This window comes from Thermoleptolyngbya sp. C42_A2020_037 (genome assembly GCF_015272455.1).
Classification (GTDB): domain Bacteria; phylum Cyanobacteriota; class Cyanobacteriia; order Elainellales; family Elainellaceae; genus Thermoleptolyngbya.
Map to the genome: position 1 here is coordinate 57,354 of NZ_JACYLP010000018.1, position 57,671 is coordinate 115,024.

Consider the following 57,671-nt stretch of genomic DNA (forward strand, 5'->3'; position numbering starts at 1 on the left):
TCTTTTCGCGGGGCGAGGAATATCACCAGTTGGATTACATCCTGCTGTCGCGATCGCTCGCCGAAGCCAATCCCCAGGCGCTTCCCTACATCGAGCGGCGCGGTCTGCCCAAACGAGCCGAACGCACCGCAGTCCAGCGCTTCAACGGCGTGGGCAGCAGCTACCCCAAAGCGTCTGACCATTGTCCGGTAGTGATTGAGCTGGAAATTTAGAGATTTTAGATTTGGGATTTTAGATTTGGGGTCGGAAGTCTATACAATCCAAAATCGCCAATCCAAAATCCAAAATCACCCCGGTCTCCCAATACCTAGCTCCTGACTCAACAGACAGGCAGCAATGCGATCGCTCGCACCAGGCGCTCCCATGCGGCGGCGGCCGTTTTCGGCGATTAGTTGCAGGCGATCGGGGTCTTGCAGGAGCGATCGCACGACTTTGGCCGATTGCTCTGGCTGTTCCACCAAAATCACGGACGGCCCCAGCAGGCGGGTTTGGGCTTCGGCAAAGGCGGCGGTGAACTGTGGTCCTTCGCCGGGAAAAATCAGCGCGGGTTTGCCTAGACCCACAACTTGCTCGGTGGCGGTGCCCGCCATCGCCATCGCCACGTCGCCCCGGTTGACGCAGCCGTTAAAGGCCGTCGTCAGCAGCAATGTCGCTTTTTCCTGGCAATAGGCCAGCGGCGGTACGGGGGCAGGGTTCGTCAACTGCCAGCCGCGAGCCTGCAACGCTTTGTGCAAGATTGCCAGATCAAGATAAGGGGCGATCGCCGCCAACAAGGTCACGGGGCGATCGAGTCCCGTCACCAGCGATTGCGCCGCATCCAGCAGCGTTTCCCAGTTGCGATAGGCTTCGGGCACCCGCGACCCTGGCAGCAGCGTCACCACCAGCGCCTCATCAGCAATCGCAAAGTCAATCCCCATTGGCTCCAGGTCATCCATCATCGGGTTGCCCAGGTCATACACAGGCAGCTTCCATCGGCTCAGCACTTCGCTCGTCAGGCTATCGCGAGGAAACACCGCCCGACAGCGCGATCGCCCCATCAGCCAGCGCTCCCAGGGCAAATAGACCGATCCTGACCAGCTTTCTAGCTGCTCAAACCAGGAGGCGCGGGGCAAGAGTCCGGCTTCATCTCGCAAGTAATATTCTGATTTTGCCGTGCCCACAAAGGCATAAGGCGCACCGCTCCACCAGGCAAACAGCAGCGGCACCAGGTCGCCCACCGCCAAAATCAGATCACCTTGCTTGGCCCACTCGCGCACCACGCGGAGCTGGCTGAGGGTGAGCTGCACCAGCCCGCCGCGCAGGTCTTTGGCAAACTGCCGACCGTCCATATAGACAAAGCCGCCGGAGGGAAGCTGTTTGACTGGGCCAATCACGGGAATGCCGCTCTGGGAATAGGCATGACCTTCGCCCACCAGCGGCAGCGCCACGATATCTGCCACACGGCCCTCTAGGTCTGCCCGATGCCGCAGGGCCCGGAGAATGCGGAGGGCGATCGCATCTTCTCCATGACCATTGCTCAGACACAGTAGCTTCATGCCGAACCATCACTACGCGGTTGAACCTCAAGGATAAGGGATCGCTGCGAAATTTGGTAAGCCAGGCCAGCGCCCGCATTATCGGGATTCCGAGAGGTTAATGCGAGAATTTATAGCGTCGTGCCGCTGAAGACCTTTTGCGCCGGACCCGTCATATAAAGGTGCTGATCCGTCTCCGACCACTCAATCAGTAGCGGCCCACCAGGAAGCTCCACTGTCGCACGGCGATCGCTCTTGCCATTCAGCACGGCCGCCACCAGCGACGCACAAGCGCCCGTCCCACAGGCCAGCGTAATGCCCGCACCCCGCTCCCACACCCGCATCTTCAGATAGTCGGGGCGCACCACCTGGATGAATTCGGTGTTGATCCGCTTGGGAAAAGCCGGATGATGCTCGAACTGGGGCCCGATCGCCTCCAGCGGAATTGCTGCTACATCGTCTACAAACGTGATGCAGTGGGGATTGCCCATGCTGACGCAGGTCACAGCCCAGGACTGTCCGGCGACTTCCAGCGGCAGGTTAATCACCTTTTCCTCCGGCGTGGCCAGCGTCGTGGGAATTTCGCCCGCCAGCAGCCGGGGCAGCCCCATATCCACCGTGATCTGCCCATCGGCTTCCAGGCGCGGCGTGATCAGTCCCGCTAGCGTGTGAATTTTGTAGACTGGGCGCGGCGATCCGGTTTCGGCGGCTTCCAGGTCGGCAATAAAGCGGGCCAGACAGCGGATGCCATTGCCACACATCTCCGGCTCCGATCCATCGGAGTTGAAAATTCGCATGGTGTAGTCGGTGCCGTTTTGCCCCGGCAGCGCGAAGATTACGCCGTCTGCGCCGATGCCAAAGTGGCGATCGCACCAGTCCACTGCTTGCTCTGGGGTGATGCACGGCTCTGCCTGCTGCCGATTGTCTACCAGAATAAAGTCGTTACCCAGTCCGTGATATTTCGTAAATGCGATCGCCATAGCGGTGTGTCAAAGGGGTCTAACCAAAACTCAATGCTGCGGGAAGATGTTTCGAGTATCTTGCTTGAATCATCATAGGGTCGCAGTGGGCATTCTGAATATCGCAGCGGGCGATCGCAGCGGGCGATCGCGCAGCATCCAGCCGGACTCCCCACCATCGATGCGGGGCATCTCTTAAACTAAAGGGAACCTACCATCACCTCTGAATCGCCCAAAATCCAGAATCCAAAATCCAAAATCCAAAACCCCAAGATCCCCAAATCCTATGAGTATTGAACTAGAAACTGGTCTGCCCAGCGTCCGTCAGATCCAAACCCTAATCCGCGAAGAGCGCGAAGTAGAACTCAAACTCATTACCAACGACCTGATCACGGGCAAAATGCGGTGGCAAGACCCGCACTGTGTCTGCGTAGTCGATCACTACGATCAGCAAACGGTGATCTGGCGCAGCGCAATCGTCTACATGAAGCCCAAGCTGTAGTTAGGGATTAGACTCCAAGGGGGCAGGGGTCAGGTGCCAGAGTTCCTGAATCCGCCCTGCGAAGAGTCTTTGAACTATTCGGGTGGCATTCCGTGCCAGGGGCTTACCTGCACCACGCCCCCCGGCGTAAACACCACGCGAAAGAGGGCGTTGGGTTCTGCGGAGCGATCGGTCTGCTGATATTGCAGGTCAGGCAGCGGCGTTTGGTTGGCGTTTTGCACGGCGGCATTGTTCATATAGCGGAAACCCAAGATGTCGCCGTTCTCTGCCACCGAGACTTGATAGACCAAATCTTCGGTAAAGGTAGGTCGCTGTGACCAGGCATCATCGAGGCGATCGCGCAGTTGGGTCTTGAGTCGATCCAGTTGCTCTGGCTCGGTAATCTCATTCGCATTGACCAGAGCTTCGCCTACTGAGCCAACCGTCTCCGGAGAAGCATTTTCAGGGCTAGCAGCGGGGCTAGGACTTGCAGCACTGGCGCTGTCCGAAATGGTAGTATCTGGACTCTGAACTGGGCTAGGGCTTTCGACCGGGACGGGCGAAGCCAGCGGCGTGGGCGAATCCGTCGGCGGGCTGGCTGCGGGAGACGCAGGGCTAACCAAGGGTGCGGGCGTGGCTGCATCCTCAGCAGCTTCGGGGCGACGCTCTGGGATAGGCAAGAAGAACAGTGCCGCTGCCGCCGCCGCCAAGCCCGCCAGCCCAATCGCAGCGGGCACGACCTGCTTGGTCATGGGTTCATGGGTCACCGCATAGCGACGCGACACAGGCGCAAGCTGGAGGGCAAACTCTGGCAAGGTCTGACTATCGGCCAAAAACTGGTCAATCGCTTCCACTAGGTCAAAAAGCTGCACCGTCCGCAAATCAATCTGCACCGGAGCCGACGACCCACCGCCATTTGCCTCACCCACAAACGAATCCGGCTTAACCGTCAGCCGATGCAAATCCGGCTCGACTCGCTCCAGCGACACCAATTCCCCTTGTCCTGGTTGGGTGTGGGGATGGGGCACGCCGCTGAGAATGCCCTGGGCATAGTTGCTGGCTGTGATCGCCAGATCTTCCAAAAACGCCCGGCCGCCGCTAATTGGTTTTGGCTGTCCGGCAAAGTGGCACTCGGCATTGGTCACCATCGAGACGACGGGACGCGGCGCTGTTGCAGTCGCTCCGTCGCTTAGCCCTTCAATCACCAGCTTGCAGTTGGGCAGGGTATATTGCCGCTGAATCGTCATGCCACTTCTCCATCAAACAAGCTCGTCCAAAGTCGCTGGGGGCCGGCTGTGCCCGTGCAGAAGAGAAGCTGACGCAGCAGCCCCAGCGCCAGGTCATTCAGCTTTTCGTCGGTGTCGTAGAGCAGCACAGCGGCGCGGCGCGGGTTCATGCGAGCGCGAAAGTGCGCCCGAAAGCGCTCCAGGTATTCTGATAAGCGGAAGTGATGCTCTACCGAAAGGTTGCGATCGCTCAATTGCTGATGCGCCAACAGCAGCTGCCGAATCACGCCCGTCAGCCGCCGTGCTAGGTTGCAAATTACCAGAACCATCGCCTTGCCCTCGGCTTGCGTCATGGTTTTGCGCTGGCTGCCATAGCGTCGCAGCGGGTTGGCGCTGCGGAGTCGCCACAGCCCGACGCGATTTTTCACGATGCTTTGCAGATTTAGATCGCTAGCGGTAATCAGCAGCGCCTCCGAGCCACCCAGATCTAGCGCTTCGATCGCCAGCAGCAGTAAGTCAAGCTGCACCCGCGCCCGCCGGGGAACGGTTTCACCAGGAACCTCAATGTCGGGCAGGGTTCCCAAGATGGGAGGAATGGATTGATCGGGCGGGGTTTGTACTTGCATTACGGTACTTACATTCTTCTCATGCAGTGAATTCATCTGCGGCTGTCTCAAAAGTCAGTCTATCAGCGGTTTGATTCCCCGATTCTGACTACTAGGCTGGTCGAGACAAACCCATGCAATCAGAACTTTATGACTGGGATGTTCGACTTTAGGTTGCCCGCATTTTAAGCTTCGACTTAAACTTCGACCTTCACGCCGCGCCAAAAGGCGACATGTCCTGCAATTTCCTTAGCGGCATCCTTCGGCGCTGGATAATACCAGGCGGCATCTTTGTTGATCTGGCCATCGACCACGATGTTGTAGTAGCTGGCAACGCCTTTCCAAGGGCAGGTCGTGTGGGTGTCGCTGGGCTGAAAGTATTCAGACTGGATGGCATCGGGTGGGAAGTATTGGTTGCCTTCAACCACCACGCAGCGATCGCTCTCGGCTAGCACGGCTCCGTTCCAAGTTGCTTTGGGCATGGGTTTGTCCTGATTAATCCTTAATCTAAGAGTTGTACAGATCGCTTAAGAACGAGCAGCCAAGAATTGGGCAGTTACTCTAAACCGTGCGGGGCTTTGACGGAATTCGACTTTCGATGAAAACTTTGCAGTGTTGATGAAAATTAGGGCTAAGAACTGAGGAAAGCTAAAACCCCTAACCATAACTCTTGTAAAAGAGTCCCAACCGCCAATTCTAGCGCGTGAACTTACCAATCTTAAAGATCGGCACAAGATTCACCTGAAAGCAAGGCAGGGGTTGGGGAGCAGGCAGGCGGACAGTTGGCAATTTTGGCGCGAGTGGCCGGGGGGAGGGTGTCGCATGGCACGATGCTGCATACACTAGAGCCAGAAACAAAACGCCAGAAAGCACCCCACTGGGCGTTTTTAGAGCGTTTTTGTTGAGCCGTCTAGCGCTGAGAGAACTCCTATGACTGCTGCCGTGTCTACTGCTGCCCCACTGAGCAAATCGCCCTTTAGCCAGATGCAAGCGGTTCCCGAATTGTTTGCCCGCTGCGCCCAGCGACCGGAGATTGCCAATCTAACTGCTGTGCATGATCCTCACAGCACGCCGGAGATCAAGCTGACCTACGCCGAGCTATATCAGCAGATATTGCAATTTGCCGCAGGGTTGCAGGCGCTGGGCATTCAGGAGGGCGATCGCGTCGCCTTGTTTTCCGACAACCGTCCCCGCTGGCTGATTGCCGATCAGGGCATCATGACATCTGGGGCAATCGACGCGGTGCGCGGCTCCCAGGCAGACCCAGGCGAACTGCGGTTCATTCTTGAAAACAGCGAAGCCGTGGCGCTGATTACCGAAGATGCCGCCACGCTGAAGAAAGTCTCGCCCAGCCTGGACGACCTGCCGCTGCAAACGGTGATCCTGCTGACGGACGAAACGCTGGACGCGCCGGGGCTAAAGATTCTCAACTTTTTGCAGGTGCTAGAGATGGGCAAAGACCGTGCCGTGCAGCCGCCCACCCAGCGCACCCGTGACACACTAGCCACGCTGATGTATACCTCAGGAACTTCTGGCGTGCCCAAGGGCGTGATGCTGAGTCATGGCAACTTGCTGTCGCAGGTCGAAGGCGCGGCGACGGTGGTCGAACCGCAACCGGGCGATCGCGTCCTTAGCATTCTTCCGATCTGGCACTGCTACGAGCGCACGTTTGAGTACTTCATCTTTGCCCACGGCTGCACGCAGATCTACACCAACATTCGGTTTGTCAAAAAAGACCTGAAGGAGTTTCGTCCACAGTTTATGGTGGGCGTGCCGCGCCTGTGGGAGTCGATTTACGAAGGCATCCAGAAACAGTTCCGTGACCAGCCAGAGAAAAAGCAAAAGCTGGTGAATTTCTTGCTCAAACAGAGCGATCGCTACGTCAAGGCGAACCGCACCCTGCAAGGGCTAAACCTGGACAACCTCAACCCCTCGCCCCTAGATAAGCTAAAGGCCATGGGCGCAGTGGCAATCACCTCTCCGGTCTACCTGCTGGCGGATCGGCTGGTGTTCCAAAAGGTGCGCGACGGCATCGGCGGCCAGATCAAGTTCGTCGTCAGCGGCGGCGGCTCCATTGCCGAGCATCTGGAAGACTTTTTTGAAATGGCGGGTATTCAAATTTTGGGCGGCTATGGACTGACGGAAACCTCGCCCATTACCCATGTCCGCCGCGTCCGGCATAATCTGCGCGGAGCCGATGGACAGGCGCTACCCTACACCGAGACGCGCATCGTCAACCCGGAAACTCGCCAGGATTTGCCCCAGGGACAGCAGGGCTTGATCCTGATTCGCGGTCCCCAGGTGATGCAGGGCTATTACAAGAACCCCGAAGCTACCCGCAAGGCCATCGACCCAGATGGCTGGTTTGACACAGGCGACCTGGGCTGGATGACGCAGTGGGGCGACCTGATTATTACCGGCCGCGCCAAGGACACGATTGTTCTCACGAATGGCGAAAACATCGAGCCGCAGCCCATCGAAAACGCCATCATCCGCAGCGTGTATATTGACCAGGTGATGTTGGTGGGACAGGATCAGCGGATGATTGGGGCGCTGGTGGTGCCCAATCTGGAAACGCTGGAATCCTGGGCAGCGACTCAGGGTGAGGCGGTGCGAAATGCAGACGGCACAATCAACCTGGAGTCGAAACCCGTGCAGGACTTGATTCGTCAAGAATTGACCCAGGCAGTGCAAAATCGACCAGGCTTCCGCCCGGATGAGCGGATTGGGCCGTTCCGCATCCTCAGCGAGCCGTTTACGGTGGACAATGGGCTGCTGACCCAGACGCTAAAAGTGCGCCGCAACGTTGTGATGGAACGCTATAGCAGTATGATCGAATCGATGTTTGCCTGAGGCCGTTCCCGCATGTTGTATGGTTCGGGGGCGGCGTGAGGGCGATCGCCAGAGTGTTGCACCAGATCGTGGCACAAACACTTCAAACCTTTATTCAATGGACGATTTCAACTTCCTCATGGACCCCTCCCAATCCTACTTGCTCCTCAAACGCGCTGTGAACGTCAAGGCTGTGGTCACCCCCCGCTGGAAAGAAGAGAAACAGCAGCAGTTGCAACTCCAAATCGACCAGCTTGATGAGCAAAAGCAGCAGCTTGAAACCCAAGAGCAGCGCATGATGGCGGAAATGCGAAAGCAAATTATTCGCCCTGACGATCCGGCGATCGCCCAGCAAATGAACAACTTCCAACTCCAGGTCAACCAGCGCAAAAGCGAAATCCTGGAGCGTCGCAACCAGGTGTTGCTGCAACTTCAGCAGGTGCAGCTTTTGGACATGGATCAAGAAGTCAGCGAAGGGCTGGTGGAAGGCTTCTGTCGCGTCGAGATGGGCGATAACCTGATCCGCAAAATGCAGATCGAGGTGCTGCTGCGGGACGGCATTGTGGAGGAAATTCGGGGAGAACTTTAGGCAGGCGTGATAGGCGGTTAGAGCATGAGGGCAAGCTCCCCGATGCGCCCCAAAATCCAAAACCCAAAATCTCAAAATCGGTTCCTCCCTTCTCATCTCCAAACCCTAACCCCTCTCGCCAAAAATCTGCTTCGTATCGCGTTACAATTCAATCTGCTGAGTCTCCATTGTTTTGGAGTGGGACTTGGCTGCAAAGATTTCGGGGTCGATAGTTTCAGGCAGTCTGAGCTACAGTCAATTACGCTTGACTGGATGACCCAGCTTACATTTCACCATTACTCACGATTTGGGAAGCCGCTCCATGATCCACGAAGTTTTCATGCCTGCGCTCAGTTCTACGATGACCGAGGGAAAGATTGTTTCCTGGGTAAAAGCACCGGGCGACAAGATTGAAAAGGGCGAAACCGTGGTGGTGGTGGAGTCCGACAAGGCGGACATGGATGTGGAGTCGTTCTATGAGGGTTATCTAGCAACGATTATTGTGGACGCAGGCAGCACGGCTCCAGTGGGCGAGGCGATCGCCCTGATTGCCGAAACCGAGGCGGAGATTGAGGCCGCAAAGCAGAAGGCGGCCAGCGCCTCGGCTCCTGCTCCGGCTGCCCCGACTCCTGCGCCTGCCGCTGAACCGGAACCCGTCGCTGCGACCGTGGAAGAGGCGATCGCCAGCAGCAACGGCAGTTCTGGACGGCTCGTCGTGTCGCCCCGCGCCCGCAAGCTGGCCAAAGAACTCAAGGTTGACCTGGCCACGCTCAAAGGCAGTGGCCCCCACGGGCGCATCGTTGCCGAAGATGTAGAAGCCGCCGTTGGCAAAGTGTCTGAACCTGCAACTGCGGCAGTGACTCCGGCTGCGGCTGCGGTCGCTGCTCCGGTGACTGCGCCTGCTCCGGCTCCGGCAACTCCCAAACCCGCCCCCGCTCCGGCGGCCCCCGTCACGCCGGGCCAGGTCGTGCCCCTGACCACGCTGCAAAATGCCGTTGTGCGGAACATGGTCGCCAGCCTAGAGGTGCCCACCTTCCACGTCGGCTACACCATCACCACCGACAACCTGGACAAACTCTACAAGCAGATCAAGTCCAAGGGCGTAACGATGACGGCGCTGCTGGCCAAGGCAGTTGCCGTGACCCTAAAGAAGCATCCGCTACTCTACGCGGCCTACACCGACCAGGGCATTCAGTACAACAGTGGCATTAACGTGGCGGTGGCGGTGGCGATGGACGATGGCGGGCTGATCACGCCCGTTCTGCAAGCTGCTGACCAAATGGATATCTACACCCTGTCGCGCACCTGGAAGGACTTGGTCGATCGCGCCCGCTCCAAGCAGCTCCAGCCCGCAGAATACAGCACAGGCACGTTTACGCTCTCCAACCTGGGAATGTTTGGCGTTGATCGCTTTGATGCTATCCTGCCGCCGGGCCAGGGCGCGATTCTGGCGATTGGCGCATCCCGCCCGCAGGTAGTGGCGATCGCAGAAGGACTATTCGGCGTGCGGACGCAAATGCAGGTCAACCTGACTGCCGATCACCGGATTATCTACGGTGCCCACGCCGCAGCGTTCCTTCAAGACCTGGCCAAGCTGATTGAAACCGACGCGCAATCGCTGACGCTGTAACAGTTCGGTGTAAGGGTTCCACGGAACGGTTCAGTCATTCAGGAATACAAAAACCGACGCAAAAAAAGGGAGCATCTGCGCTCCCTTCTAACTTGCTTCTCAACCTCGGAGATCAAACCCGCAACCGAGCGCTCAAACTCAGCCGAGCTATTCCGCAGACGTTGCTGCCGCGAAGGCCTGGCGAACTTGAACGCTGTTAAATCCTGCTTCCGAAGATTCAAACGTCGCGTCTAGCTCGTCTTCAATCAGAAGGCGATCGCACGGGATCGTGTCTGACAGAATGGCACTGGCCATCATGCCGCAGTGGATTTCTAGCATTGCGTCGGGTACAGCCTCAAAAATGAGTCGCTGCCCCGGAAACACCACGCGCTCAAAATACCAGCCAGGAACGTTGGTGATGCGAGCGATCTGGATTTTGCTAGTCGCGTTCACGTAGCAGCAGAGAATGCGAGCTGACGTATCGGTGGGGACGGGATCGATAATTTGCGCCATAGCCGTGAGGAGCCTCGTGTAATTGCGTGGGTGTTTTAACCCTAACATCCCACGATCCCAAAGGCTGTAAACTCAACTACCAACAATCTGTACGCAAAAATTCACGGGAGTGTGATCCCCGCATGAAGTCAACGGCTGTCGACGGCTTTCAGCGCTACCTCTGGCTCTGTTTCGGCATTCTGGCAGGCTAGCGATCCACCATCAGATATTCGTCGAACATCCAGGTATAGAGCGAGGTCGCGTCAACCCACGCAAACCTTCGATAAAGTCGGGCCAACATAAACGCCCTTCAGGAAGGCTATCGTGTTTTTGGGGCTTTCAATCTCTCTGGATACGAAACTTCGATGCACGCCAAGAAAGTCGATGGTATCGTAAAGATATATAAACAAGCGTCTCAGATTCGATACCTGCCTTTTATCGATTTCTCCTCTTATCGGTTTCCATAGAGCGATCTCTACAGATAGACAGATAGACCTTTACGGCTTGACGCTTTCCGACCTCAGATTCACCGGATCAATCAGCATGACAGCGCAGTTGATGTCTCCACCGACACCGCTCACCCGCCGCGATCGCCTCTCGTCTGAGCGGGTGCTTTATGTGCGCCTTCCGTGCAATCCCATCTTCCCTATCGGTGTCGTCTACCTGTCTGACCACGTCCACAAAGTTTTTCCCGACGTGCAGCAGCGCATTTTTGACCTGGGAGCCGTGCCACCGCTGGATTTTGGCCTCGCGCTCGACCGCTGCATTGACGAGTTTCGCCCGACGCTGCTGGTGTTTTCCTGGCGCGACATTCAAATCTACGCCCCGGTTGGCGGCCGCGGCGGCAACCCGTTGCAAAATGCTTTCGAGTTCTACTATGCTCGCAACCCACTGGTCAAATTGCGGGGGGCGCTCGGTGGACTCCGCATGGCCACGTCCTATCTCACAGAACTCTGGCGCAACGAAGGTCTGATCAAGCGCGGGCTAAAGCGGGCACAGCGCTACTGCCAAGAAGTTCGACTGGTGGTGGGCGGCGGGGCCGTCAGCGTGTTTTATGAACAGTTGGGCAATATGCTTCCCAAAGGCAGCATTATCTCCGTGGGAGAGGGCGAGGCGCTGCTCGAAAAGCTGCTGCGGGGACAGGATTTTTCGGATGAGCGGTGCTACGTGGTGGGCGAAACGAAACCGCGCGATCGCCTGATTCACGAGCAGCCCGCCCCGCTGGAAAAAGGCGCGTGCAACTACGACTACATCGCCGAGATTTGGCCCGAATTTAGCTACTACCTGCAAGACCAGGATTTTTACGTCGGCGTGCAAACCAAGCGCGGCTGCCCCCACAACTGCTGCTATTGCATCTACACCGTCGTCGAAGGCAAGCAGGTGCGGATTAACCCGGCGGATGAAGTGGTGGCAGAAATGCAGCAGCTCTATCGGCGCGGCGTTCGCAACTTCTGGTTTACCGACGCGCAGTTTATTCCTGCCCGCAAATTCATCGACGACGCGGAGGAACTGCTGCAAAAAATCGTCGATGCGGGCATGACCGATATCCACTGGGCCGCCTACATTCGCGCCGACAACCTGACCCCCCGCCTCTGCGAGCTAATGGTGCAGACGGGCATGAACTACTTTGAAATCGGCATCACCAGCGGCTCTCAGGAACTCGTCCGCAAAATGCGGATGGGCTATAACCTGCGGACGGTGTTGCAAAACTGCCGTGACCTGAAGGCAGCCGGGTTCAATAGCCTGGTATCGGTCAACTATTCCTTTAACGTCATCGACGAAACCTTTGACACGATTCGCCAAACCATCGCCTACCATCGCGCTCTAGAAGACATCTTTGGCGCAGACAAGGTAGAACCCGCCATTTTCTTCATCGGCCTCCAGCCCCACACACACCTAGAGCAATACGCCTTTGACCACGGCATTTTGAAAAAGGGCTATGACCCGCTGGCAATTCACCTGCCCTGGGTGGCGAAAAAGCTGCTGTGGAACCCGGAACCGCTCGGCTCCTTCTTTGGTGAGGTGTGTCTGCAAGCGTGGCGGCAAAACCCCAACGACTTTGGGCGCGAGGTGATGCGGATTTTGGAACAGCGGCTTGGCCGCGCCGAGCTAGAAGAAGCCCTGACAGCGGCGATTCCCGTAGGAACCGCTTCGCGAATCGCCCCTGCGGTCAAGCGGTAAAGCCCCCACGCGGTCGGATCTACGGGTCTACAGCAAATGGTGGTACTGCGGATCGTCTTGCAGCGCCTTGAGGACTTGCTTGATTTCCTGGGTGCGGTCTTTTTTCACCACCAGCGTCACTTTGTGGTCGCGCACGATCACCGTATCTTCTAGCCCGATGGTGACGATCAGATCTTCGTCGTCGGTTGCATAAAACAGTGCGCCCTGGGTGTCCAGCCCGACGTGACGCGCCAGTTCTACGTTGGGATTGTCGCCCTTTAGCAGCCGTTCGATAGCATTCCAGTCGCCCAGATCGTCCCAGCTAAAGGCAACGGGCAGCACGTAGGCGCGGTCGGTTTTTTCCATCACAGCGTAGTCGATGCTCTGCTTGGGCAGCTTGGGATAGGCTGCTGGGCCGTCTTTCATGAGCGGCTGCATGACGTAGGGCGCGTGGGTTTCCAGTTCCGCCAGCATGACCCCCGCCTGAAAGATGAACATGCCGCTGTTCCAGCTAAAGCGGCCGCTGGCGAGAAACGCCTCCGCCGTGGCGCGATCGGGCTTTTCGGTGAAGCGGCTGACCCGGTAGGCGGCGCAGTCGAGATACATCCCTGCTGGGTCGCCTTGTTCGATGTAGCCATAGCCCGTCGAGGGGAAGCTCGGCGCAATGCCCAGCGTGGCGATCGCCCCCTGTTCTCGCGCCAGATCTGCCGCAGCCCGCAGCGTATTGTGAAAGGCCGGCAGGTCGCCAATCCAGTGATCTGCCGGGAAAAAGCCGACGATTGCTTCCTCTCCATAGCGGCGGGCAATTTCTAGCGTCGCCCAGGCCACCGCCGGAGCCGTATCTCGTCCCTCGCTTTCCACCAAGAGGTTCGCGTCTGGCAGGTCGGGCATCTGCTCTCGTACGCCATCGGCCAGGTGCGCCGCTGTGATCACCCACAGCCCGTCCCATCCACCCGCAAGGTCAAGAAGGCGATCGCCCGTCGCCTGGAGCAAGCTTCTGCCGCTACCGTCGAGGCTTAGAAACTGCTTGGGACGCGCCTTGCGGCTGAGGGGCCAAAACCGTTCGCCCTTGCCGCCTGCCAGAATCACTGGAATCATGCTGCTTGCTCCTCCACGTTTACGCCGCTGCGTTTACCTAATCCCGCCCTATCGTACAAAACTTTTCTCATGCCTAGGGTTCCCAAAACCGCCGACTTTACCGGATTTTTATCTACAGGACTTACGTAGTTGGACAATTTCTCGCGGGCTACGCCCGCGAGAAATTGTCCAAAATTCAAAGAAGAGCTGATCGCAAGTGCGGAAGTCCTGAATCTAGAAAGCCAGGAGACTACTGAGAGCAGCTTTAGGTTAAGGTTGAAGCAGCTTTAGGTTAAGGTCGCTTTGCAAAACCGTCACGCAGCTTACGATGCGATCGCTTGGGGTTTGATAAGGTTATGTCCAGCGGGAGAGTAGGTCATCTTGTCGAGTGACCCAAGGGGATCATATACAAAACGACACATTTGGATAAACTGGTGAAGGGCTAGAACTGCTGCTAAGAATTTCACAGGGGGCATTTCGGAAGCAGCGCAGAGTTTGGATACGAGTTGCAGCCAACGCAGTTACGAGGTGTGAGTCCGAGTGAGACAGTCCAATCCTGAGTCTGAAATTGAGCTTTCTGAACCCGAACAACCTGGTCAAGTCCCCGTAAACTCGCCTTCTCCGCGAGCCTCTGCGACTGGGGTTTCCCCTAGTTCCCCAAAGCGGGCGATCGCTCCAGCCGCCCCGCCAAAGGGACGCAGCGTTTTGAACAAGTTCCTGTGGGTTTTGGCCTTTGTCTCTACGGCGACGGTTTCCGCAACGCTGGGGGCAGCGCTGACGATTCTGATGCCAGAAAGGGGCGATCGCGACTCGCAGAGCGACCTGCGGCAGCGCGTAGGCACAGTATTGGCCAACAGTTTTGGCTATCGGGTGACGCGCCCCGTCAACATTCTGGTTATGGGGGTCGATCACTTTGTGGATGCTCCCGAAGATGCCGAAGACATCCTCCTGGGCGGGCGCAGCGATGTCATGCTGCTGGTGCGGGTCGATCCAATCGCCAATACGGCCAGCATCCTGTCCATCCCTCGCGATACACGGGTGGAAATTCCAGGCTATGGGGTTGCCAAAATTAATCACGCGAACCAGGAAGGGGGCGCAGCCCTGGCCGCCCAGACCGTCAGCCACAACCTAGACGGTGTGCCGATCGATCGCTACGTGCGCGTCAGCACGGATTCCTTTCGGGCACTGGTCGATCTGCTTGGCGGCATTGAGGTCTACGTTCCCTTCCGAATGGAATACGAGGACGTGACCCAGAAGTTAAAAATCGACCTGGAAGAAGGCCATCAATGGCTAAACGGCGACCAAGCAGAGCAATTTGCCCGCTACCGCAACGATGGTCAGGGCGATATTGGACGGGTGCAACGCCAGCAGCAGCTTTTGAGAGCGCTCAAGGATCGATTGGCCAGCCCAGCAACCGTAACCAAACTGCCGCAAATTATCGCGCTGATGCAGGAGTATGTCGATACCAACCTAACACTAGAGGAAATGCTGGCGCTGGGCAACTTTGCGCTGACGATGGAGCGCAGTGACCTGCGGATGGTGATGCTGCCCGGTCGATTTAGCCGGCCCGACGAGTCGATTGCCAGCTATTGGATCTTGAACCGTCGTGAGCGCGATCGCATCATGCGGGACTATTTCCAGGTGCCAGGGATTGATGTGCAGCTAGCCCGCAGCGCCGATCCTAGTTCCCTCCGCATTGCCGTGCAAAACGCTAGCGGCGACGGGCGAGCAACGCGCCGGTTGGTGCGCTATCTGCGCGAGCAGGGGTTCTACAACGTCTACGTCATTCCAGATTGGTCGGTCTGGGAAGGCGAAACCCAGGTGATTGCTCAGCGGGGCGACCTAGAGGGGGCAGCAATCGTGCAGCGATCGCTCGGCGTGGGCGAAGTGGTGTCGGCCTCGATTGGCGATTTGGAGTCGGATTTGACGATTCGGATTGGCACTGATTGGGTAGAGCGAGCAGCGAGCGGACAAGACCACGTTTTGAACTAAGCCCCGTCGCTTCTTCTCAGCGAACCAGCATCGGCCAGCCCTCCAGCGAGGCAGATGCAGTCTTTGTAGGAACCATGAGAAGATAGCATTGGCAGTTACATTGGCAAGCACGGCTGGCAAACACGGCTGGCTAGCCCCGTGAGTAACCCTCGCTGCGTGAGTAAAGCCGAGTGAGTCATCAATGCCTGCTACGATGCGTTTGGGTTCGGTGAGATGGTCGAGCGTCCTGTGAAATCGGTTGTGGCACGCGGGCTGGGGTTGCTCCTGGTTGTGGGGTTGGCCTGTCTGTGGGTGATGCTGAGCGCAGTTCCGGCGATCGCCGCTGTGGACACGGTGAACTACAATAACGCAGACCTCAAAGGGCAGGACTTTTCGCACACAGACCTGTCCGGCAAGGCATTTGTCTCCGCAGAGATGCGCGACATCAACCTGGAAGGCTCTGACCTGAGCAACGCTATTCTCACCAAAGCGGTGATGCTGCGGGCAAACCTGCGGGATGCCAACCTGACCGCCGCGCTGGTGGATCGGGTCTTTTTGGTGGGCGCAGACCTGACCAACGCCATTTTGGAAGATGCCACCATGACCCGCACCAGCTTTGAAGACGTGACTGTGACGGGGGCAGACTTTACCAACGCCATCCTCGACCGCTATGAAATCGCCAAATTGTGCGATCGCGCTGAGGGCGTAAACCCGGTGACGGGCGTGGCTACGCGAGACAGCCTTGGCTGTCGATAGGGCTTGCGACATCCCAGTTAGGGCGCTAGCATGGTTCAAATGAACTATTTTCCGCCATGCGTGCCCGACTAGAAAACGACCTCCTCTTCCTCCACTGCGACGATGTGCCGCCTTACAAGAAGACGGGGTCGCAGGTGCGAAATACCTACTTTTGGGCGCTAAAGGCGATCGCCGCCCATGCCCCCTACGCCCGTGATTGGGAATTTGATCCAGAGGTTTGGGTCGCGTTGCAACGGCTGTTGCTGTCTTTTGCCGAGTCAGGCTATCTGGGTCTGCGTGAAACCCTGCTGGAGTTTCCGCCCGACACCCCGATCCCCGACCCACTTCGCGCCGTGTCTACATGGGAGTAGACACTTCAGGAAGATTGCTCTACACAAGCCCAATTGGAGATTTTGGAGCGGGTTCTAATACCAAACTCCTACTTCTTCTTCAGGGTTTGTGACCCTACCAAATTCGGCATTTTGGGCGGCGGGATGGAGGGCAGCACGCCATCTTTCAGCAGCGATTGAGTAGGCGTGGGAATGCTGGAGAGCGTGTGATCAGGCAGCACCGAAACGCGGGGGGTTGCCACAGAGGAAATGACCTCATTGCCCAGGATTGAGGTATTGACCGGGGGCGGCGCGGGTGGAGTGCTGCCGGAATAGAGAGTGGTGTTGACGGGCGATCGCAGGCTTGGAAACAGGGTAGGATTCAAAACGGACGTGTCTACCTGAACGTCGGGGTGATCCGAGGGATGCTCCGGCAAACGGCCCAACGCTCCATTAATAGGGGGCGGGACTTGGGAAGGGTCAATGCTCATGGCTTTTTCCTTGTCCAGGATTGGCTGAAACCTAGCATATCGTCCACACGGCACCAGAATTGCACTGGAATTATGTCGATCTGTTGCGGTGCTGCCTTCCCTGACTGGAGCGGGCTTCGATTGCCCGCTCCATATTTATAGCGATATCAATAATCTTGATGTTAAGATATTCATTATATTCTTGATGTCAAGTATCTTAGCATCGAGATAAATTGCTAGAGAGCTTCAAATTATGAATGGACGCACCGTTTTTTTGCTGGCCGCCCTTGCGGGGGGCGCGATTTTGCCTGTTCAAGTCGCGATTAACACGCTACTGCGTCGATATGTCGGGGAGCCGATGCAGGTGACGTTCATTTCCTACCTGGCGGGGACGCTGGCTTCGCTGGCGATTTGTCTGGTGGCCCGCTACCCACTTCCGGCGGCGACCTCGCTGGCGCAAACGTCTTGGTGGATGTGGGTGGGCGGCTGCTTGGGCACGCTCTACGTCTGGTCTACGATTTTCACCACGCCGCGCATTGGGGCAGCGCTGGCGCTTTCGCTGACCATCGCGGGTCAACTGATCGCCGCGCTATTTTTGGATCATTACGGGGCACTTGGACTAACCCGCTACGCCGCCAGTCCGACTCGCATCGCAGGCGTGGTGCTGGTGATTTTGGGTGTGTCGCTGGTGTCCTACGTCAGACGTTGAGGGCGATCGCCCCACTCGCCTCAGCTTGCTAGAAAACGCCTAAAAATCTTCGTCCTCATCGTCGTTCAGCGTTTCGATCAGCAGCGTCATCTGCGCCTGCTGCTGCGCCAGAAACGCATCGCACTGGTTCAGTTGCTCAACGGCGATCGCAAACTGGCTAAACACGGCTGCTAGATCCAGATCGCCCGTCTCGATTTGCTCGATGATGTTTTCGACCTGGGCGATCGCCGTTTCATAGTGCCAATCGGGAGTTTTCTTAGGGGGCATGATTTTAATTAACTTTCTAGAAGATTGGGGTTAAGAGTCAGGAGTCAGGCAAACCGTTTTCGGCAACAGTTCCAGACATCAATCGTTTTTACGTCAGATCAGGGAACCTTGCCACCTCTCAACGACCTCTGGATCAGGATGAGCTCGCACCCCTCGCTCCTCCAGGCAATCCACAAAGCGATCAATGCTGATTGATGCTCCAAGCTCGCCTGCATCATATAACCCTTGAAGCCATTTCTCCAAAGAAGGAATCATATCTAAAGGGAAACCCGCGGCTCTGAGGGAACTCTCAAAATCCCAATCAGAAATTGTTGTTCTGGAAATCAAGTCATGGGCTTTGTAACGATAGATGCAAAGGGCGCGGGGTAGGGGAATGCAGGTTGGCATGAGGTCAAAAAGATAAACGAGATATCGGAAGCGTCGGCTTTGACGGAGCCAGTCATAAATCTCCCGCGACTCGGACTGGTCAAGGCAATGCTCCACCTGCATCAGACACCAGAGCCAAATACTTAGACCCCTAACCGCAAGCCAATGCAGAGGGCTTCCTGACCGCTTGCTTTTGAGCTTCGCAATTCTCAACCACTTTCTAGAGGCATTTTCAGCGTTCAGTAGCCAGTCCACACCGCTGCGCTGATTGCTGGGGTACTGCAACCCATATGCCTCAGTCCATAGCGAAGAGAGAATTTGACAGGCTTCCGCATCTAGTTGCTCTAGCTTTCTAAAGTCGCCGCAAGAGCGCTCTGACTGTTTTACCAAATCCTTAAAGGTGCGAATACCAGAAACAAACTGTTCTGATTTCTTCTTGGAAACCAAGCCCCAAAGCAAGGAAACGAGAAATGCTGCCGATGCAACAAAGAGGGCTGCTAAAGCAAGACCTAGTAGGTAGCCTATCACCGTCTGCAAATCTTGCACTTCGTGAAAAACCTGGCCAAATAAGGTTTGTGGAAGGCTCGTTGAATCGAGCTTTAGATCAATAAAATTGGGAAGTGCCAAAACAGGAGCCGCAAGTGCTGCAATAATGCCAAGGCGACGAGTCCATACCTCCAAGCTTTCCTGCGTCATCCGGTCGGCTTGTTGTAGCATCGAATTCACGGTTTCTACAGAGCGTCCAACACTCCCTAACAGTTGTTCGTCCCATTCCTTCAAAGATTGCAGGGGCTGTTTCCAGTAGTGATAAGGGTAAGCATCTAGCAGGGCTTCTCGCAAATCATTGAGATGAGTATCCTGACAAGGAGAATACGTCAGATTTCGATCCCAAAAGTCTTCTGTTCCATCTCGATAGCCGTCGAATTGCCGCTTCAATTGAGCAACATCGCTGCTTACTTTCTCTAGCGAAGATTGAACTTGTCGCAATGGAAGTGAGAGTTTTTCCATCTCCAGGTAAACTTTTTTCAGAAGCCCGCCGCTGATAGTTGGCAAGAAACTGACAGCATTCTTAATCAACTCACTCAGCCCGTCCAGAGTTCCGCCCCACCGAGCTTGTCGAGATCGCAAAGGCTCATATTCAGTAGAAATCAGGCGTAATTCATGCGCGATCGAAAACTCCAGGTAGCTGAGTTGATCAGCAATAAAATGTAAATCTCTTTCTAATTCTTGTTCAGTGAAAATTTTCCCTTTGCGAAGTGGAAAAGTCAAGTATCGGGGATGGTAGAAATCTCTGCTAATTTGGGCACGCCGCAGTGTCAAGAAGTCTCCTTCTAATACGCCCCCGCTTACTTCTTTTGCAAAGGGATCATCAGACCCAAGACAGGTTTTGACTAGGGGATACAAGCTATCCGATTTCTTAGCTGCTAACTCTTCTGGGCAGGAGGGCGAGTTAACATATTGAGCAAAGTAAAAAACGGGGGATATTGCTTCGCAGTCCTTTGCAAATTCTGGCTGTGCTATGCCAAAACCACAGAAGGATCTGATCTTTGCAAAGACTGTTTCCAACTTGCCCCACATCACGTCTTGCAGCAAGAAGCTTGCCTCATCCAAAGACAAATTGGGAACGGCATCGGGTTGAGATTGCAGATCATTAGACGGTGGCGGGGCCCAATAGCCGCCTATCGGGTAGCTGCTCCACAAAGCCAATATCGGGTTGTAGATTAAGCGATCTTGGCTGAGCTTGAATTGAACAAATGAAAGTGACCAGAAGATAGAGCAAGAAGACCAATCGATAGAACTTAGGATTTGCTCAATGTAGAGACAAAGTTGTTCCCCGCGAAGTGTTCCATTGAAGTGTTTTTTTAGGGCTGCCAAAAAGTTCTGGGGATAAAGCGGCGCAAAAAACATACACTGGCGCTTATTAAAAGCGTCTCGAAATTTAGCTTCAGACGACGCAGTTTGAAGCTGAACAGCGTAGGCCTCAAACTCTCTTTTCATTTCATCATTCCACTGCTGAGCCGCCTGAGGGTCTAGCCAATTCCAAGCTTTGCCCTGACTAGATACACCCAAGCTCGCCCCTGGTATGTCTAAGAACAATTGAATTAGTTTGTGGATTGCTCGTGCGTGGTCAGTTGCATCCCTGTCATTCGTGCGCCAGTAGAGCGGGTAGCTAGTCAAGAGCGCGACGCGAGTGAATCCATCTGATGAGGATAATGAGGATTCGTCTGCTCCCTGATTGTTCATTTTATTCATTTGTCGACCTCCCCTAGCCCTTGCCAGTTGAGTACTAATACTTATGTCACTATTGTCGCTCCAGATTTCGGGGCGAGAAGCAGACATTTATTATTCTTTGCACATGTACATATTGTGTCTTATGAGATGCTTTTCACTTCGGCAATCAGTTCACCCTGAGCCAGGGTAATCGTCAGCGTATCGCCGGGGTGGAAGGTTTCGGTGGAGCGGGCGATCGCCCCATTTTCTTGCCGCACCACCGCATAGCCCCGGCGCAGGACTACTGCCGGGTCGAGGGTTTGCAGGGTTTGGCGCAGGTAAAGCGTATGCTGCTGGGACTGCTGGAGCCGTTGCTGGGTGCTGCGGATGAGCCGCTGGCGCAGGGACGCAACGACCTGGATGCGCTGCTGCACCTGGCGATCGAGCCGTAGGCGGGAAAGGCGATCGCGCAGTCGTACAACATGCCGCTGCGCCTGCTCAATCCGCTCGGCGGCAACGCGGTAGAGCGCCAAACACCGCTGCTGATGCTCTTCCACCAGGTCATCTAGAATCGGAACTGCCGCCTCAGCCGCCGCTGTTGGCGTGTGGGCGCATAGGTCGGCCGCCAAGTCAGCCAGCGACTCATCCCGCTGGTGCCCGATGCCCGTGATCACTGGGATGGCACATTCCGCCACTGCCCGCACCACGCGCTCGTCATTAAAACAGTCCAGGTCTTCCGCTGCGCCGCCGCCCCGCGACAGGATTAGCACGTCTGCCCGCCCGTCCCGCTCAACCCGGCGAATCGCCTGGGCGATCGAGGGCGGAGCCAGTTCGCCCTGCACCATCGCAGGCGACAGCAGCACCCGCAACCCTGGATAGCGATGCGACAGCGTGCGCTGAATATCGCCCCAGGCGGCGGCTTGCGGCGACGTGACCACCGCCACCACGCGGGGATGGGGCGGAAGCGGGCGCTTGCGGTCTGGGTCAAACAGCCCCTCCGCCTCTAGCCGATTTCGCAGTTGCCGATGACGGAGCGATCGCAGCCCTTCGCCCGCGGGCAGCACCTGCCAGATTGTGAGCTGATAGCTGCCCCGCGCCGGATACGCCTTGATCTGTCCCAGCACGATCACCTGCTCACCCCGCACAGGCATCACCGCCAGCCGATCAAGCTGGCTGTTCCACACCACCGCGTTGATCGCCGCCTGCTCATCCGGGTCTTGCAGCGTCAAAAACAAGCCGCTGCGGTGAGGATTCACGCTTGATACTTCGCCCGTTACCCACACCTGCTGAAGCTGCTCATCGTCTTCCAGCAAGGACTGGATGTAGTGGGTCAGCCCCCCTACCGACAGGGCTGTATTGGGATAGCGCAGAGAAGAAGACACAGCGAGGCTTGGGGGCTAGGGTTCAAAACTGGGCACACTTGGAGTCTAAAGGCTGACTCGGCAATAAACTTCACAATCAGCGACCTGGCCGACTACCAGGAACAAGATTCTTGTACTAGAATAGTACAGACGTATCGAAATCTCCAGGATTAGCGTATCAAACTTCTAAAGCGTCCTCAGATAAAGCGTCCTCAGACGGCGATCGCAAATTGAATCACAATCAATCAAATCACAATCAATCAAGAGATCAAATTGAGACAGAATCAGATTTAGACTCAAAAGTGGCGTTTCCGAATCCAAGTGAGAGATTTAAACTAAAGATTCATTAGATTCATTGCTGAGATTTGTTAATTCATCTCTGGCTTTGGAACAAGGTGACCCTTTTACAGACTACTTGTCTTCTAGGCTGTTTGCTTTCATAAATAATTCACTCCTGCTCGCTCCTCCCGCATCTGTCCCCTCCTGCATCTAGAAGAGGCCCTAATGGCTAAGGCGACTGACAATAGCAAAGTATCGGAACCCAAAGAATCTAAAGAGAGCGCCGAAAAGCGGAAAGCGCTGGACATGGTAATGTCCCAAATCGACCGCAACTTTGGCAAAGGCACGATTATGCGTCTGGGGGATGCCAGCCGCATGAAGGTGGAAACCATTCCCACGGGTGCGTTGACGCTCGATCTGGCGCTGGGCGGTGGGTTGCCGAAGGGACGGGTAATTGAAATTTACGGGCCGGAGAGTTCTGGGAAAACCACGCTGGCACTCCATGCAATTGCCGAAGTGCAGAAATCTGGCGGTACGGCTGCTTTTGTAGATGCCGAACACGCGCTTGATCCGACCTATTCGGCAAACCTGGGTGTGGATATCGACAATCTGCTGGTGTCCCAGCCCGACACGGGTGAGGCGGCGCTCGAAATTGTAGATCAACTGGTGCGCTCTACCGCTATCGATCTGGTTGTGGTGGACTCGGTGGCAGCGCTGGTGCCCCGCGCCGAAATCGAGGGCGAAATGGGCGATACTCATGTCGGCTTGCAGGCGCGGCTGATGAGTCAGGCGCTTCGCAAAATTACGGGGAACATTGGCAAAACGGGCTGTAGCGTCATTTTCCTGAACCAGCTCCGGCAAAAAATCGGCATCTCCTACGGCAACCCCGAAACCACCACAGGCGGCAACGCGCTGAAGTTCTACGCCTCGGTGCGACTGGACATTCGCCGGATTCAAACGCTGAAGAAAGGAACCGAAGAATACGGCATCCGCGCCAAGGTCAAGGTCGCCAAAAACAAGGTCGCACCGCCGTTTCGCGTAGCGGAGTTTGATGTGATTTTTGGGCAGGGCATTTCCACCTACGGCTGCTTGATGGATTTGGCGGAAGAGACTGGCGTGGTGACTCGCAAAGGGGCGTGGTATAGCTACAACGGCGAAAACATTAGCCAAGGCCGCGACAACGCCATCAAATACATGGAGGAAAATCCCGACTTTGCCAAAGAGGTGGATCAACTGGTGCGGCAAAAGCTGGAGATGGGTGCGGTAGTGTCTGCAAACTCAGTTGCGCCGCCCGACGCGGACGATGAAGACTACGACGAGCTAGAAGACGAGGAATAGCAGTCTGGATAGTCTGACCACAGATGTTTTAGTCGTCGGCGGCGGCACAGGCGGCACAGCGGCAGCGATCCAGGCGGCACGGCGTGGTGCGTCAGTGGTGCTGGTGAGTGAGTTCTCTTGGCTGGGGGGAATGCTCACGAGTGCAGGCGTTAGCGCTCCCGATGGCAACGAACTGCGATCGCTCCAGACAGGACTCTGGGGGGCATTTTTGCGATCGCTCTCGGCACGTCAGCCCGGTGGACTGGATCACGCCTGGGTCAGTTTCTTTACCTATGATCCAGGCGTTGGGGCGGCCATTTTTGCCGATTGGGTGCAGGCGCTCCCCAATTTGCGCTGGATCACGGGGCAAACGCCGCTGGCGGTGCTGCGCGAGGGCGATCGCATTACGGGCGTGCGCTTTCAGGAGTTCACCATCCACGCGCAAATCACCCTCGACGGCACGGAACTCGGCGACCTGCTGGCGCTGGGCGACGTGCCCTACCGCTGGGGTTGGGAGTTTCAGCCAGAGTGGAACGAGCCGAGCGCTCCGCTGCAACCGACCCTGCTGACGGAGCAATATCCCGTGCAAGCGCCCACCTGGGTTGTGGTGCTGCAAGATTTTGGCGAAGCGGAGGCTCCCAAAATTCCGCCGCCACCAGACTATGACCCGATCTGTTTTGAGGGCGCGTGGGATGGCTATGGGCCGGAGAAATTTCTCAACTACGGGCGGCTGCCGGGCGATCGCTTCATGATCAACTGGCCCCATCACGGCAACGACTATGGGCACAACTTGAACCGCTTGGTGCAGTCTGCTAAAGCGCGGCGCGAGTTCGATCAAGAGGCCCGAAACCACGCCCAGGGCTTTGCCCACTTCATCCAGACTGAATTGGGGCGGCGCTATGGGCTGGCGGACAAAACCTTTCCGGCAGCGTCGCACAGAATGGGCAGCAGTGCCTTTGCGCTGCATCTCTATTACCGCGAGAGTCGGCGGCTGCGGGGGCGATCGCTCGTCACGGAGCCGGACATTCTGCCAATCCCAGGGGGACAGGTGGCTGCGCTGCCTGTCAATGAGCAGGGAGAACCCACGGCGATCGCCCTCGGCAACTATCCCAACGATCACCACTATCCCGGCTACGAGTTTCCGCTGCATCCCAAGTCGCTGCGCTGGGGCGGACGCTGGACGGGGACGCTGTTTTCCCTGCCCTACGATTGCCTGGTGCCAGAAGCGGTCGAAGGGATTTTGGTGTGCGAGAAGAATATCTCTGTGTCGCACATTGCCAACGGCGCAACCCGGCTACAGCCCGTCGTTCTGGGGTTGGGGCAGGCAGCGGGCATGGCGGCGGCGCTGTGCATCGAGCGAGGCTGCTCCCCTCACAACCTGCCCGTGCGCGAGTTGCAAGAGGCGCTGCTGACCGATCCCATTGCTCCGGCTGCTGTGGTGCCGCTGTTTAACCTGCCGCCAGATCATCCCGACTGGCTGCACTGGCAGCGCCATTACCTGGATCATCCCGACCAGTATCCGGCCGATGGCAATGTGCCAGGGCGGCCCGTGGTGGGCGCAGCAGCGCGATCGCCCCAGTCCAGATTGCCCGCCTCGTCCGCCGTGCGGGGGCTGATTCATCCCCTCGCGTCGCAGTCCTACACAGTAACGCTGACAGAAGGGGCGATCGCCTCCCTGCAGCCGGTCCAAGCCTTACCCAGTCCCCTCTCTGCCGCCCTGTCGTTAACCATAGTTACGCTGGATGCAGACATTGACGCGCAGCTTCGGCAACTCCAAACGCCGCAGTGGGCCAACCTTTTGGGAAAAGTCAATCTATCAGGCGGTTGGTTTCTAGCAGAAAACGTAACTCTTTTAACGAGTTTTCCTGATCAGTTTGAGGGGTCTCCGTAACAGAGAGTAGAAACCTTTACACGGATGCTCTCATGCTGACCGCCAACTTATTAATCCTGTTTGTTGCGCTGCCAGCGCTCGTTAGCACTCTGGCTGATGCAAATCTGCCCTCGGCCTCTTTCTCTCGGTCGATTTATGGCCAAATGGCAACGGGCGCTACGCCCCCTGCTAGCGATCAATTCCATCGCGGCAGCGGACGTTGCACGACGACTTGCTCCTGACCAGCCCTAACCTGTCTGCGGCTGCACACTCGAAATGCCTCGCCTGCTCAAGCAACCGTTTAAGCAACTGAATTGCCCGAAAACTGAATACAGCGATATCGCATCACTCCCTGCCAACTTCTAGCGCACAAGTATCTGATCAGCGCCCCAGCCAATTTCCTGACGGCTCGTGGCAAGGATTCCGCCAAAACTCGGCAAATTTTCGGAAAATATCCGGCAAATGCCTAGTGAATCGCTCAGGAAACGCCTGGTATAACAGAGTCAGGTTTGTTCGCTCAGATGCAGTTTGTCAAATCAGTAGCAATCATTCTCCTGTGCAAAACGTTCCGGTTAGAAAACGTCTATAAGCCCTAGAACTACGGTTTCCAAGTTTACGAAGCGAAAGTTCGCCGATTTGCCCAAAAAGTTTGCTCCAGCCTTGGCCGGGATTGGGCGATCTCCAGACTGTTTGAAGGGAGCACCACTACCTGTCTGATTTACAAATCTGCGTTAGCAGGGAAACCTGTTGAGCGGCGATCGCAACAAGATTGCAGGATTGCCTTGGCAACTTGCAACCCTTGTAGCCTCCAGCTTAGACCCGCTAAAGCTCTGTTCAGAATTTGGCGATATGGTTTAAGCTAGGGGTATTTTCGTAAAGACTGTACGTTGCCAATCGCACAGTCTGCAACCATTCTGATACCCACTTATTGCAACGGCTCTTCGTAACAAGATGACTAATGATTTGGATCTGATCAAGCGCCTGAGTCCGAGTGCGATGGATCAGATCATGCTCTACCTGGCATTTAGCGCAATGCGGACGGGCGGACACCGCCACGGCGCATTTCTAGACGCAGCGGCCACTGCTGCCAAGTGCGCGATTTATATGACCTACCTAGAGCAGGATCAAAACCTGCGGATGACGGGGCATTTGCACCACATCGAACCCAAGCGGGTGAAGGTCATTGTCGAAGAGGTGCGTCAGGCACTCACTGAAGGCAAGCTGCTGAAGATGCTGGGTTCTCAGGAGCCGCGCTACCTGATTCAGTTGCCCTACGTGTGGATGGAGCAGTTTCCCTGGCAGCCGGGGCGATCGCGCATTTCGGGCAGCAGCCTGACAATGGAAGAAAAGCGCCAGATTGAAGAGAAACTGCCGCCCAACCTGCCGGACGCGCAGTTGATCAACTCGTTCCAGTTCATGGACATCATCGAGTTTCTGCACGAGCGATCGCAGGAAGACCTGCCCGAAGACCGCCGCCTGCCCATGAGCGAAGCGCTGTCTGAGCATATCAAGCGCCGCCTGCTCTACTCCGGTACGGTGACGCGGGTAGATTCGCCCTGGGGAATGCCGTTCTATGCGCTCACCCGCGCCTTCTATTCGCCGGCCGACCGCGAAGAGCGCACCTACATCATGGTGGAAGACACTGCTCGCTACTTCCGCCTGATGCGTGACTGGGCGGAGTATCAGCCCCGCGTATTGCGAGTGTTGGAAGAATTGGACATTCCTGAAGACCGCATCGAAGACGCGCTGACCGATCTGGATCAGGTGCTGCGGGAATGGGGCGATCGCTACCATAGAGAGGGCGGTGTTCCCTTCGTTGTGCAAATGGCCGTCGGCCCCAAGGACGACGCGGAATCGTAAGTTCTGCAACGGTCAGGCAGCACTTCTAGGCAATACTTCTAGACGATGCTTCAAGATAATGCTGCTGGACGATGCTGCACTGCGCGACTGCACCGCCAGCTAGTATCACGAGTTCAAAGCTGCGGAAATAGGTTGGACGCTCGTAGTGGTGACTTCAGTCGCCTAATTTAGGGCTGTCCTGTCTGAAGCAGACTAAAGTCTGCACTACAAACCTAAGCAGACTAAAGTCTGCACTGCAAAACTAAAGTCTGCACTACAAACTTAAGCAGACTAAAGTCTGCACTACAAACTAGAGGTAGGATCACTGCACGGAAACATTACACGACATACTACGCAGCTATACTACACAATAAAGTGGGGCGTTTCGCTCTGAATCGCCTGGCGACTTTTGGCATCAAAGTATAGATCTTCGAGGGAGATGCTGTGTATGGCATCGCGCAGCTTGTCGTGCAGGCGATGCCATAGCGTCAGCGTCACCCAGTCTTCGGCCTGGTCTGTGTCGGGGCTGTGGCGCGGCAGCGGATCGACCTGCTCCCCGACTGCTTCTAGAATTTGCCCCAGCGAAATCTGGGCGGGCGGCCGCGCCAATTGATAGCCACCCTGCACACCGCGCACCGATTTCACCAATCCTGCCTGCCGCAGCTCGATCAGCAGCTTTTCCAGGTAGGGTGCAGGAAGCTGCTGTCGAGTGGCGATCGCCCGCACGGAGGCGGGCCCGCCGCCCGGTTGCAGGGCCAAATCCAGCAGGGCCTTGACGCTGTAGTGTCCGCGAGTGGTGAGCTTCATGCGGAGTTCATCGGAGGTTGGAGTGTTAAACGCCGTTGGCGGTGGCGATCGCCGCGAAGATTAGGAACAGTCCACCACCAAGCAGGGTCAGCGTTTTTTCTGACAAGCGACCGGCGATCAGCCTGCCCCCAATGACGGCGATCGCCGCGCAAATGGCGTGTCCCAGGATTGCGCCGACCGATACCCCAAGGGGATTTTTAGCCGCCGCCAGACCGATAGTGGCAATTTGCGTGCGATCGCCCCATTCTGCCAAAAACGTCAGCCCAAAGGCTTGCAGAACCACTGCCAAATTGGTCGGCCGCTTGGGCAGCACTTGTTCCGACTGCGTGATGGTTTCTATCGCCTCTTCGCAGGCCTCAGTACAGGGGTCGTCAGCCATACGCCAGCCCTTGATCAAAAGCTGGATTCCAAACGCCAGGAATAGTGCTATCTCAGCGTAATGGACAACCGCTGGCGAAAACAGGGACATCACGCGCCCCATCATCACCGAAATCAGCGTCATCGCCGCCAGCGCACCCACTACGCCCAAAAAGACGAGCGATCGCCGATGCCGTGTTGCCAAAATCACGCCAATGAAAAAAGTTTTGTCGCCCAGTTCTGAAACCGTAATCAGCAGCAGCCCCGCAACAAACGCCTCGAACAGACCCGGCTGATACAAACCTGCCTCGACCATGCTCTCATCTCCTCTCAGGATAAAGGTACAAGCCTGAGTGGACTCGATGAGAGGCAGCGCACTCCACCAAGCCCACTCCGACGGTGGACTTAGTGAAGGTCTCACTGAATGCTCGGTCAGCGCTCTTAGCGACAGCCCATGTGCATTACCTGAACCAGGGTCATCCCCAGTGTGTTGATTCAGGTTTCCGGAACGCGCCGGATAGCTACTCCCCTTCAGTCAATAAGTATTATTGCATGGTTTGGAAAAAAGTTGGTGTCGTGCTGCGAATCCTCAGAAAATCTGGGCAGGTGCTAATGTTGCTCAGGATGAAGGAGCGTGGTTGAATCGCCCCCTTTACGCCGCAACAATTAGTCAACCAAAGTCAATCGAAGTTAGCATCAGTCGGCATCAGTCGGCAGAATTAAATTTTTTGAGCTAGGACTCTAGAAAACCCATGAAATTGAGCATGACTATAACCTTGAGCCGGGTATCGCACCAAACTTTAAGCATGAGCTTGAAGTTGATGCTCGCAAGCGCGATCGCCCTCGTCGGATCGCTTGGGCTGCCGCTGGAGGCCCCGGCCCAAGCGCAGACGGCAACAGCCCTTGCACCGGGGGCGATTCCCGTAGGGGTCGCTTCGCGAATCGCCCAGATCAGCGAAGAGCGAGTCGGCCGCGTCAACCCAGCGCGTCCCATTCGGATCGAAATTATCAACGGCGGTCGGGCTACCATTGCCGCCGCCCTGACGCAGCCCGCCTCCGCCGAACGGCAAATTGCCCCCAATAGCCAGACCGCCTTTGGCACGACGACCACCAGCTTTTTGCCACTGCCGATTAACCTGCTGGTCTATCCGCTGGGCACAAACATCGGGCTGAGTGTAGACGTGCTGGTGGAAGGTAACGTGATTCAAGTCATCGTTAGCGAACAGCTTTCGGACGATTCGGGCACGATTAACCTGTCGGTTGACGAAAACGGCACCGTGCTGCTGATTTAAGTCTGAGCCAATGACCGTGCTGCTATTGCGACAGTGGGTGTGTTGCGAGTGTCTGTCGCGGCTGAAGGCGACGATTTAAGGGGGCGATCGCTCTTCTAGTGGTCTGCAAGACCTGGCAAACTGCGGGTCTTCCTGCGAGTCTTACTGCGAGTCTGGCAGTCAAACGGGCGATCGCCCCCACAATTTAGATTTAGATAGAACTTACGCAGTTGAATTAGATAGGACTTACGCAGTTGAAGGATTTTTTGCGGCGCAGCCTACGAGAAACCCTTCAAAATCCAGAAAACTGACCGCAAGTGCGTAAGCCCTGTTAGAGAAAATAGGAGGGAAGAGGCGGACATAAGCCGGGTTCTGTTCTCGCACTGGCAAGCCAGCCGAGGGCAGTTATCTATCTGGGATGCCTGTCGCCAGACACCTCTAGCGGATTGGCAGATGCAGCATACACTGCACCTCGGAGCCGGTAAAAGACCAACCGTTGCTCCTTCGACCTTGCTCCCGACCGGGGTTTACCGAGCCAGCGCCTCTCGACGCTGCTGGTGCGCTCTTACCGCACCTTTGCACCCTTACCCAGGGTTAGGATTTTGGATTTTGGATTTTGGATTTTGGACTTAGGATTGCCTCCAAAATCGCCAATCGCCAATCTCAAATCGCCTGGGCGGTATGTTTCTGTGGCACTATCCTCACGCTCACGCGCACTTGGCGTTACCAAGCAGGTCTGGTCTTTCGGGAGCCCGGACTTTCCTCAGATGCCACCAGAGCCGCAACTGCAACTCCTCAACATCCGCAACCGCCGTCGCCTCCTCTTCCCGATCTCCAGTCTAGTTTGCAAAACTCCCACCCTGCTCTCTGCAATGTTTTCCAAAGAAACCCTCTTCGCCTTGTCGCTCTTCCCCTACCTCGGCTTTTTATGGTTTTTGACAAAGGCAGGCAACACGCCCCGACTGGCGCTGGTGGGGTTTTATATGACGCTGGTGTTTGTGGCGGTGACGATTCCAGCGGGAATCTACGCGGAGCGGGTGGTGGGTGAGTCGCTGGCCAACGTGGACTGGCTACACGGCAGCGCAGAGGCATTTTTGACCCTGGCGAATGTGCTGGTGGTATTGGGCTTTCGGCAGGGCATTGTGCAGCGGCGATCGCCCAATCCGGGGCAAGATTCCTCATCCCACGTCCCGAAATCCTAACCAAATTTTTCCGTTCGGCGGGCTTGGGGTTAGCATTAGCGAAGGGTGTTGCTTTGAAGCGTGAACGGAGCGCGATCGCCAGACTGCTTTTTGCCGCCGCACTAAACAGAACCAAACCAAACGGAACCAAACAATCTATCTTGAGCAGGAAGGCGCGGGTATTGCTGCTCATGCTTAAGCTCTATGTCTAAGGGCTTTATGTCTAAGGGCTTTATGTCTAAAAGCTTTATGCCTAAAGCATCTCAAGCTCTTGGACAAGCTTTTTGACGGTGGGGTTTCAGCCAGCAATACCAGCCGAGTCGGGAATCTCTGGAGGCAGCGGAGTCGTTGTCTTGTTCGCTCCGTTCCGATCCGGGGGACAATGAACCATACGAGCCTCAGTGCGCTACCACCATGACTTGTTGCCTAAACCCAAAGTGTAAAAGTCCTCAGAACCCTGACGATGCCAACGTGTGTCAGAGTTGCGGAGCCACGCTAACGCCACTCCTGCGGGGACGATATCGACCCCAGCACCCCATCGGACAGGGTGGGTTTGGGCGCACCTATCTGGCGCTGGATGAGGATCGGTTGGGGACGCGCTGCGTGGTGAAGCAATTTTCGCCCCAGGTGCAGGGCACCAAGTCGCTAGAAAAAGCGGTGCGGCTGTTCAACCAGGAGGCGGTGCGGCTGGATGAACTGGGCGAGCATCCACAAATTCCCACGCTGCTGGCCTATTTTGAGCAGGACAATTATCTCTACCTGGTGCAGCAGTTTGTCGAGGGGCAGAGCCTGCTCCAGGAAATGCGGCAGACCGGGGCGTTTGGAGAGCGCCAGATTCGAGAGGTGCTGGCGGATATTCTGCCGGTGCTGCGGTTTGTGCATCAGCGCCAGGTGATCCATCGCGACATTACGCCGACCAATATCCTGCGGCGACAGGGCGATCGCCGCCTAGTTCTCATCGACTTTGGCGTGGCCAAACAGCTTGGCGATGCACCCGTCGCCACAGGAACCCGCATTGGCACAGAGGGCTATGCACCCATCGAGCAGTTTCGCAGCGGCCGCGCCTACCCCGCCAGCGACCTCTACAGCCTGGGGGCGACCTGCATTCACCTGATGACGCAGGTGCGACCGGATAATCTCTATGATCCGCTGGAGGGTCGCTGGACTTGGCGAGAATACCTGGCAGAAAAGGGCACGCTGGTCAGCGACCAACTGGCGCACATGCTCAACCAAATGCTGAAGGATCTGGTGTCGGAGCGCTATCAGTCGGCCGATGAGGTGATGCGCGATCTGAATGCGGACTATTTCATGCCGACGAGCCGGCCGGGGCGATCGCCCGCTCCTCAGCCTTCTACCCAACCCTCGGCTTCTCCGTCGCCCCGTGTCGCAGCGTCACCCCAGGCAACTGCCCCTCAGCGAGCTGCATCCCCGGTCGCCTCGCCTGCCCGCCCGTCCAATCCGCCTACCTCTGCGCCGCCCACCTCGCGCCCGCCGCTGGTGCGTCCCACAGTGCCGCAAATTTCAGGCTGGCGCTGTATTCATACTCTGGTGGGGCATGGCTCTTGGGTTACGAGCGTGGCAGTGGACGAAGCGGGGTCGGTCGTGGTCAGCGGCAGCCTAGACGACACGGTAAAAGTGTGGAACCTGACCCAGGGCAACCTGCTGTTTAACCTGGCGGGTCATAGCCGGGGTGTCAATGCGGTTGCGATTAGTCCTGATGGGCGCACCTTGCTGAGCGCGGGCGATGACTGCTTGATCAAAGCCTGGTATTTGCCCACGGGTGCGCCCCTGCGAAACTTATCCGGCCACAGCCGCGACGTGAATGCGCTGGCCGTCAGCCCTGACGGGCGACTGCTGATTAGCGGCGGTGAAGACCGGACGATTCGCCTGTGGAGCCTGGCCAATGGCGCGGTGGTCAAGGTGCTGCCGGGAGTGCTGAGCATGATCAAGGCGATCGCCATCGGTCGCGATGGGCGCACCTTTGCCAGCGGCGGGCTAGACAACAAGGTGCGGATCTGGAGCCTGCAAACGGGCGAACAGCTTCGCCTGCTGTCGGGCCACGTCAGCGCGGTGAATGCCCTCGCCTTCCACCCCGACAGCCTGACGCTGGCCAGCGGCAGCCGCGACAAGAGCGTCAAGATCTGGAATCTGCAAACCAGCGAACTGCTGCACAACCTCGCCGACCACACCCGCGAGGTGAATGCCCTGGCGTTCAGTCCCGACGGTAAGATTCTCTTTAGCGGCAGCAGCGATGCCACAATCAAGCTGTGGGACGTGGCCAGCGGGCGGCTAATCGATACCCTGGTGGGGCATGGCGATAGCGTGAATGCGATCGCCCTCAGCGGCAACGGTCGCTATCTCGCCAGCGGCAGTTCGGATAATACCGTGCGGGTGTGGCAGCATTGAGGGAAGAGGGAAGAAGGAAGAACGAAGAAGGAAGAGGGAAGAAGGAAGAACGAAGCAGGAAGAACGAAGAAGTTTCGTTTTTCGTTCTTCGTTTTTCTTTTTTCTCTCTTCTCTCTTCTTTCCTCTCTTCTCCCGTCATGGGCTAGAAGCGATCGCCAAAGGTGGCAATCAACCTGCTCTCGCCCGTGTCGGTAAAGCCAAACTCTAGCCGACCAAAGCCCAGCGGCGTGCGGGCCTGCAACCCCGCCCCAAAGCCAAAACCCTCGCCAGGTTTGTCGCGGGCGATGGCGGGTTCGCCGATCACGTCATCGGCCGTGCCCAGATCATTGGCGTAGTCGATGAACAGGATGCCACGCAGGTCGATATCGCGGTTAAACAGGTTCAACCGGGCAACCGGAAAGCGATATTCTGCGGTGGCTTGGATAAAGCTGCTGCTGGTGCTGACGCCGCCGCCCGAAAAGCCCCGCACCGAGTTGTTGCCGCCCAGGTTAAAGCCAATATAGGGCGGCACATCGCCTAGGGTTGTGCCCGCCTGCACGTTTAACACTAGCGTCCGAGGCCCCCGATCAAAGCCGAACAGATTCAACGGCAGGTAGTGGGTATAGGAGCCAGTGAACCGGGTAAAGGCATCGTCCGTGTCGATCAGAAAGCCCTGGCTCGCTCCAAACCGCAGCAGGGAGCCTTCGGTAGAATAGGCTCCATCGTTGCGGCGATCGACCGCTGCCACAAAGTCCACACTCACTAGGTCGTCAATCCCGTTATTTTCTACGGTGAAGCGATTGCCGTCTTCATCTCTGGGGAAAATATTGTCTGAAAAGAAATCGTCGCGCACCGACACCCGCTGATAGGTCACGCCCAGCGCCGACTCAATTTCATTGCCAATGGAAAAGGTATATTCCACGCCGCCGCCCAGTCGGTGAATCCAGGGCGTGTCGCCTGTGGGCAGGTCTACGTCGCGATCGCCCCCTTTGAACGCGCCCAAGTGCGATCGCTGGCTAAACACATTCGCGCCAAAGTTGCCAAACACCACGCCCAGGTCGGCTCCCAGCGCCGTAGTGCCACCCACCACCGCCAGGTGAATGTAGCTGTCTGCGCTGAGGGGTTGTCGCAGGCTGGCCACCGCTGACAAACCCGTGCTTTGGATCGTCGTCCGCACCACACGCCGCCGCAGGGGGCTTTGCAGAGCCGTGGGATCGGGCAGATCGCTCGCAAGCTGAAAGCGGAGCGCATTGCCCTGCTCGAAGTCGTATAGGGCAGGGATTTGGGCGATCGCCTCCGAATCTAGCGCCGTCAGAGACGACTGCCGCTGAGCGGGCACAAGGATAGGCGATTCAGACCCATCCGGTGCATTTCGGGGGGAAAACGTCGGCTCGACCTCTAGCGTCTCTTCGACCCACAAATCCTCAGCGCGGGTCGAAGCGTCTGGCATGGGCGCGACGACGGTTTCTGGCTCCGGCGCAGACGGCTGAACACCAGACAGACCCCGCCCCTGGCTGCGCGTCGCCTCTGCTTCAAGCCGCTCCAGCGATTCGGGCACTTGCCCCGCCTGGGCCAACAGTGCAAGTCCTGCTACATCGGCTCCGTCCTGCTGGGGATGAAGCGTATCCTGATGAGTTTTCAAGAGTTCTGGAGTTGCCTGAACCGACAGCGCAGACATCAACACCACGCTGATCGTTCCTGCGACCTTCGTCAGCACGCTCAGCGACATCACAGGCAAATGGTAGAGCCGTTGCATGGACTTTATCTCCTCACATAAAATTTATGAACCCTGCGCCGCCTTTTGTTCTTAGTAAGAGTAAAAGTAAATCGTCAGCCAACCGTCAGTGAACCGTCCTAGTCAACAAGAAGGATAGCGGGTAGACGGATTCGCTGAAATCAGCGCAATCAATGGTGCTGACCTCATCAAAAAATACATCGTAAGCCGAAGCAAAGCAGAGCCGCAGCTTTGCGAACAAATCGTCATGGCGAGTCGATAGACTGCCGACTCGACTTATCCTGCGCGGATTTTCTCAAAGGCAGATCGTCATCCAGCCAGCGGGAGTGAGCCAGATGACGAGACTTATCGAACATCCCGAAAAAATTGATTCAATCCAGTATTCCCAAAGATGGCTGAAGACGATGCAATCCGTACTCAGCTTCTGCTTTGATGATGCTGCTCCTAGGCTTCTGCTCTGAATGCTCGAACGGCTTGCAGCCTGGATTCAATCGCGACACACTGGGTCAGTTTTCGCAGGTCGATGCCGGGGATAAATTGACTGGTTGCCGCAGGCTGATAGCTTGCGCCATCAAGCTGGTAGAGCCGAATCTGACCCTCTTCCCAAAACCATACTTCGGGAACGCCCAGTGCTGGATATCGCCTGAGCTTATCGGGGCCGCCGCTCATGAACATCACCTCGATGGCGAGATCTGGAATCCGTTTCTTTTCGCCAAAGCAGTAGGACTCGTCAGCCTGCACCGAGGCGATCGCCTCCTTTTCTTGAGAGAACGACCCCGTTGAGACAAATTCGATCCCCTGGTTTAACAGGTAATCTTCGAGCAGATAGCCCAGGTTGCCCTTGACAATTTCATGCTCTGGCGAGGTAGACAAAATCTCTAGCTCTCCCTGGTAATAAAACAGCCGCACCCCAGGCGAATCGGCAAACCCCCGCTGAATCGCCTGGAAGCTGTCCCAGCTTACGCCCGTCTGGACGAATCGCTGCTCGGTGGAAGGGATAGAGCTTGGGTCATGGCAACAGTCCCAAAGATTCGGTCTAACTTGCCCAGAGCGCTTGCCCAGAGCGCTTGCCCAGAGTGTTGACCTGCGGCTAGCGGTCAAACTGCTTCAGGTATTCCTCTAGCGCCTGGGTGGTGATGTCGGTCATGGAGAGGCCCTTGTCAGTGGCGATCGCCTTCAGCTTTTCATACACCTCATCGCGGATGCCGATGCGGTAGCGGGCTTTGCCGGGGCGGGCGGGTTTGGCGACCTGGCCAGGCTTATACTTCGCTGCAAACTGGCGCAAGGCCTCTAGACCGACGCGGTGGGCAAAATCCCCAAAGCTCTCGTTGGCGTTGCGCTTTTGTTTGAAAAAGACGAACAGCGGCTCCAGCGTTTTTTCCAGGTCTTGAATCGGCATTTTGTCCATGTAGACTAGGCCGAGTCGAGTCTGGTGCGGATCGGCCCCCAGCCAGACTTGGTAAGCATCCGGCGCTTGGCCGACAAAGCCAATTTCCGCCAGGTAGGGGCGGGCGCATCCGTTGGGGCAGCCCGTCATCCGCACGACGAAATGCTCATCGGGCAAGCCCACGCGATCCAGCAGGGCGCGAATCCGCTCCAGCACGGTGGGCAGGGCGCGTTCCGATTCGGCGATCGCCAGGCCGCAGGTGGGCAGCGCCGGACAGGCCATGGAATAGCGCACCAGCGTATCGATGTCGGTTTCTGCCTGGATGCCGCAGCGGGTCAGGATGGCTTGAATCTTGGGGCGATCGCCCGGTTCGATGTCGTGCAGCAGAATGTTCTGGTGCGGGGTCAGGCGCATGGGCAGCGCGAAGGTCTGCTCAATCTCGCGCAGAGCGGTTTTTAGCTGAAACGTGCCCTCATCCTTGACGCGACCATTTTCTACCGAAATGCCCAAAAACAGTTTGCCGTCGCCCTGCTCATGCCAGCCCAGAAAATCTTTATATTCAAACGGCGGCAGCGGCTTCAGCGGTTGCAGCGGTTTGCCCAGATAGCTCTCCACCATGCTGCGAAACTTATCCACGCCCCAGTCATTGATCAGATACTTCATACGGGCATGACGGCGCTCAGCGCGATCGCCGTAATCCCGCTGCGTCGCCACGATCGCCTTCACCGCATCGTAAATATCGGCTTTATCGACATAGCCAATCGGGTCAGCCACCCGCGCAAAGGTTTCCTCCTTGTTGTGCGTCCGCCCTAGCCCGCCGCCCGCGTAAATGTTGAAGCCCTCCAGATTACCCTGGTCGTCGGTAATCACCACCAGACCCAGGTCTTGGGAAAACAAATCAACGGAATTGTCGCCAGGAACAGTCACGCAGGCCTTGAACTTGCGGGGCATATACTGCGCACCGTAGATCGGCTCTTCATGGTTATGAAAAATCGTGCGATTGCCGTTGCGCTGGCGGGCTGCCACCACGTCGGGATGCTCCTCAGCAGAAACGGCCTTTTCGCCATCCAGCCAGATTTCGTAGTAGGCCCCCGTCTGCGGGGTCAGCAAATCCGCAATGTTGTTGGCATATTCCCAAGCCAGCGCGTATTCGGGGCGATCCTTGAACGGGGCGGGTGGGGCCATGACGTTGCGATTCAGGTCGCCACAAGCCCCAAGCGTAGACCCCAGATTGCGGACGATGGTAGCCATCACCGTTTTCAGGTTCTTTTTGAGGATGCCGTGAATCTGGAAGCCCTGTCGCGTGGTCGCCCGCAACGTGTGGTTGCCGTATTGCTCCGAGAGCGTGTCCAGCGCCAGATAAAGCTGGGCGGGAATAATGCCGCCGGGGCTGCGCGTCCGCAGCATAAACTGATAGTCTTTCTCCTGGCCTTTGACCCGGTTGTCGCGGTTGTCTTGCTGATAGGAGCCGTGAAACTTGAGGATCTGCACCGCATCTTCGGTGAAGTGGGTGGTGTCTTGCCGCAGCTCGGTGGCGACGGGTTCCCTCAGCCCGTGGCTGCGCTCTTTGATACCTTCGACCTTGGAAACTTTGGGAGCGGCGGGTGTGGAAGTAGGAGACATAGACTGGCTGGAGAATGGCGGTTAAATAAGGATCGGCGCGATCGCAAAGGCAGTAATTAAGTAATTCAATGCCCAGTTAAAGTTTAACGCTGGATGGGATGCCGTCGAGGAATATTCCCGGTATCCCGATAGGAATTAAGCCCTATCAGTATCTCAAATTTTATCATCTCATTGGCTGCTGCCCGATTCAGAAAATCTGAGAAAGTCTTCATATCTGCGCCGTATCAGCATCCGTGGATCGATTTCCGTATTCAGGAGTACGCATCTACTGGATGATTTCTGCTTTACTCTTGCGTAGATAGTTGTACGCAAGTAACGTTGACGAAACAATCTGCGTAAGCTATCTTCTCAATCAACCATAAGTCAGCCTAATCCAGCACGCTCTCCGTCGTTTGACGACCAGGCAACAGGCTGGAGCGGAGGAACCAACCGTTGGGGCATATCTTGGTAGGTGCTTGGAAGAAGCATAGGCTCCGGGCGTGTGCAGTATTTCCAAAACCTCAGAGAAGGGCATCTCTCAGCCCTCGCCCGTCAGCTAACTTCGTCGGCTTTGGGAGGAGACTTGACGTTAGCAATCTGTCCTGATTCTCGTCAGTGTCCTGATCTGGTACGTGTCGATTTTTGAGATGCGCCGATTCGCGATCGCTGAGGGAATCTTTTAAGAGATCCACCTCTGGTTTGCGTGTCGGCAAAACGTTAACCATGAGGTGAAAAGCATGTTTCTGACTCAGAAGCATCGTGTTGCTCTGATTTCGGTGGACGGAGATCCGGCGGCTGAGATTGGACAGGAAGAGGCAGGCGGGCAAAATGTCTACGTGCGCCAGGTCGGCGAGACGCTGGCCGCGCAGGGCTGGCAGGTAGATATGTTCACGCGCCGCAGCGACCCAGAGCAGCCGATGATCGTGGAACACCAGCCCCATTGCCGGACGATTCGGCTGGCGGCTGGCCCGGCAGAGTTTATGAGCCGCGATGTGCTGTTTGACTATTTGCCGGAGTTTGTTGAGCAGTTTCTCGCCTTTCAAACGCAGGAAGGGGTTGAGTATTCGCTTGTTCACACCCATTACTGGCTCTCGTCGTGGGTGGGGATGCGGCTGAAGCGCCAGATGCCGTCGCTGGTGCAGGTGCATACCTACCACTCGCTGGGCGCAGTGAAGTATCGCACGCTGGGCGATTTGCCACCGATTGGCGCGAAACGGCTGGTAGTCGAAAAAGACTGCCTGGAAACGGTGGATTCGGTGGTGGCGACCAGTCCCCAAGAGCGGGAACACATGCGATCGCTCGTCTCTACCCAGGGGCGCATCGACATGATTCCCTGCGGTACTGACATCAGCCGCTTTGGTCACGTCACCCGCGCCGAAGCCCGCCAGCAGCTTGGCTTTGCACCCGAAGATAAGATCGTGCTGTATGTGGGTCGATTTGACCCGCGCAAGGGCATTGAAACGCTGGTTCGGGCCGTGGGAGAGTCTGATTTGCGGCATATGCCCAACCTGAAGCTGGTAATCGGCGGCGGCAGTCGCCCCGGCAAGAGCGATGGGCTGGAGCGCGATCGCATCGAAGGGATTGTGCAAGCGCTGGGGCTGACCGCCATGACCCAATTCCCTGGCCGCTTGGGCGACACCAACTTGCATTTGTATTACGCAGCGGCGGATGTATGCGTGGTGCCCAGCCACTATGAACCGTTTGGGCTGGTGCCCATCGAGGCGATGGCCAGCCATACGCCCGTGGTGGCCAGCAATGTAGGTGGGCTGCAATATACTGTTGTCCCCGAAGTCACAGGGCTGCTGGTGCCGCCGAAGGATACTGAAGCCTTTGCGGGGGCGATCGCCCGCATCCTCAAAAACCCTGCCTGGCGAGACAAGCTGGGCCATGCGGGTCGCCAGCGCGTCGAACTCGGCTTTAGCTGGGACAGCGTTGCATCGCGCCTGGGGCAACTCTATCTCCAGCTCATCGCCAATGTGGCGGATGAGGTCGTCCCGATAGAGGTGGAAAACGCCGCGCAGGAAGTGGCGGCATAGCGCTGGCATCCCGCTGGCTTTGCGCCTCGACAAGACGCTCTCTCGACAGCCCATTGCAGCGCCGGGAGAGCGTCTTGTTTGGGAAACTTGTTTGGGAAACTCTAGTTTGGGAAACTCTCGCGATGACAAACAGCGATCGCCCTCCATACCCCCGCCGTCAGCACCGCCCCGCCCCAATCCAAAATCTAAAATTTTCTTGCGTCAGTGAAACGCATCCAGTACAATCGTCCATCAAGCTGCCCGTTGGTTCCCTTCGACGCAGCCTACTTTCCCCCGAAATTTTGGTCGTTTAGTCACTTGCGGTGTCGGTAGATGTTCGCACCACCTACCAACACCTGACCCCTCGACAGCCGATGCCTGTCTCAGGGCTGCGTCCATTGTAGGCCGCCCTGTCCCAGCGCTTCACGTCCGGGGGCGGCCAACATTTCGGGGTTTCCTACCCTACTCGTTTCCTGGAGGAAACCCCAAATGCTGACAATCCAATACACCTGGTCGTCCCCACGCTCGGAGGCGACCCAGTTTTCGCTGCCGCCGCTCACCTGCGAACTGCCCCACCGTCGCCGCCTGCGCCACTACATCATCGGCCTGCCCGAAGATGCCCAGATGGCCATCGACCGGCTGCACCTGCTCCGCTATGCCGAACGCTTTGAGTGGACTCGCGCCCTCGAATTCCCGCCCAACGGCATCGTCTTCGACGGTCGCCCTGGCGAGGTGCTGCGCTATCTGCACCGCGAGATCCGGAGCAATCCTGGCACGAATGAGTAAGAACAGATAAGGGCGATTTTGGGTTTTAGATTTTGGATTTTAGCAGGGCATCCCTTCAATCTAAAGTCCAAAATCCTGGGTGCATCCCACTTTTGTCACCCTCACCCTAAATCCCTCTCCCAAAGCGGGAGAGGGACTTCCAATCCGGCTCCCCTTCTCCCTATTTTGGGAGAAGGGGCTGGGGGATGAGGGCAAACTTGCAGAACTGGGATGCGCCCAAAATCCCCAATCCAAAATCCCCAATTCTCCCCCATCCAAAATCCAATATGCAGAAGGCCCGACCTTAGGTCTTGCCATCCCAACGCCTGCTCTCTCCAGAATGTGGCATTCTGATAGATACTCCAAAAATGCCCCAAAATATTAGATCGACGCAAAATCTAAATTCCCCTGAGTTCAGAGGCAGGACAGAGCAATGGACAATAAGCTGATGTTGATGATTCCTGGCCCAACGCCCGTGCCGGAGTCGGTGCTGTTGGCGCTGGCAAAGCACCCGATTGGCCACCGCAGCGGCGAGTTTGGCACGATCATGGCCGAGGTGACCGCAGGGCTAAAGTGGCTGCACCAGACGGAGAACGACGTGCTGATCTTGACGGCCAGCGGCACAGGCGCAATGGAAGCGGGAATTATTAACTTCCTGAGTCCGGGCGATCGCGTGTTGGTGGGCACGAATGGCAAATTTGGCGATCGCTGGGCCCAGCTTGCCGAGGGCTTTGGGCTAAATGTGGAGCGCGTCACCGCCGAATGGGGCAAAGCACTCAACCCCGAAGACTTCCGCACGCGCCTGGAAGCCGACACCGCCAAGGACATCAAGGCTGTCATCGTCACCCACAGCGAAACCTCAACGGGCGTGCTGAACGATCTGGAAACCATCAACCGGCACGTCAAGGCTCACGGGGCGCTGATTATTGTGGATGCTGTCACCAGCTTGGGCGCAACCAACGTGCCCATTGACGAGTGGGGGCTGGATGTGGTCGCGTCGGGTTCCCAAAAGGGCTTCATGCTGCCGCCAGGACTGGGCTTTGTCGCGGTCGGCCCCAAGGCATGGGAAGCCTACGCTACCGCCAAGATTCCCCGCTTCTATCTCGATCTGGGCAAATATCGCAAAGACGCAGCAAAAAACACCACACCCTTCACGCCACCTGTGAATATGTTCTTTGCGCTGCAAGTGGCGCTGAAGATGATGCAGGCAGAGGGGTTGGAGAATATCTTTGCACGGCATCATCGCCAGATGAACGCCACTCGCGCTGCCATGAAGGCGCTGGGGCTGCCGCTGTTTGCGGCCGATGGCACCTCTAGTCCTGCGATTACTGCTGTGGCTCCGGTGGGCGTAGAGTCCGAGAAAATTCGCTCGGTGATGAAGAAAAAATTCGACATTGCGCTGGCCGGGGGACAGGACGACCTGAAGGGCAAGATCTTCCGCGTGGGGCACTTGGGCTTTGTGTGCGATCGCGACATTTTGACGGCCGTGGGTGCGCTAGAAGCCACGCTGCTTGAGTTGGGGTATGACGGCGTGACCCCCGGCGCAGGCGTGGCCGCAGCCGCTAAGATCCTAAATGAAACGGCTTAGGAGCTTTCCTCATGACGCAAACCACGCTAGACGCTCAATCACTTTTTCGGGCGGCCTACGAAAATCGCTACACCTGGGATGAACATTTTCCAGGCTTCACGGCTGACGTGACGCTGACTCAGGGCGGCGAAACCTATACGGGCAAGGTGCGGGTGAATGCCGATCTGAGCTATGAGGTCGTCGAACTGTCGGATGAGGCGGTGCGCGAGTCGCTCCAGGGAATGCTCTGGGAAATCGTGACCCACCGCAAGCGCAGCAGCTTTGAGCAGACCCACGGCAAAAACTGCTTCTCGCTGGGCAACACCGATGAGACGGGTGCGGTTGAAATCCTCGTCAGCGGCGACGCGATGGGGTCAAACTATAAGCTGCGGAACAACGAGATCTGCCAGGTGAGCCGCGTCATGGGGGGCAATGCCTTTGTGATCAACCACCACAGCAGCCTCGACACGGGCGCGGGCTACATCTCGACGGGCTACGACGTAACGTTCCGCAACGCCGAGACGGGCGAAGTCGTGCGCGAGAACCGCGTAGACAGCACCTACGAAAACTTCGGCGGCTATTATCTGCTGACGCGCCAGGTGATTCACTCAACCCAGGGCGATACGCAGACCACGACAGAGTTTACCCTGTCGAACATCGAACTGCTGTAGGGTTCTAGCAGCAGCCCAATTTTTACGCACCCTGTGCCTCGAAGTTGGGCTGCTTGAGTGGGTGCTTGGTTTTGGATGTGCGAGTTTGGATTTGCGGCGATGGGTAAAAAACTACGCCTAATGCGGGTTGTGGGGATTTTCGGAGTAGGGGCGATCGCCCTTTTGTCCTGTTCACCTGCGCTAGCCAACCTGAGCAAAATCAGCTTTGATCTGTCGCAGATTTCGCCGGAGGGATTAGTGGGGCCAGCGGATGGAGGGCGATCGCTCCGCTACGAGTTTTGCATTCCCCGCAGCGCCGAGCATCAGGCAGAAGTTCAAGCCCTCAACCCGGCGATTGAGTTCTATCCCCACAGTCCGGGGCGCATCCGGTGCAGCGCGGCACAAATCCTCTGCATGGGTGAAACCCACAGCCCAAACTGGCGCGAGACGCTTCTGAACTTGGCGCAGTTGGATTATGTGGAGCGCATTGATGAGTTTTATGGGGAGTAGGGTTTTGGATTTTGGATTGCCGATTTTGGATTGCCGAGCCATTACTCTGCAAGTTCGTCAGTCCTGCCTAAAACCCTTCCTGCTCCAGTTCTTCAATCACCTGAAGCCCGCGCGGATCGCCCAGCTTCAGCATCGACAGTTTGGCATCTTCGCGAACGCCCATTTCTTCGTCTTCGGCAAACGCCTCGATCAGCGCGTCAATCGCCGTGGCATAGACCACATTCGACGGCAACTCGCGGCAAAGCTGACCGATTGACCAGGCGCAGTTACTCCGCACCGCTGCAATGGGGTCGCGGCGCAGCGCTTCGATCAGCGGCGGAATGGCGGCGATAATTTCGTCGTATCCCACAGAGGACATTTGCGCCAGGGCGCTAGCGGCCCACAGGCGGACTGCCGGAATGTCGGTTTTTAGCGCCACTAACAGAGGCTCCAACACGCGGCGATCGCGGCTATTCCCCAGCGCCCACACAATGCCCTTTCGCACGTAGCCGTTCCAGTCTTTTTGAAACTGCGCGATCAGTGGCTCCACGGCCTCGCTGCTGGGGTTTCGTCCCAGCGCGTAGGCCGCGCTCACCCGCACCAGCGGACACGACTCGCTCAGGAGTCGGATCAGATGTGGCACTGCCCGCGCATCTTCCAATTCGCAAAACGCACGCGCAGCCAGCATCCGCTGCTGAGGTTGGGGCGACTCCAGCAGCGCCAGCATTTCATCGGGATCAGGCTTGGGGGCTTCTGTTTCGCTGTCGGACTCGTCTAGCTTGTCTAGCGGACTTTCCAGGTCAAGATCTAGCTCCGCCGCCAGCACAGAAAGGTCGTCGTTGTCGTACATATTGTCACTTTACAGCAATGCGGGGCCGGGGTTAGGCGTGGAAACGGGGGGCCTTCTGACACCTGCTCATTGACGTGTAATTTCGCCAGATCACGTCAGAATCGTGCCGCCCATGAGCTTGCGGTAGCGATAGGTCAGTTCAGACTTCATCAGCGGCCAGCGGTCGAGGGTGGGGTCTTTGGTCATGGCGGTTTCGGCAGCTTCGCGGGCCAGGTTCAGCACGTCCTGATCTTCCACCAGGCTGGCCAGGGCAAAGTCGGGCAGTCCCGATTGGCGAGTCCCGAGCACTTCGCCCGGCCCGCGAAAGCGCATGTCCATTTCTGAAATGAAAAAGCCGTCTTGCGACTGCTCCAGCACTTTCAGCCGCTGGCGGGCAGTTTCCGACTTGGTGCTGCTCATCAGCAGACAGAAGGACTGAGCCGCGCCCCGCCCGACCCGCCCCCGGAGCTGATGAAGCTGCGACAGGCCAAACCGTTCCGCGTGTTCAATCAGCATGACCGTGGCGTTGGGCACGTCCACGCCGACCTCCACCACCGTGGTCGAAACGAGAATCTGGGTTTGCCCCTCACGAAATTGAGAAATGGCCTCGTCTTTTTCGGCAGAGGTCATGCGCCCATGCAACAAGCCAATTTGAAATTCGGGAAAGATCACATCTCGGAGCCGCTGATATTCCTCGATTGCCGATTTGAGGTCTAGCTTTTCCGACTCTTCCACCAGCGGCAGCACGATATAGACCTGTCGGCCCTGGGCGATTTCGCGGCGCATGAGGTCATAGGCGTGCGATCGCTCTTTTGCCGTCAGCACATTGGTCTGAATCGCCTTGCGTCCGGGGGGCAGTTCGTCGATCTGGCTCACGTCCAGGTCGCCGTGCAGCGTCAGCGCCAGCGTCCGGGGAATCGGCGTGGCGGTCATCGTCAGCACATGGGGATGGTCGCCCTTTTGCTGGAGCCGCGCCCGCTGCTGCACCCCAAAGCGATGCTGCTCGTCGATTACCACCAGCCCCAGGCGAGAAAACTGCACCGGGTCTTCGATCAGCGCGTGAGTGCCCACCAACAGCGGCAGTGCGCCCGTGGCCAGGTCTTCATGAATTTGGCGACGCTTGGCGACTTTGGTCGATCCGGTCAACAGTTCTACAGAGAGATGTAATTGGTTAAACCAGCCCACTAGCTTGCGATAGTGCTGCTCGGCTAGCACCTCCGTCGGAGCCATCAGCGCTGCCTGAAAGCCCGCCTGGATCGCCGCCAAAATTGCCACCACCGCCACCACCGTTTTCCCAGACCCCACATCGCCCTGCACCAGGCGATTCATCGGCGCAGTCTGTTGCAGGTCGTTGAGAATGTCGTTGACGACGCGCTGCTGGGCGTTTGTGAGATGAAATGGCAGGATCTCATAAAACTGGTCAATCAGCTTGCCTGTCGGCGCGAGGACGGCGCTGGTCTGTTCCTGGCGCTGGGTCTGGCGGCGCTTGAGCAGTCCCAGTTGCAGATAGAAAAACTCGTCAAACACCAGGCGGCGACGGGCGGCGGCGAGCGATTCGCCCTCTGGCGGAAAGTGAATGTGGGCGATCGCCTCCTGAATGCCCACCAGTCCATACTTTTCGCGCAGACCGTTGGGCAACGCTTCCTGCAACTGGTTCACCGCAGGCAGCGCCCCCAGCACCGCCTTTCGCACCACGTCTGCCTGCACGCCTTCCGTTAGCGGATACACTGGCACCACGCGCCCCACCTTCATCGACTCGATCGATCCGCCGATATGGTCGATTACCTCGATCTGTGGGTCGTCCAGCGTTTTGCCCGATTTGCCTTGCTTCACCAGTCCCGATGCGGCCACCACCGCCCCCGGTGGATACAGCCGCTTTTGCTGCTCTTGCCAGCCGCGACTGCGAAACCGCGCCCCGGCATAAAATCGGCTGAGCTTGATCTGCCCGGTGTGGTCGCGCACGGTCATCTCAAAAATCGCTAGCTTGGGGTTGCGGGGACTGTTGAAGACGGTGCAGCTTTTTACCGTGCCAATCAGCGTCACGGTTTCCCCCGGCTCTAGGTCGCGAATATTCACCTGGCGGGCGTAGTCGATGTGGTCGCGGGGGTAGTAGTAGAGCAGGTCGCGAACCGTGTGTAGCCCTAGCTTGGCCAGACGTTCGGCGTTTTTTGCGCCCACGCCAGGGAGATAGGTCGCTGCTTGGTCGAGCGTCAACCGACTGCTTTTTTCAACCAGGGGAACGGCTTTTGGGATTTTCGTTTTCGGGGCGGTGCGGGTCGGGGTTGTAGCCGTCGCGACGGTGTTGTCTGAATCGTGGGCGATTCCTTCGGAAAGCTTCGCTAACGCCCCTTCAGCTTCCTCGGCTTGCCCTCGATCTTCGGCCAGGCGCTTGGTCTGATACAGCACGCGGCGCGTATCAGCGACCAAATGCTGTCGTTGGGCAAAGGTGAGGTCAGAATAGCGAGAAAACTCTTGGGCGATCGCCCGTAGCCGCTCCTGTTCCACAATGGGCAACTCGGTCGGCGGTTCTCGCAGCGTCAGCGCCAAAAATTCGCTAAAGCGGTGCTGGTTGCCCTCCAGGTCATTAAAGCCCCGCTCTGCCTCGATTGCCAGTGCCTTTTGCAGTCGCAGCCAGTCCATGCTGGAATTCTAAAGTGAATAACTCGGTTTGGCCAGCCTCAATCTTCGTGCCAGGTGGAGCGCCACGCCTGCTCTGCCTGGGCGATCGCCCGTTCGCGAGACTTTTTCTCATATTCTTGGCCAAGCTGCTTGAGGCGAGCGTTTAACCCACGTAGCTTTGAGCGCCAGTTGGCCAACAGCGGCGACCCAAACTCTAGCTCCGAGAGACGCAGACGGATCGCCACAATTCGAGTAATCGAGACCTGATCTGGCTTGTCGCCCTGCGCTTCGATCATCAGGTTCAACAGGTTGGGCGGGCCGAGCGTCGAGTCAGACGCACCCGCCTTGGCCGCCACGTCCATAATCGGTGCCGGGATCTGGTTGGGCAAAATGTTGACCTGGTGCAGCAGGCGATTCGCCGCCTGAGACTGGTCGCGCAGCACTGCGGCGATCCGTCGCTCAATTTTCGCTTGCCACCGCGCCAGACTATCCATCGGCGACGGCGCTTGATTGGAACTGGAAGCGCCTTTGGCCTTGGCTTTGGCGGCTGCCTCGGAGGTTGCCCGCGAGAGAGACGCTGCGGCTGCTTCGAGCAGGTCTTCCGGAGAAGCATTCAGCGCATCTGTAATGGCAAGCTCCTGAGTTGAAGAAGTGGGGGCATCCTGGGGGCGATTCCCGTAGGGATCGCTTCCCGAATCGCCCGCCGCCAAGCCTTCCCCGTTAGATTCCGAATCCTTGCCCAGGTTCTCCGGTGGCTCGTCAAAATACGAGTCCTCATAGGAGTCATCGTCAAACTCCACTTCTGTCAGTCCAAACTTCTCGTTTAACGCGGCTCTCAGTTCTGCCGCCTCATCTTGCGACAAAATCAGCCCCCTAGACTCCTCCGGCGCATTGGTCGCTGGCTCTGCATCAGACTCCCAGCATTCATCTTCGTCTAGCGCCCGCAGCAGACGATCTTGGGCCGCTTGGGCAACCTGACGGAGCGATCGCTGCAAAGCCTCACGCTGGCTCACCGAAAGGCTCAGAAATGCGTCGGGATAGCCCTGCGTGCAGAGGTGGTAGCTGGCCATGATTAGCTGCTGGCGGGTCGTCGTTCCTAGCTCCGTGAGATAGCCGCGATAGACCTGTTCAAATTCTTGCTGCAATTTGGCGATCGCCCCCACCAGCGCCGCCAGATCTTGCTCAATTTGCTCAACCGTTTTTGCCATAGCCGTCCCTCATGCAATGCCAAAAGACTAGAGCATAAAAGCGACTCAGACCCTCCAGCCTGCTGCTTTCACACCCTAGCCTTTTTCAGCGTTCGACAAAGCTTTTCGCCCGAATCGATCAGACGGAGCGTTGGAATCCGAGAACTTGAACTCAAGTTCTCAAAATCCAGCTCTGCCCAGCCCTGCTCTGATCCTACTTCTTCTTTCTCTTCTTCTCTTCCTTCACCTCAGCCTTGGGTGCAGCCTTAGGCTCAGCTTTCGCTTCAGCCTTAGGTTCTTCCTTCTGAGCTTCAGTCTTAGGTTCTTCCTTTTGGGCTTCAGCTTTGGGTTCTTCCTTCGCACCAGTTTGGGCAGCCACTTCTGCGGCGAAGTCGGTCTCCTCCTTCTCAATGCCTTCACCCATCACAAACCGGACAAAGCGGCGCACCTGAATGTTTTCGCCCAGGCTGGCAATCACATTCTTGATATGCTCCTCAACGGTAATGCTCTGGTCTTTAATATAGGACTGATCCAGCAGCGACAGTTCCTTCAGGCGCTTCTCAATGCGGCCTTCCACAATCTTGGCGCGGACGGCTTCCGGCTTATTGGACAAGTCATCCTTGCCCGCCTCAATTTCCTTTTCCTTCGCAATCACGTCTTCAGGAATATCAGCCACCTTCACATATTCCACGTTGGGGCTAGCTGCAATCTGCATCGCCACATCGCGCACCAACTGCTGGAACGATTCGTTCCGCGCCACAAAGTCAGTCTGGCAGTTGACCTCAACCAGCACACCAACCCGGCCGCCCGTATGAATATAACTTCCAACCAGTCCCTCTGCCGTCGTCTTGCTCAGCGCTTTTTCCGCTTTGGTGATGCCTCGCTTCCGCAGCCATTCCACCGCTTTTTCAATATCGCCATCGGATTCTGCAAGGGCTTTTTTGCAATCCAGCATCCCTGCGCCAGTCTTGTCGCGCAGTTCCTTGACGAGCTTTGCCGAAATCTCCGCCATGTTCGTTGAGTCCCCGTGTGCAAGTGGTTGAACTGTTGCTATCCAGGTCTTAGGTTACAGGGATCAGGGGCCAGGTGTCAGGTGCTTGCTCAAGCCCGAACCCGACCTGCTGATCCCTGCTTCCTTCACCTCCAATGCCTAGTTTTCTTCGCCTTCTTCATCGTCTGCGAATTCGGCATCTTCGTAGTCGTACTCTTCTTCAGCGCCCTCGTAGTCGTACTCGTCTTCTGCATCCAACTGGCCGTGGCGACCCTCGTAGATGGCATCTGCTAGACGACCGACGATGAGTTTGATTGAACGAATCGCATCGTCGTTGGCAGGAATCGGCACGTCTACCAAGTCAGGATCACAGTTGGTATCCAGCAGCGAAACGATGGGAATACCGAGCTTTTGGCACTCCTGCACGGCGTTATATTCCCGGCGCTGGTCAACAATCACCACAACATCGGGAATCTTCCGCATCGCTTTGATGCCGCCCAGATATTTCTGGAGTTTCTCTAGTTCGCGGCGCAGCATCGCGGCTTCCTTCTTGGGAAGCAGGTCAAGCTGCCCCGTCTCTTGGCGACGCTCCAGTTCCTTCAGGCGATCGACGCGGGTTTTAATCGTGGCCCAATTCGTCAACATGCCGCCCAGCCAGCGCTGGTTTACGAAGTAGGAACCGCAGCGAAGGGCTTCTTGAGCCACAATGCCCGCAGCCTGACGCTTGGTTCCAATGAACAAAAACTTGCTGCCCTTTTCGGCTTCGGTACGGACGTAGCTGTAAGCTTCATCCATGTACTGGGCAGTCTGCACCAAGTCGATGATGTGTACCCCGTTGCGCGAGGTGTAGATGTAGGGCGACATCTTGGGGTTCCAGCGGCGAGTTTGGTGCCCAAAGTGAACCCCTGACTCAAGCAACTGAGCCAATGAAACAACTGGCATGAATTTAATCTCCTTTCGGGTTATTCCTCCATCCGGGAGCATCCTGAACAGGTGATCATGGAGAAGCGCAGCGCAACACTCAATCCACTGCAAATGCTTTGAAAGCCTTGATACCTGGGTCTTCAGAACACCCGAAAGCCCGGATGTGCGAATTTAGACAACTTCTCTAGCGTATCACAGCGATCGCCCACTGTGCCCCAGAAAATTTCGACTCTGCACAGCAGCCGCATTACCCACGCTTCCTAACCTTCGCGGGCTGCCAGTCGTTCGGACGCTGCGGATTGAGTCGGCAGATTGGCTGCTTTTTCTTCTTTCTCGGAGAGGCTACGCTGCATCGCTTCCACAAACTGGCTGACGCGGATCGGGTCGATGGGCTGCTCGATCTGTCCGTGGCGCTTCAGCGAACTGGACACGATCACGCCATCTGCTGCCTGAATCAGGCGAGGAATATTTTCCCAACTGGCTCCGCTGCCGATGAATACGGGCGTGTCGCCTGCTGCGGCGCTGGCCAGTTCCAAGTCTTCCAGGCTGGGCGGGCTGCCCGTGGCCCAACCGGACAGAATCACCGCATCCGCCAGACCCCGCTCGATGGTTTCCTGCACCGCCGTCGTCAGGTTGGGCGACCCTAGCGGGCGGGCGTGTTTCACCAGCACGTCGGCAAAAATCTTGACCTCGCTGCCCAGTTCTCGGCGATAGCGCAACAATTCGTGGGCGCGGCCTTCGATTAATCCCTGATCGGTCGCCATTACGCCCGTCAGCACGTTGACCCGGATAAAGTGGGCGCGGGTGCAGGTGGCGATCGCCATCGCGCTCCGAGCATCATTCCGCAGCACGTTCACGCCGATCGGCAGCGTCACCAGGTTCATCAGCCGTTGCACCACTAGGCTCATGGCGCTGACCACTGCGGGATCAACAGAGTCCTTTGTAAAGGGCACATCAAAAAAGTTTTCCACGATTAGCCCATCCACGCCGCCGGATGCCAGCGCGGTTGCTTCCTGCTCGGCCCGCGCAATGACGGCTTTGAGGCTGTTTCCCCAGCGTGGCGATGTGGGCAGTGGCAACAGATGCACAACCCCAATCACCGGATGCTTTGTTTTGAAGATCTGCGTTAAGTCCACGCGGCTAGATAATTGACGAAGCCAGTTCTAAGATGTTCGCTGTGGGTTGGCGATAGAAAAGTCGCTCAAATACCTGACTAATCTACGAATCGGCGAACTTGCTGAACAACGAGCGAACTGCACACAGTCCACCCGCATACGTTCAACTTTACAGCAACAAGGGTACGATGACGGCAACCCAAGGCCGCTGAGAATTGTCTACACTGGAAGCTAGTCGGTGCGCGGTTTCGGCTAGTCATCCTCTGCCAAGTACAAGGTCGAATTCAAGGTCAGCGTAAATTCAGTCCTGGAGTTTTGATAGAGTTCAGTGTGTCTGGCGCTACCACAATATGTCGCCTGACTCTATCTTTTGATAGGTATTTTGATGAAGTATGCCTGAAATGTATAGTTATGTAATGTTTTAGGCTATAGTAAGAATCAGTTTAGATTGATGCGATTGCGTTCAACGGTATTCCCTACGTCTCAATTGGGCGGGCTATATAGCCTGAGAGGGCTGGGGATAAAGGCGGTGAGAACTTCACTGTAACGGGCGATCGCTCCATATTCGTTCTGTTCACCGTTCAACACGCGCATTATTCCAATCTGAATGAGTATTAAGCCAACAATTGCGGTTTCTCACCTGGGCTGTGAGAAGAATCGAATCGACACGGAGCATATGCTAGGGCTGCTGGTGCAGTCCGGCTATCAGGTTGATTCCAATGAAGAATTAGCCGATTACGTCATTGTCAACACTTGCAGCTTCATCCAGGCGGCCCGTGAAGAGTCCGTGCGAACCCTAGTGGAGCTAGCTGAGGCGAACAAGAAAATCGTGATTACGGGCTGCATGGCGCAGCACTTCCAGAAAGAGTTGCTCGACGAAATCCCAGAAGCGGTAGCAGTGGTGGGCACTGGGGATTACCACAAAATTGTGGAGGTGATTCAGCGGGCGGAGGCTGGTGAGCGCGTTCAGGAAATCTCTGCGGAGCCAGTCTACATTGCAGACGAAACCACGCCTCGCTATCGCACAACGACCGAAGGTGTAGCTTACCTCCGCATTGCCGAGGGCTGCGACTATCGCTGTGCGTTTTGCATTATTCCTCACCTGCGCGGCAACCAGCGATCGCGCTCGATCGAGTCCATCGTGGCAGAAGCCCGACAGCTTGCAGCCGAAGGCGTTCAGGAAATTATCCTGATTTCCCAAATCACGACCAACTACGGCGTAGATCTGTATGGCGAACCCCGGCTGGCGGAACTGCTGCGGGCGCTGGGTGAGGTGGAAGTGCCCTGGATTCGGATGCACTACGCCTACCCGACGGGGCTGACCCCCAAGGTGATCGCGGCGATTCAAGAAACGCCCAACGTGCTGCCCTATCTGGATTTGCCGTTGCAGCATTCCCATCCAGAGGTGCTGCGGGCGATGAATCGTCCCTGGCAAGGACAGGTGAACGACGGCATCATCGAGCGGATTAAAACTGCAATCCCCGATGCGGTTCTGCGAACCACGTTTATCGTCGGTTTTCCTGGCGAAACGGAGGAGCATTTTCAGCACCTGCTGGCGTTTGTGCAGCGGCACGAGTTTGACCATGTGGGGGTGTTTACCTTTTCTGCCGAAGAGGGCACGCCCGCCTTTAACCTGCCAAACCAACTGCCTCAGGACGTAATGAACGACCGGCGCGATCGCCTCATGCAGGTGCAGCAGCCGATTTCCCTGCGGCGCAACCAGGCACAGGTTGGGCGAGTGGTAGATGTTCTGATCGAACAAGAAAATCCTGAAACGGATGAACTGATTGGGCGATCGGCCCGCTTCTCTCCAGAAGTGGACGGGCTGGTCTACGTCCAAGGCGATGCTCGGCTGGGATCAATGGCTACGGTAGAAATCACCGGAGCCGACGTGTATGACCTCTACGGGCAGATTGCCGATGCCCGCACGCAACTCAGAGGCGCGCTCAGCCGTGTCTCAGCAAACTGAACTCTTTTAAGGAGACCTAATGACGCTTTCATTCACTAGTCTGGGTTTGTCTGAGGCGCGGGCGCGCCATCTAGAAAAAGCTGGATTTGCCGCACCAACGCCGATTCAGGCGCAGGCAATTCCCCATCTGCTGTCGGGGCGCGACGTGGTGGGGTTGGCCCAGACTGGAACGGGCAAAACGGCGGCCTTTTCGCTGCCCATTTTGGAGCAGATTGATGTTAATAACAACGCGGTGCAGGCGCTGATCCTGACACCGACCCGCGAGCTGGCGATCCAAGTCTATCAATCGATTCGGACGCTGACGGACGATCGCCGCCTGCGAATTTTGCCGACCTACGGCGGACAGTCCATCGACCTGCAAATCAGCCGCCTCCAGCGGGGCGTGCAAATTATCGTGGGCACGCCCGGCCGGGTGCTGGACTTGCTGAAGCGGGGCGACCTGAAGCTGAATAAGCTGGGCTGGCTGGTGCTGGATGAAGCCGATGAAATGCTAAATATGGGCTTTATTCAAGATGTGGAGAAAATCCTGAGCCAGTCGCCTCCAGAGCGGCAGACCGCGTTTTTCTCCGCCACGATGGACCCGTCGATTCGGGAACTGGCGGCTAAGTTTTTGCGATCGCCCGTCACCGTCAGCATCGAGCAGCCCAAGGCCGCCCCGACGCGGATTAATCAGGTGGTGTACATGGTGCCGCGCGGCTGGACGAAGGCCCGCGCTCTCCAGCCCATCCTGGAGCTAGAAGACCCCGAATCGGCGCTGATCTTTGTCCGTACGCGCAAAGCCGCCGCCGACCTGACCCGCCAACTGCAAGCCGCTGGACATAGCGTGGATGAATATCATGGCGACCTCAGCCAGTCTCAGCGGGAACGGCTGCTGCTGCGTTTCCGGCAGCGGCAGGTGCGCTGGGTAGTGGCGACGGACATCGCCGCCCGCGGTCTGCATGTGGACGACCTCAGCCATGTGATCAACTACGACCTGCCCGACAGCGTGGAAAGCTATGTCCACCGCATCGGCCGCACGGGGCGTGCTGGCAAAGAAGGCGTTGCGATTACGCTAATTCAGCCGCTGGACAAGCGCAAGCTGCGGGACATCGAGCGGCACATCCGCCAGCAGTTGCAGACAGGCACCATTCCCACCCGCGCCCAGATCGAAGCCCGCTATCTGGAGAAGCTTCAGGGTCAACTGCGGGAAGCGCTGGTGGGCGATCGCCTCGCCTCCTTCCTGCCGATTGTGACGCAATTGAGTGAGGAGTACGACATGCGGGCGATCGCTGCTGCGGCCTTGCAGATGGCCTACGACCAGACGCGCCCTGCCTGGATGCGCGGCGACCATGCCTACTCCGACGACGCGCCCGTGGAAGAGAGCCGTCCCCGCAGCGACTATAGCAGCGGGCCCAAGCCGAAGCCCATCAAGCGCTCCAAAACGTCGGTCAATGAGTAGGCTGCCTGCGTTGACTGTCGCCTTGCCGCCTACCAGCGGTCGGTCAGCGCCAGATTCTTCGCGTGGCTCCAATAGTTCTACGGGCTTCTTCGAGAAGACAGCCTGAGCAATCCAAGCCCGTCACCAAAAACTTTAGAGAACTTTTAGGGTGAGATGAGTGAATTTCGTCTTGCCCGGTTCTTCGTGTTTGCTAAAACGGATAAAATCGCGCTTAGCGGCTTTTTTGGGTGTTTTGGTGTTTCTGTTGGCGTTTCGTCTGAACGTTCCGTCTGAAAAAGATTCAAGGGCAAGGTGGCTCAGGTTCAAATTTCTCGACAGCAGTTGTTTGCAGAGGGGGTTCTCCACCAGTTTCTCAGCGTAGAATCTGACACGGCGATCGCCCAAGTCATCCGCACCATGAGCGAAACCCGCAGCAGCTTTGCGCTGGTGCTTCGGGCAGGGCAACTGGTGGGAATTTTTACCGAACGGGATGTCGTGCGGGCGATCGCCAGGGGTTCGCTCCAGTCCGCCGAGGCGATCGCCACTGTGATGGTGTCTCCCGTAATCACGCTGGCTGAAACAGACCTGGATGACTTGCTCGCCGTGCTGCAAATCTTTCGGCAGCACAAAATTCGCCACTTGCCCATTCTTGGCAGCCAAGGCGAAGTGCTGGGAGTGATGACCCCGAATTCGATTCGCAATCTGCTCCAGCCCAGTGACCTGCTGAAGTTTCGCCAGGTGTCGGATGTTATGGTTAGCCGCGTGGTCTCGGCCCTGCCCAGCACCTCCGTCGCAGATCTGGCCCACCAGATGACGCAGCATCGGGTGAGTTGTGTGGTGATCGTGCCGACCTTGCCCCAATTGCCCGACGCACCCGAAAAACAGGCAGCCAAATCCGGGCTGACCGACGGTTCCCAGGGCGATGTCGCTCCCTTGGGCATTGTGACGGAGCAAGACCTTGTGCGACTCCAGGCAGACGGACTCAACCTTGCCCAGACCTACGCGGGGGAAGTGATGAGTACGCCCCTGCTGCAAACCAGCCCACAGCAATCCCTGTGGAGCGCCTATCAGCAAATGCAAGAGAACCAGATTCGGCGGCTGGTGGTGGTGGGTAGCCGGGGAGAACTGGTGGGGATTTTGACGCAAACCAGCGTTGTTCACATGCTCGATCCGCTGGAACTGTGCGAGGTGATTCGGGCGCTGCAATCGACCGTCACCCAGAAGAACGACGCACTGCACCAGGAAATTCGGCGGCGACAAGCGCTGACCGATGCCCTCGCCAGCAGCGAGGCACAGCTAAAGGAGGCTCAGGCGCTCATGCACATGGGCAGTTGGGAACTAGATGTCGCAACTCAGACGCTCTTTTGGTCTTCCGAAATTTTTCATCTGTTTGGGCTTGATCCAACACTACCTCCCCCCACGCTGGCAGAAAATCAGCAGCAATACCACCCGAATGATCGGCCCCGGCTGCGTCGAATCTTGTCGCAGGCGATCGCCACTGGACAGCCCTTTCGGTTTCAGGCCCGCATCCTTCGTCCCGATGGCTCGATTCGCTATATCGAAGCTCGCGGCCGTCCCCGGATTTCTGCTGAGGGCACAGTTATCAAGCTATTCGGCACGGCCCAAGACATTACCGATCAAAAGCAGCTTGAGCAATTGCTGCGATCGCAGGTGCAGCAGCAGCGGCTCCTCGCCTCGATGACCCAGCGCATCCGCCAATCGCTAGATTTAGACGCAATTCTCAATACTACGGTGCAAGAAGTGCGGCAGTTCTTTCAGGCTGATCGAGTGTTGATTGGTCAGTTTAGCAAGAGCTGGCGCTGTGGGGTTGTGGTGGAATCTGTGGCACCTGGTCAACCCCAAATGATAGGCATGAGCATTCTGCCAGAGCAGGGGGGAGATTGGCTCCAGTTCTATAGTCACGGCAATGCCAGAGCAATCGCTCATCTAGATCAGGCGAACCTATCCCCAGAGGCGATCGCCTACTGGAAACAATTTCAAGTGCAAGCGGCGCTGACGGTGGGGCTATTGCAGGGCGATCGCCTCTGGGGGCTGCTTTCGGTGCAGCAGTGCCATCAGCCGCGCACCTGGGAACGCGCCGAGATCGACTTGATCCAGCAGCTTGCCTTGCAGGTAGGTATCGCCATTCAGCAGTCGGAATTGTATCGCCAGTTGCAATATGCCAACCAAGAGCTAGCTTACCTAGCCACTCACGATCAGCTTACCCGCGTGGCAAATCGTCGCTACCTCGACGACTATCTCCAGCAGGAGTGGAACCGCGCTACCCGCGAAGGCACGCCGTTATCGCTTGTGCTGTGTGATGTGGACTACTTCAAACAGTACAATGACACCCACGGGCATCTTGCGGGCGATGAGTGTTTGGTGGAAATTGCCGCCGCGATCAATCGAACCTTGCGCCGCCCCGCCGATTTTGTCGCTCGCTACGGGGGCGAAGAATTCGCCATCGTGTTGCCCAATACGAACCAAGCTGGCGCGGCTTGTGTGGTGCGGCGCATTCAGCGAGAACTTCGCAAGCTCATCAATCCGTTGCCGTCCCCTGTGACGAATGCCCCGTCTACTCTCAGCTTTGGAATTGTCAGCGTAATTCCGTCCTCCCTTAGCTCGCCGTTGAAGTTACTTGACCAAGCCGATCAAGCCCTGTATCGAGCCAAGACTCAAGGGCGAGATCGATATTGTATAGAATAAATATTGCGTAGAGTAAATTTGCATAGAGCCAGCAGAGTCAGCGATTTTGGGTTTTGGGTTGGGGCTTTTAGATTTCTGAGCTAACCCCTCACCTCTGGGCCTTTCCCTCTCTGTAAGCTCAGGAGGCTGACCAGCAGGGCGATCGCCGCCGCCAGGTAAAACACAGACGGGAGTCCAACGTTCTTCCAAATGGGGCCCAGCAGCAGGGGGGCTGAAAACAGGCCCAGCGAGTTGAACCCGGTGCCGATGGCTAGCACGCTGGCTCGCAGTTCTGCTGGAGCCTGATCGGCTAGTAAATCGTAGAGATTTGGCGTAATGATGCCGAAGCCTGCGCCAAATAGGGCTGCAACGGGGAGAATGACGAAAATCTGCGTGAGCGACGGAATTGTGGCAATGGTCAGCCCCATCAGGCAAAAGCCAAGGGCGATCGCCCCCCGTCGATTGTTCAACCGTCGC

At 57.0% G+C, this 57,671-nt stretch carries 47 protein-coding genes, 1 other RNA gene and 1 riboswitch (2 of these 49 cut by a window edge); of the genes, 24 read left to right on the top strand and 24 right to left on the bottom strand.

What is annotated here, in order from left to right:
- Nucleotides 1–212 carry the 3' portion of an endonuclease/exonuclease/phosphatase family protein gene (locus IGS16_RS05265; protein WP_297083927.1) on the top strand. Its footprint begins 691 nt before the window's first position, so the window shows 212 of its 903 coding nt (coding positions 692–903); its start codon lies off the left edge, out of view; it ends in the stop codon at nucleotides 210–212.
- 75 nt (nucleotides 213–287) lie between these two features.
- Here the strand turns inward: IGS16_RS05265 and IGS16_RS05270 are convergent, their stop codons facing one another.
- Nucleotides 288–1,535 carry a lipid-A-disaccharide synthase-related protein gene (locus IGS16_RS05270; RefSeq protein WP_297083929.1) on the bottom strand — a complete coding sequence of 416 codons (1,248 nt, stop codon included), beginning with the start codon at nucleotides 1,533–1,535 and terminating at the stop codon, nucleotides 288–290.
- Between the two features lie 110 nt (nucleotides 1,536–1,645).
- Nucleotides 1,646–2,494, bottom strand: a complete 849-nt coding sequence (gene dapF, locus IGS16_RS05275; protein ID WP_297083931.1) for a diaminopimelate epimerase — start codon at nucleotides 2,492–2,494, stop codon at nucleotides 1,646–1,648.
- 265 nt (nucleotides 2,495–2,759) lie between these two features.
- Here dapF and IGS16_RS05280 point away from each other — a divergent pair, with 265 nt between their 5' ends.
- Nucleotides 2,760–2,975: an RNA-binding protein hfq gene (locus IGS16_RS05280; protein WP_068510312.1), complete on the top strand. Its 216-nt coding sequence runs from the start codon at nucleotides 2,760–2,762 to the stop codon at nucleotides 2,973–2,975.
- Nucleotides 2,976–3,049: 74 nt separating this feature from the next.
- Here the strand turns inward: IGS16_RS05280 and IGS16_RS05285 are convergent, their stop codons facing one another.
- The 3 genes from IGS16_RS05285 to IGS16_RS05295 all read right to left on the bottom strand — a co-directional run bounded on the left by IGS16_RS05285 (nucleotide 3,050) and on the right by IGS16_RS05295 (nucleotide 5,267).
- Nucleotides 3,050–4,201 carry a DUF4335 domain-containing protein gene (locus tag IGS16_RS05285; protein ID WP_297083934.1) on the bottom strand — a complete coding sequence of 384 codons (1,152 nt, stop codon included), beginning with the start codon at nucleotides 4,199–4,201 and terminating at the stop codon, nucleotides 3,050–3,052.
- Nucleotides 4,198–4,806 carry a DUF3038 domain-containing protein gene (locus tag IGS16_RS05290; protein ID WP_084782485.1) on the bottom strand — a complete coding sequence of 203 codons (609 nt, stop codon included), beginning with the start codon at nucleotides 4,804–4,806 and terminating at the stop codon, nucleotides 4,198–4,200. The genes IGS16_RS05285 and IGS16_RS05290 overlap by 4 nt, the downstream gene beginning before the upstream one ends.
- A 176-nt stretch (nucleotides 4,807–4,982) precedes the next feature.
- The gene (locus IGS16_RS05295; RefSeq protein WP_297083937.1) at nucleotides 4,983–5,267 is read right to left on the bottom strand and encodes a DUF427 domain-containing protein; all 285 of its coding nucleotides are present in this window, start codon (nucleotides 5,265–5,267) and stop codon (nucleotides 4,983–4,985) included.
- A gap of 448 nt (nucleotides 5,268–5,715) precedes the next feature.
- Between IGS16_RS05295 and IGS16_RS05300 the strand changes: the two genes are divergently transcribed.
- The 3 genes from IGS16_RS05300 to IGS16_RS05310 all read left to right on the top strand — a co-directional run bounded on the left by IGS16_RS05300 (nucleotide 5,716) and on the right by IGS16_RS05310 (nucleotide 9,815).
- Nucleotides 5,716–7,638, top strand: a complete 1,923-nt coding sequence (locus IGS16_RS05300; protein WP_297083939.1) for a long-chain fatty acid--CoA ligase — start codon at nucleotides 5,716–5,718, stop codon at nucleotides 7,636–7,638.
- A 118-nt stretch (nucleotides 7,639–7,756) separates the two neighbouring features.
- Nucleotides 7,757–8,206: a YlqD family protein gene (locus IGS16_RS05305; RefSeq protein WP_068516377.1), complete on the top strand. Its 450-nt coding sequence runs from the start codon at nucleotides 7,757–7,759 to the stop codon at nucleotides 8,204–8,206.
- A 301-nt stretch (nucleotides 8,207–8,507) separates the two neighbouring features.
- On the top strand, nucleotides 8,508–9,815 hold the full coding sequence (locus IGS16_RS05310) for a dihydrolipoamide acetyltransferase family protein (protein WP_297083940.1): 1,308 nt from the start codon (nucleotides 8,508–8,510) through the stop codon (nucleotides 9,813–9,815).
- 147 nt (nucleotides 9,816–9,962) lie between these two features.
- Here the strand turns inward: IGS16_RS05310 and IGS16_RS05315 are convergent, their stop codons facing one another.
- A complete protein-coding gene (locus IGS16_RS05315) occupies nucleotides 9,963–10,307 on the bottom strand; it encodes a DUF1830 domain-containing protein (RefSeq protein WP_297075656.1) in 345 nt (114 codons plus the stop codon).
- A gap of 537 nt (nucleotides 10,308–10,844) precedes the next feature.
- Here IGS16_RS05315 and IGS16_RS05320 point away from each other — a divergent pair.
- The gene (locus IGS16_RS05320; protein WP_297084047.1) at nucleotides 10,845–12,467 is read left to right on the top strand and encodes a photosystem II high light acclimation radical SAM protein; all 1,623 of its coding nucleotides are present in this window, start codon (nucleotides 10,845–10,847) and stop codon (nucleotides 12,465–12,467) included.
- Between the two features lie 27 nt (nucleotides 12,468–12,494).
- On the opposite strand, the gene IGS16_RS05325 is transcribed toward IGS16_RS05320, so the two are convergent.
- Nucleotides 12,495–13,544, bottom strand: a complete 1,050-nt coding sequence (locus IGS16_RS05325; protein ID WP_297083942.1) for a mannose-1-phosphate guanylyltransferase — start codon at nucleotides 13,542–13,544, stop codon at nucleotides 12,495–12,497.
- A 684-nt stretch (nucleotides 13,545–14,228) separates the two neighbouring features.
- Between IGS16_RS05325 and IGS16_RS05330 the strand changes: the two genes are divergently transcribed.
- The 3 genes from IGS16_RS05330 to IGS16_RS05340 all read left to right on the top strand — a co-directional run bounded on the left by IGS16_RS05330 (nucleotide 14,229) and on the right by IGS16_RS05340 (nucleotide 16,600).
- Nucleotides 14,229–15,515 (top strand): LCP family protein, encoded by a 1,287-nt coding sequence (locus IGS16_RS05330; RefSeq protein WP_297083944.1) that lies wholly within the window; start codon nucleotides 14,229–14,231, stop codon nucleotides 15,513–15,515.
- A gap of 213 nt (nucleotides 15,516–15,728) precedes the next feature.
- The gene (locus IGS16_RS05335; RefSeq protein WP_297083945.1) at nucleotides 15,729–16,250 is read left to right on the top strand and encodes a pentapeptide repeat-containing protein; all 522 of its coding nucleotides are present in this window, start codon (nucleotides 15,729–15,731) and stop codon (nucleotides 16,248–16,250) included.
- Between the two features lie 56 nt (nucleotides 16,251–16,306).
- Complete coding sequence (locus tag IGS16_RS05340; protein ID WP_297083947.1) at nucleotides 16,307–16,600, top strand: hypothetical protein; 294 nt, start codon at nucleotides 16,307–16,309, stop codon at nucleotides 16,598–16,600.
- 68 nt (nucleotides 16,601–16,668) lie between these two features.
- On the opposite strand, the gene IGS16_RS05345 is transcribed toward IGS16_RS05340, so the two are convergent.
- Nucleotides 16,669–17,049, bottom strand: a complete 381-nt coding sequence (locus IGS16_RS05345; RefSeq protein WP_297083949.1) for a hypothetical protein — start codon at nucleotides 17,047–17,049, stop codon at nucleotides 16,669–16,671.
- A gap of 232 nt (nucleotides 17,050–17,281) precedes the next feature.
- Here IGS16_RS05345 and IGS16_RS05350 point away from each other — a divergent pair, with 232 nt between their 5' ends.
- A complete protein-coding gene (locus IGS16_RS05350; protein WP_068510327.1) occupies nucleotides 17,282–17,737 on the top strand; it encodes a DMT family transporter in 456 nt (151 codons plus the stop codon).
- A gap of 39 nt (nucleotides 17,738–17,776) precedes the next feature.
- Here IGS16_RS05350 and xseB read toward each other — a convergent pair whose 3' ends face one another.
- From xseB to xseA, 3 genes are all read right to left on the bottom strand, one after another.
- Nucleotides 17,777–18,004 (bottom strand): exodeoxyribonuclease VII small subunit, encoded by a 228-nt coding sequence (gene xseB / locus IGS16_RS05355; protein ID WP_297083952.1) that lies wholly within the window; start codon nucleotides 18,002–18,004, stop codon nucleotides 17,777–17,779.
- A 93-nt stretch (nucleotides 18,005–18,097) separates the two neighbouring features.
- On the bottom strand, nucleotides 18,098–20,623 hold the full coding sequence (locus tag IGS16_RS05360; RefSeq protein WP_297083953.1) for a hypothetical protein: 2,526 nt from the start codon (nucleotides 20,621–20,623) through the stop codon (nucleotides 18,098–18,100).
- Between the two features lie 119 nt (nucleotides 20,624–20,742).
- A complete protein-coding gene (gene xseA / locus IGS16_RS05365; protein ID WP_297083955.1) occupies nucleotides 20,743–21,963 on the bottom strand; it encodes an exodeoxyribonuclease VII large subunit in 1,221 nt (406 codons plus the stop codon).
- A gap of 483 nt (nucleotides 21,964–22,446) precedes the next feature.
- On the opposite strand from xseA, the gene recA reads away from it, so the two are divergent.
- From recA to hetR, 3 genes are all read left to right on the top strand, one after another.
- Nucleotides 22,447–23,559: a recombinase RecA gene (recA, locus tag IGS16_RS05370; RefSeq protein WP_172358577.1), complete on the top strand. Its 1,113-nt coding sequence runs from the start codon at nucleotides 22,447–22,449 to the stop codon at nucleotides 23,557–23,559.
- A 4-nt stretch (nucleotides 23,560–23,563) separates the two neighbouring features.
- On the top strand, nucleotides 23,564–25,429 hold the full coding sequence (locus tag IGS16_RS05375; protein ID WP_297084049.1) for an FAD-dependent oxidoreductase: 1,866 nt from the start codon (nucleotides 23,564–23,566) through the stop codon (nucleotides 25,427–25,429).
- Between the two features lie 930 nt (nucleotides 25,430–26,359).
- The gene (gene hetR / locus IGS16_RS05380) at nucleotides 26,360–27,268 is read left to right on the top strand and encodes a heterocyst differentiation master regulator HetR (protein ID WP_297083957.1); all 909 of its coding nucleotides are present in this window, start codon (nucleotides 26,360–26,362) and stop codon (nucleotides 27,266–27,268) included.
- Between the two features lie 342 nt (nucleotides 27,269–27,610).
- Here the strand turns inward: hetR and IGS16_RS05385 are convergent, their stop codons facing one another.
- The gene (locus tag IGS16_RS05385) at nucleotides 27,611–28,054 is read right to left on the bottom strand and encodes an RrF2 family transcriptional regulator (protein WP_297083959.1); all 444 of its coding nucleotides are present in this window, start codon (nucleotides 28,052–28,054) and stop codon (nucleotides 27,611–27,613) included.
- Nucleotides 28,055–28,079: 25 nt separating this feature from the next.
- Nucleotides 28,080–28,697 (bottom strand): TMEM165/GDT1 family protein, encoded by a 618-nt coding sequence (locus IGS16_RS05390; RefSeq protein WP_297084060.1) that lies wholly within the window; start codon nucleotides 28,695–28,697, stop codon nucleotides 28,080–28,082.
- A gap of 532 nt (nucleotides 28,698–29,229) precedes the next feature.
- On the opposite strand from IGS16_RS05390, the gene IGS16_RS05395 reads away from it, so the two are divergent.
- On the top strand, nucleotides 29,230–29,703 hold the full coding sequence (locus IGS16_RS05395) for a hypothetical protein (protein ID WP_297083961.1): 474 nt from the start codon (nucleotides 29,230–29,232) through the stop codon (nucleotides 29,701–29,703).
- A gap of 322 nt (nucleotides 29,704–30,025) precedes the next feature.
- On the opposite strand, the gene rnpB is transcribed toward IGS16_RS05395, so the two are convergent.
- An RNA gene (gene rnpB, locus IGS16_RS05400) (RNase P RNA component class A) lies at nucleotides 30,026–30,507 on the bottom strand.
- 47 nt (nucleotides 30,508–30,554) lie between these two features.
- Here rnpB and IGS16_RS05405 point away from each other — a divergent pair.
- The gene (locus IGS16_RS05405; protein ID WP_068510346.1) at nucleotides 30,555–30,884 is read left to right on the top strand and encodes a DUF3593 domain-containing protein; all 330 of its coding nucleotides are present in this window, start codon (nucleotides 30,555–30,557) and stop codon (nucleotides 30,882–30,884) included.
- Nucleotides 30,885–31,277: 393 nt separating this feature from the next.
- Nucleotides 31,278–33,269 carry a protein kinase gene (locus tag IGS16_RS05410; RefSeq protein ID WP_297083964.1) on the top strand — a complete coding sequence of 664 codons (1,992 nt, stop codon included), beginning with the start codon at nucleotides 31,278–31,280 and terminating at the stop codon, nucleotides 33,267–33,269.
- A gap of 142 nt (nucleotides 33,270–33,411) precedes the next feature.
- Here IGS16_RS05410 and IGS16_RS05415 read toward each other — a convergent pair whose 3' ends face one another.
- The 3 genes from IGS16_RS05415 to sir form a co-directional block, all read right to left on the bottom strand.
- On the bottom strand, nucleotides 33,412–35,004 hold the full coding sequence (locus tag IGS16_RS05415; protein ID WP_297083966.1) for a BamA/TamA family outer membrane protein: 1,593 nt from the start codon (nucleotides 35,002–35,004) through the stop codon (nucleotides 33,412–33,414).
- A gap of 423 nt (nucleotides 35,005–35,427) precedes the next feature.
- Complete coding sequence (locus tag IGS16_RS05420) at nucleotides 35,428–36,084, bottom strand: Uma2 family endonuclease (RefSeq protein WP_297083968.1); 657 nt, start codon at nucleotides 36,082–36,084, stop codon at nucleotides 35,428–35,430.
- Nucleotides 36,074–37,993 carry a sulfite reductase, ferredoxin dependent gene (gene sir / locus IGS16_RS05425; RefSeq protein WP_297083969.1) on the bottom strand — a complete coding sequence of 640 codons (1,920 nt, stop codon included), beginning with the start codon at nucleotides 37,991–37,993 and terminating at the stop codon, nucleotides 36,074–36,076. The genes IGS16_RS05420 and sir overlap by 11 nt, the downstream gene beginning before the upstream one ends.
- 355 nt (nucleotides 37,994–38,348) lie before the next feature.
- Nucleotides 38,349–38,558: riboswitch (cyclic di-AMP (ydaO/yuaA leader) on the top strand.
- A 151-nt stretch (nucleotides 38,559–38,709) separates the two neighbouring features.
- On the opposite strand from sir, the gene IGS16_RS05430 reads away from it, so the two are divergent.
- The 5 genes from IGS16_RS05430 (at nucleotide 38,710) to IGS16_RS05450 (ending at nucleotide 43,479) form a co-directional block, all read left to right on the top strand.
- The gene (locus IGS16_RS05430; RefSeq protein WP_297083971.1) at nucleotides 38,710–40,008 is read left to right on the top strand and encodes a glycosyltransferase family 1 protein; all 1,299 of its coding nucleotides are present in this window, start codon (nucleotides 38,710–38,712) and stop codon (nucleotides 40,006–40,008) included.
- 468 nt (nucleotides 40,009–40,476) lie between these two features.
- A complete protein-coding gene (locus tag IGS16_RS05435) occupies nucleotides 40,477–40,773 on the top strand; it encodes a hypothetical protein (protein WP_297083973.1) in 297 nt (98 codons plus the stop codon).
- 412 nt (nucleotides 40,774–41,185) lie between these two features.
- Nucleotides 41,186–42,340 (top strand): alanine--glyoxylate aminotransferase family protein, encoded by a 1,155-nt coding sequence (locus IGS16_RS05440; RefSeq protein WP_297083975.1) that lies wholly within the window; start codon nucleotides 41,186–41,188, stop codon nucleotides 42,338–42,340.
- Between the two features lie 11 nt (nucleotides 42,341–42,351).
- Complete coding sequence (locus IGS16_RS05445) at nucleotides 42,352–42,990, top strand: DUF3386 domain-containing protein (protein ID WP_297083977.1); 639 nt, start codon at nucleotides 42,352–42,354, stop codon at nucleotides 42,988–42,990.
- A gap of 99 nt (nucleotides 42,991–43,089) precedes the next feature.
- A complete protein-coding gene (locus IGS16_RS05450; RefSeq protein WP_297083979.1) occupies nucleotides 43,090–43,479 on the top strand; it encodes a hypothetical protein in 390 nt (129 codons plus the stop codon).
- A 67-nt stretch (nucleotides 43,480–43,546) separates the two neighbouring features.
- Here the strand turns inward: IGS16_RS05450 and IGS16_RS05455 are convergent, their stop codons facing one another.
- The 6 genes from IGS16_RS05455 to btpA all read right to left on the bottom strand — a co-directional run bounded on the left by IGS16_RS05455 (nucleotide 43,547) and on the right by btpA (nucleotide 51,144).
- The gene (locus IGS16_RS05455; RefSeq protein WP_297083981.1) at nucleotides 43,547–44,308 is read right to left on the bottom strand and encodes a HEAT repeat domain-containing protein; all 762 of its coding nucleotides are present in this window, start codon (nucleotides 44,306–44,308) and stop codon (nucleotides 43,547–43,549) included.
- A 90-nt stretch (nucleotides 44,309–44,398) separates the two neighbouring features.
- Complete coding sequence (gene recG / locus IGS16_RS05460) at nucleotides 44,399–46,927, bottom strand: ATP-dependent DNA helicase RecG (RefSeq protein ID WP_297083983.1); 2,529 nt, start codon at nucleotides 46,925–46,927, stop codon at nucleotides 44,399–44,401.
- A 38-nt stretch (nucleotides 46,928–46,965) separates the two neighbouring features.
- Nucleotides 46,966–48,114 carry a hypothetical protein gene (locus IGS16_RS05465; protein WP_297083986.1) on the bottom strand — a complete coding sequence of 383 codons (1,149 nt, stop codon included), beginning with the start codon at nucleotides 48,112–48,114 and terminating at the stop codon, nucleotides 46,966–46,968.
- Nucleotides 48,115–48,307: 193 nt separating this feature from the next.
- A complete protein-coding gene (gene tsf / locus IGS16_RS05470) occupies nucleotides 48,308–49,105 on the bottom strand; it encodes a translation elongation factor Ts (protein ID WP_297083987.1) in 798 nt (265 codons plus the stop codon).
- Nucleotides 49,106–49,243: 138 nt separating this feature from the next.
- Nucleotides 49,244–50,026 (bottom strand): 30S ribosomal protein S2, encoded by a 783-nt coding sequence (rpsB, locus tag IGS16_RS05475; protein WP_068510363.1) that lies wholly within the window; start codon nucleotides 50,024–50,026, stop codon nucleotides 49,244–49,246.
- Between the two features lie 242 nt (nucleotides 50,027–50,268).
- Nucleotides 50,269–51,144, bottom strand: coding sequence for a photosystem I biogenesis protein BtpA (gene btpA, locus IGS16_RS05480; protein WP_297083990.1), 876 nt, complete (start codon nucleotides 51,142–51,144; stop codon nucleotides 50,269–50,271).
- A 586-nt stretch (nucleotides 51,145–51,730) separates the two neighbouring features.
- On the opposite strand from btpA, the gene rimO reads away from it, so the two are divergent.
- The 3 genes from rimO (at nucleotide 51,731) to IGS16_RS05495 (ending at nucleotide 57,215) form a co-directional block, all read left to right on the top strand.
- Nucleotides 51,731–53,092: a 30S ribosomal protein S12 methylthiotransferase RimO gene (rimO, locus tag IGS16_RS05485; RefSeq protein ID WP_297083992.1), complete on the top strand. Its 1,362-nt coding sequence runs from the start codon at nucleotides 51,731–51,733 to the stop codon at nucleotides 53,090–53,092.
- A gap of 19 nt (nucleotides 53,093–53,111) precedes the next feature.
- Nucleotides 53,112–54,530, top strand: a complete 1,419-nt coding sequence (locus IGS16_RS05490; protein ID WP_297083993.1) for a DEAD/DEAH box helicase — start codon at nucleotides 53,112–53,114, stop codon at nucleotides 54,528–54,530.
- A 291-nt stretch (nucleotides 54,531–54,821) separates the two neighbouring features.
- Complete coding sequence (locus tag IGS16_RS05495) at nucleotides 54,822–57,215, top strand: diguanylate cyclase (RefSeq protein ID WP_297083995.1); 2,394 nt, start codon at nucleotides 54,822–54,824, stop codon at nucleotides 57,213–57,215.
- A gap of 80 nt (nucleotides 57,216–57,295) precedes the next feature.
- On the opposite strand, the gene IGS16_RS05500 is transcribed toward IGS16_RS05495, so the two are convergent.
- On the bottom strand, nucleotides 57,296–57,671 hold the end of the coding sequence (locus tag IGS16_RS05500; protein ID WP_297083997.1) for an MFS transporter. The gene runs 815 nt beyond the window's last position; 376 of the gene's 1,191 nt are visible here — the last part of the coding sequence; its start codon lies off the right edge, out of view; the stop codon is at nucleotides 57,296–57,298.

Bases quoted from the DNA above. Each gene is read 5' to 3' on its own strand.
- IGS16_RS05270 (WP_297083929.1), bottom strand. From the start codon at position 1,535: ATGAAGCTACTGTGTCTGAGCAATGGTCATGGAGAAGATGCGATCGCC.
- dapF (WP_297083931.1), bottom strand. From the start codon at position 2,494: ATGGCGATCGCATTTACGAAATATCACGGACTGGGTAACGACTTTATT.
- IGS16_RS05280 (WP_068510312.1), top strand. From the start codon at position 2,760: ATGAGTATTGAACTAGAAACTGGTCTGCCCAGCGTCCGTCAGATCCAA.
- IGS16_RS05285 (WP_297083934.1), bottom strand. From the start codon at position 4,201: ATGACGATTCAGCGGCAATATACCCTGCCCAACTGCAAGCTGGTGATT.
- IGS16_RS05290 (WP_084782485.1), bottom strand. From the start codon at position 4,806: ATGCAAGTACAAACCCCGCCCGATCAATCCATTCCTCCCATCTTGGGA.
- IGS16_RS05295 (WP_297083937.1), bottom strand. From the start codon at position 5,267: ATGCCCAAAGCAACTTGGAACGGAGCCGTGCTAGCCGAGAGCGATCGC.
- IGS16_RS05300 (WP_297083939.1), top strand. From the start codon at position 5,716: ATGACTGCTGCCGTGTCTACTGCTGCCCCACTGAGCAAATCGCCCTTT.
- IGS16_RS05305 (WP_068516377.1), top strand. From the start codon at position 7,757: ATGGACCCCTCCCAATCCTACTTGCTCCTCAAACGCGCTGTGAACGTC.
- IGS16_RS05310 (WP_297083940.1), top strand. From the start codon at position 8,508: ATGATCCACGAAGTTTTCATGCCTGCGCTCAGTTCTACGATGACCGAG.
- IGS16_RS05315 (WP_297075656.1), bottom strand. From the start codon at position 10,307: ATGGCGCAAATTATCGATCCCGTCCCCACCGATACGTCAGCTCGCATT.
- IGS16_RS05320 (WP_297084047.1), top strand. From the start codon at position 10,845: ATGTCTCCACCGACACCGCTCACCCGCCGCGATCGCCTCTCGTCTGAG.
- IGS16_RS05325 (WP_297083942.1), bottom strand. From the start codon at position 13,544: ATGATTCCAGTGATTCTGGCAGGCGGCAAGGGCGAACGGTTTTGGCCC.
- IGS16_RS05335 (WP_297083945.1), top strand. From the start codon at position 15,729: ATGGTCGAGCGTCCTGTGAAATCGGTTGTGGCACGCGGGCTGGGGTTG.
- IGS16_RS05340 (WP_297083947.1), top strand. From the start codon at position 16,307: ATGCGTGCCCGACTAGAAAACGACCTCCTCTTCCTCCACTGCGACGAT.
- IGS16_RS05345 (WP_297083949.1), bottom strand. From the start codon at position 17,049: ATGAGCATTGACCCTTCCCAAGTCCCGCCCCCTATTAATGGAGCGTTG.
- IGS16_RS05350 (WP_068510327.1), top strand. From the start codon at position 17,282: ATGAATGGACGCACCGTTTTTTTGCTGGCCGCCCTTGCGGGGGGCGCG.
- xseB (WP_297083952.1), bottom strand. From the start codon at position 18,004: ATGCCCCCTAAGAAAACTCCCGATTGGCACTATGAAACGGCGATCGCC.
- IGS16_RS05360 (WP_297083953.1), bottom strand. From the start codon at position 20,623: ATGAATAAAATGAACAATCAGGGAGCAGACGAATCCTCATTATCCTCA.
- recA (WP_172358577.1), top strand. From the start codon at position 22,447: ATGGCTAAGGCGACTGACAATAGCAAAGTATCGGAACCCAAAGAATCT.
- hetR (WP_297083957.1), top strand. From the start codon at position 26,360: ATGACTAATGATTTGGATCTGATCAAGCGCCTGAGTCCGAGTGCGATG.
- IGS16_RS05385 (WP_297083959.1), bottom strand. From the start codon at position 28,054: ATGAAGCTCACCACTCGCGGACACTACAGCGTCAAGGCCCTGCTGGAT.
- IGS16_RS05405 (WP_068510346.1), top strand. From the start codon at position 30,555: ATGTTTTCCAAAGAAACCCTCTTCGCCTTGTCGCTCTTCCCCTACCTC.
- IGS16_RS05410 (WP_297083964.1), top strand. From the start codon at position 31,278: ATGACTTGTTGCCTAAACCCAAAGTGTAAAAGTCCTCAGAACCCTGAC.
- IGS16_RS05415 (WP_297083966.1), bottom strand. From the start codon at position 35,004: ATGCAACGGCTCTACCATTTGCCTGTGATGTCGCTGAGCGTGCTGACG.
- sir (WP_297083969.1), bottom strand. From the start codon at position 37,993: ATGTCTCCTACTTCCACACCCGCCGCTCCCAAAGTTTCCAAGGTCGAA.
- IGS16_RS05430 (WP_297083971.1), top strand. From the start codon at position 38,710: ATGTTTCTGACTCAGAAGCATCGTGTTGCTCTGATTTCGGTGGACGGA.
- IGS16_RS05435 (WP_297083973.1), top strand. From the start codon at position 40,477: ATGCTGACAATCCAATACACCTGGTCGTCCCCACGCTCGGAGGCGACC.
- IGS16_RS05440 (WP_297083975.1), top strand. From the start codon at position 41,186: ATGGACAATAAGCTGATGTTGATGATTCCTGGCCCAACGCCCGTGCCG.
- IGS16_RS05445 (WP_297083977.1), top strand. From the start codon at position 42,352: ATGACGCAAACCACGCTAGACGCTCAATCACTTTTTCGGGCGGCCTAC.
- IGS16_RS05450 (WP_297083979.1), top strand. From the start codon at position 43,090: ATGGGTAAAAAACTACGCCTAATGCGGGTTGTGGGGATTTTCGGAGTA.
- IGS16_RS05455 (WP_297083981.1), bottom strand. From the start codon at position 44,308: ATGTACGACAACGACGACCTTTCTGTGCTGGCGGCGGAGCTAGATCTT.
- recG (WP_297083983.1), bottom strand. From the start codon at position 46,927: ATGGACTGGCTGCGACTGCAAAAGGCACTGGCAATCGAGGCAGAGCGG.
- IGS16_RS05465 (WP_297083986.1), bottom strand. From the start codon at position 48,114: ATGGCAAAAACGGTTGAGCAAATTGAGCAAGATCTGGCGGCGCTGGTG.
- tsf (WP_297083987.1), bottom strand. From the start codon at position 49,105: ATGGCGGAGATTTCGGCAAAGCTCGTCAAGGAACTGCGCGACAAGACT.
- rpsB (WP_068510363.1), bottom strand. From the start codon at position 50,026: ATGCCAGTTGTTTCATTGGCTCAGTTGCTTGAGTCAGGGGTTCACTTT.
- rimO (WP_297083992.1), top strand. From the start codon at position 51,731: ATGAGTATTAAGCCAACAATTGCGGTTTCTCACCTGGGCTGTGAGAAG.
- IGS16_RS05490 (WP_297083993.1), top strand. From the start codon at position 53,112: ATGACGCTTTCATTCACTAGTCTGGGTTTGTCTGAGGCGCGGGCGCGC.